This window comes from Paenibacillus turicensis (assembly GCF_050461185.1).
Lineage (GTDB): Bacteria > Bacillota > Bacilli > Paenibacillales > Paenibacillaceae > Fontibacillus > Fontibacillus turicensis_A.
Genome location: NZ_JBCMOR010000018.1, coordinates 1 through 57,671 on the forward strand (window position 1 = coordinate 1; position 57,671 = coordinate 57,671).

The following is a 57,671-nucleotide window of genomic DNA, read 5'->3' on the forward strand; positions in this document are numbered from 1 at the left end:
GAATTCCACTTTCGTGAAATTCGCTCACTCGTTGTTTAGTTTTCAAAGATCAATTCACTCTTTTTTTATCGTCGCATCTCTCAGCGGCGACTCTTATAATATAACACATGCATCTCTTTTAAGTCAACAACTTTTTTAATTTTATTTTTTCTTATTTAAAATTAAATCTGATCTTTTTAAAAGGGACGAGTTATAATTTATCACGTTTAACTAAGAACAGTCAAGCATTTTTATAATTATTTTAGAAATAAATTATATTAGATATGATTGCTCGCGCCCAGCACCTTACCAAATTATTTAACCTTATATTTCATTGTATACTCTGAGGTAACAAAACCTTTTGAATTTAAAGGTTCTTGAACGATGATGCATCGCTGAATTAATAAATTGATTAACACTGGAAGATCTTCTTTTATATATTGGAGTTCTTCTAAATGCGTTAATTGCTCCATTGTCCAGCCAGCTCTTTTTTGACTTAAAACCTTTAGTAATGGTCGACTGCATTCTGTCATTTTTGAGGTTACTGAAAATTCAATCGCAAGTAAAGCCAACTGAATCCGTTGTTCTAGCGTTTCAGTGCTATAAAGAAGCTCCTCAAACAATTTACAGGCTGTTGAGTTCATACCACTAAGCTGATCCCATACATGAACACTTGGTAGTTCCCCACTCATCTCAATTAGCTCAATTGCTGCAAAATGCTTTAAAGCATGAATCAGATTGTAATAAGTGTCCATCAATACTCGGTGTTCTTCCCCTAACTTCGCTTGTACATAAAAATGAGCTAGTCTCGAAAACTCTTTAAGCTTTCGACTCTCCTGCCATTCTTCCTCTAGGGTTGCCACCTGTGTATAAAACAATGATAACTCACCTTCAATATCCCAAATAATTTCTCCCTTTAAAAAATAGTACATTAGCTCTTGCTGTTGGCCAGTAATAATCCACTGCTTTATTTGGGTAAGTGTAACATATAAAATTTGATATTGTGTACTGTGATTATAGTAATGTTCCACCGACACCCTTTCCTCGAATGGTGCGCGACATACAACAATAACAAGCAACTGCCCATCTTGTAGTAAAGGACTATGTTTGAATTTTTCTTGAGGGCGATACGCGATGGCACCAATCACTTGACTATCCGCTTCATCTTCACGGACAAAAGAAAAAAATGCTGGCTCCACAATACACCTTCCTCTTTATGACATAAATTACAAAATATCGAAATGCAATGTCCAATGCAGTATAGTATAGTTCTACGTAGTAGCTAACTTTCCTGCTCTGTTTTAACAAAAAATATATTAGAGAAACATAAAAAATAACTTCATTCCAAAAAGAGAGGTCTTTCATCCCTCAATATTGAAATGAAGTTATTTTAGTTAAATTACTCAGATATTGTTTTTAGCACTTCCCAAGCTTCATTGGAGCCAAAACTGCGTGTCCAAGTTGCTACACCAGCTAAATTCAATGATTTTATTAGTTTTACCCGAGCCTCAAGTGACTTTTTATCCTCTAACCAAATCTTTTTCGTAGCTCCATCTTCTTGGTATTCTACATAATTTTGTCCGACATCTTCTAAAAATTTTGGCTTAAGCTTATTTGTTTTTACAATTTCTTGCGCTTTGCTCATTCCAATCGCTTTGGAGCTTACTTTCGTTTCTCCCTCTTTTTGTGTCTCTGTCCACACTCTAGTATAGAGCGGAACACCCATAATTAATTTATCAGCTGGAATTTCGTCGTCTTTTATAATTTTATTAATTGCAGCTTCTGTCCAAGGCAATGAAGCAACAGAACCCGCTTTGGGGCTTGCAGCCCAGTGCTCATCATAAGCCATCACAATTACATAATCGACAACTTTACTTAGCGCACGTCGATCTAAAAATGCTGACCACATTTCACTGTTGGATTTAGGGGTAACGTCAATACTAACAACCAGACCTTGCTCCTGCGCTAAAGGCCACAGTTCTCTCATAAATTGATTGAGATTTTCTTTGTCTTTGGTGTGTACATTTTCATAATCGATATTAATCCCATCAAGATTGTATAACTTAGCATAATGTAGCATTTGCAAAATTGTTGTGATACGCTTCTCAAATGTACTTAGCGCCTCTGTAGTCAAATCGGGATCAAAACTATTATTAAATAACCCCCACACTTGCATGTTTCGACCATGCGCCCATGTCACGTAATTACGATCTGCTTTACTTTTTACGTTTCCATCGCCATCCACTAAAGAAAACCACGTTGGACTAACTACATTAACGCCAGGCAATGCTCCAATAGAAGAAGTTTTAGGTGGTGCTTGGTAAACAGCCTCCCATGTTAAATTCACTTTTCGGGATTTCCACTTTTCCTTCCCAGCGGATAGCTGTTGCTCTAGCATAGGGACAGTTTTTTTATCTCCAAGATTAATTTTATTGTTCTGTACATAACCTGCATATCCATTGTCTAACTGAGCATATACCCAATCGCCCTCATCCTTTAATACACGCAGCTGATTTCCCGAAGGGATATCATACAAAATAGGCTCATGAATGCTAGCCCCTTTACGCATGGGAACCGTGTCTTTCCCACCACCCTCAATTTTTCCGGTTTGAACAACTTCACCAGGCTGATACAACAATACAGCACCTGAAGCATCCTGCTTAATTTCAGTTCCATACAGTTCTGTAATCAAATCTGCAGGCAAATATACTACATCCTTAACCACTTCAGGCGCAAAGCGAAGCTGCATCGGTTTATTATTTACTGTAGCTAACTTGTCCTCTGGTTTAAGCAACACGAGCTTACGTTGCGTTGTTATTATAACTGAACCACTTTTTTGCTCATATTTAATATTGTTATCTACAGCTTCTTGTAGAACAGGTAGTGGTAGTTTTAGGTTATCCTTCTCCCCAATTGCAGTACCTTTCATTAATTCATCTTGAACAAAAATAGGTTTATCATATTTCCCTTTCCAATCTGGATCTATATGCTTCCAATTTGGTACGTATTGTGTAAAAGCCCAGTATGCTCCTGCGCAAAGAATGAGAAGTAATACAAACCTTTTAAACTTCCCGCCTTTTTTTCTGCTTATATTAGTGTTACTACGTCTAGTTTTCAATCTACTACCTCCAACATATAAATCTATTAATTTTATTCAATCCTAGTAAACTCAAAAATTGCAAGAATCAAATTAAAACCACTATTCAAAAATAACGTGAAGAATCCTACAGGAATCCTCACGTTATTTTAATTATCAATACGAAATAGTTGATATAAATGTTTCATCAATACATTTGGTAAGTAAAGGGCATACTCAGTTTGAGCATTAGTTTATTCAACGTTGCTCTCAGTGCATTCCGCACAAACACCATGTAACTCTAAACGATGTCCATGTACAGTAAAACCAGTAGCCTCTGCAGCCTTCTTCTCCACCTCTTCAAGTGAAGGGTAATGGAAATCTTTAATTTTACCGCATTTTTCACAAACAATATGATAATGGTTGCTGACATCAGCATCAAATCGACTAGAGTTATCTCCATATGTCAATTCGCGCACCAAGCCAGCCTCAATAAACATTTTTAAATTGTTATAGACAGTCGCAACACTCATATTCGGAAATCTTGGTTCTAGGGAACGATAAATTTCGTCCGCCGTAGGATGCCCCATAGATTCCAGCAAATAGCACAAAATAGCATGGCGTTGTGGCGTAATACGGACACCGTTATTTTTTAGTTGTTCCAGTGCATGTTGTACTCGCGTACTCATCATGTCCACCGCCTTTTTTAGTTTAACTGTTAAACTATTTAGTTTAATTGTACGGTTACGACATTTCCTTTGTCAATGCGAGCATGACGTGCTTAGTTTTTATTCACGTATACATCGCTATTTCCTTCTATTTTAAGACTATATTCTCCGTCGCCACTTGTGCCTTTAAGGACTTTATTTTCAATAGTAAAAGGTAAATCGGAAATAATATTCCCATAACTGCTTGAAGCCTCTAGCGTGTAGCTTCCTTGCTCAGGAATACGTAAATGAAGCTCTCCAACAGCACTATATACGTTCCAGTCTCCACCTATTTCCTTCGTAGAAAGGGTAAGTGAACCATTAAGTGATTCCGCGTGTAGCTTACTAAGTGCACCATCTAAAGTAATATTCCCATTACGAGTAGTGACATCCACGTCACCTTCAGCACCTACCAAAGAAATATTACCAACAAAAGTAGATAAAACTGCATTCCCAGAAATTCTACTTCCCTTCATACTCCCACCTTGAGTATCTACTTTGACATCTCCAAAAATACGATAAAGCTCTACCGTTCCATTTAATGTCTTCGCAGTAACATCTCCAATAACATCCCATAATTTTAGGTTCCCATTTCCTGTTTGTAGCTTCACTTCTTTTAGTGCTTGTGCTCCAGTTAAAGCAATCGCCCCATTAGAAGTACTAATATCTAGATCTAGGAATTTATTTTCAGGGACAGTAATACTGATATTCACTTTTGGATGCCGTCTTCCCGACTCTCCATAAGTCTGATCTTTAACTACTAAGCGTAAAGATGTGCCTTCTGTTATATCAAGCTTGGTAGCTTCTGCAATACCTTTTGCTTTTTCAGCATCTATTCCATCTACCCAAACCGTTGCTTTTACTATGACACCTTCAATTTGAGCCTTTTTAACTTCGATATTTCCATTTATTGCATCAACAATAATTTTATCATTCTCTAAGTCAACAGGAATTGTAGTAGCCTCTAGATCATACTTAAATCCTTCTTCATTACTGTATTCTGTTGCTGCGGCTGCTAGATCTAAGCTAACTCGATTCCAAAGGTGCATGTAATGATCCTGCTGTGTGACAACAAACACAGACGCAGCGGTGACAAGCGCCAATACGATTCCTTTTATATCAACACGAATTTTGCGCTTTCCTTTTTGTTTATACTTTCGATTCCATATCGTTACGATAATATGCTCTATACCCAAGCTAGCTATAATCACTGGCCACCATGTGAGCATCAGCAACATGCTATCGTATGTCGTTAAGCTCTCTATGATTAATAAGATACCTACAGCCAAAAATAATAACGCAGCAGTAAGGCGCCCTGTACGTAAAAACTTACGCGTAACTTCTGTGAAAATGAGCAATAATGCAACAAGGATCAATATAATTGCAACGGTCATCCCGCCTTGATTTGCAATATAAGTTTGTAACCAATAAGGCTTTTCGCGAAAGACAAATACAATCGCCCCGCCCAAAATAAGCATAAGTCCTGCTGTCATTGCTTTGCGAAGGCTATTTCCAAACAGCACTCTACCTGCTCTGGATGTGTAAGTACGCTGCTGCCCGATCGAGCTATTAATAAGATCTGTGGATTGCATCACATCGTACAAGCTATAAAAATAAGCTATAGGTACAACTAATCCTAACAGTATTAATAAGGGAACATTAATGCCAACCCGAACCGATGAGAAGTATATTAAAGCCGATATATCTAAAATAAGAAAATAAATAATGGCAGCGCCTCTCAAAAACATACGTAAATACATATGACCCAAACCAGGGAAAAGAGCAGATAATAAGCAAGCAATAAGCTTACGCTTGCGCCTACGTGGTTGATAGCCTTTAGGATTATCTTTTGTTGTTGCTGGTTTCAAGGCTTGATCTTCCTTAGTAGCAGGCATAAAATCTGGCATCCTCATCCCTCCATTTAATATTTATTATAATAACCTAAACGAATAGGTGTTGTAACCTGTAATGTATAGACAGCAAACCCAGTACCTAAAAGGGACTGGGTTGTAATATCTTGGTTAGTTAAGGTTAGCTGTCTAGTGTTGAATTAAATTCTTTCTAATAGGTAACGGATCAACCGAACACCAGACTCCACCACATACGATTCTCTTTGCTTAAATCCAAAGGATTGATATAACGAAACTGCAGGTTTATTTTGCGCGCCTGCTATCACCTCAATATCCATATTAGGATAAGCATCAATAATATATTGAACTAACGAGCGCCCAATGCCTTGACGCAAATAGTCGTTATGCACCATAAGGCGATAAATTTTAATCGTACGAGGTGGTTGGTTTCCCCTATTATCTCTTGGATTAGAAGCGGATATGTTAAGCGAATGATGAGGAACTAAAGAAACGGCAATTGCCCCCCTTAGCTCTTCTTTATCATCCATCCACCCATAGTAGCTTTGCGTGCTGTTTCGAATTGAATCAAAGGTATCCGCCAGCGGAGGATACTCCTGTAACCCAAGTGCTACCGCCTCTAGACGGTATGCGATATGCTGCAGATGCCACAATTGCTCTACGGCATCAGCATTTTGTAACGATAATGGAACAATCATATTTAGCTCTTTAATGCTTCAACTAGTAGCTTATTGGCAAGTCCAGGATTTGCTTTACCTTTACTCCGTTTCATGACTTGTCCAACTAGGAAGCCAATCGCTTTTTCTTTTCCTGCTTTATAGTCCTCTACCGAAGCTGGGTTATCTGCAATAACCTCATTTACGATTGCCAAAATTGCACCTTCATCACTAATCTGCACAAGACCTTGCTCTTCAACAACTTGAGCAGGTAATTTCCCACTTGTTAGCATTTCTTTAAATACAGTTTTAGCAATTTTCGAACTAATTGTGCCCTTTTCAATTAAGCCAATCATTTCGCCTAAGCCCTGACCTGTCAGCTTCACTTCAGCTAATTGTTGTCCAGTACTATTAAGGTGACCTAACAAATCACCCATAATCCAGTTAGCCACGGATTTAGCATCTTCAGTATACTTTAAGCTATTTTCAAATAGATCAGCAATTTCCTTTGATGAGGTAATAACGGAGGCGTCATAGCTAGGTAACCCAAACTCCTCCGTATAACGTGCCTTACGCGCATCCGGTAGCTCTGGAATCGAAGCACGAATGCGATCCTTCCAAGCTTGGTCAATGTGTAAGGTTACTAAATCTGGATCTGGGAAGTAACGATAATCGTGCGCTTCTTCTTTGCCACGCATAGAAAAAGTTTTACCTTGAGCTTCATCCCATCTACGTGTTTCTTGTACAACTTGTCCACCATCATCTAAAATTTCAGCTTGACGATATTGTTCATATTCTAATCCACGTAATACACCGCGGAAGGAGTTCATATTTTTAAGCTCAGCGCGAATTCCGAATTCCTTTTGCCCAGCAGGACGTAAACTGATGTTAGCATCACAACGCATGGAGCCTTCTTCCATCTTCACATCAGATACATCACAATATTGCATAATTGCCCGCATTTTTTCTAAATAAGCTTTTGCTTCTTCTGGGGAAGAAATCTCTGGCTCGGATACAATTTCGATAAGCGGCGTACCTACGCGATTGAAGTCTACAAGAGAAGCAAACCCACCATCAATATGAGTTAACTTACCTGCATCCTCTTCTAAGTGTAGACGAGTTATTCCGATACGTTTCGTTTTCCCATCTACCTCAATATCTATATAACCGTTTAAACCAATGGGTTGGTCAAATTGAGAAATCTGATACGCCTTTGGTGAGTCAGGGTAAAAGTAGTTTTTCCGATCAAATTTACTCACGTCACCAATTTCACAGTTCAAAGCCATTGCCGCTTTCATTGCATAATCTACCGCTTGCTTATTTAGCACTGGCAACACGCCTGGATGTCCTAAACAAACTGGACATGTATGACTATTTGGTGGAGCGCCAAACTCAGTAGAGCAACCGCAAAAAATCTTTGTATTTGTATGCAGCTCCACATGCACTTCCAAGCCGATTACTGTTTCATATTTGGATGTTGACATAGTGTTCCTCCTGCTTTCCTTAATAAATCCCTACTTAGATTTTAAAGTGATGGACGATGCTTATGATGGTCGGTATGCGCTTCAAAAGCATGTGCAACTTTAAGTACAGTACTTTCATCAAATGATTTACCAATAATTTGCAAGCCAATCGGTAAGCCTTCTGCCAACCCACAAGGAATGCTAAGTGCAGGTACACCTGCCAAACTGACTGGTATCGTTAAAATATCATTTAAATACATCGTTAATGGGTCATCCACCTGTGAGCCAAGAGCAAAAGCTGTAGTTGGTGCTGTAGGTCCAATAATGACATCATATTTCTCAAATGTCTGATCAAAATCACGTTTAATTAAGGTACGAACCTTTTGAGCTTTCAAATAATAAGCATCATAATAACCTGAGCTTAACGCATATGTGCCTAACATAATACGGCGTTTTACTTCAGGACCAAAACCTTTACTACGGGAATCATGATACAAATCAAGCAAGCTACCATTGTTATCTACACGCACTCCATAACGTACACCATCAAAACGTGATAGGTTAGAGGATGCTTCAGAGGAAGCAAGCAAATAATATGCAGCAACTGCATATTCGGTATGTGGTAAGGAAACCTCTTCCCATACGGCACCTAAACCTTCAAGTACAGACAACGCATCAAGCACAGCTTGCTTCACTGAAGGATCTACGCCATCAAGGTACTCCTTAGGCACAGCGATTTTCAGACCTTTAACATCACCAGTTAATGCACTTCTATAATCAGGAATATTTACTTTTGCTGAGGTTGAATCCTTTTCATCATATCCTGCAATCGCTTGAAGCACATAAGCTGCATCTTCTACATTTCTTGTAATCGGTCCGATTTGATCTAGAGAGGAAGCAAATGCAACCAAACCATAACGAGACACAAGCCCATAAGTAGGCTTAAGCCCCACTACACCACAATAAGAAGCAGGTTGACGGATCGATCCACCTGTATCGGAACCTAAAGTGAAATAAGCTTCACCCGCAGCAACTGCAGCTGCCGAACCACCACTTGAACCCCCAGGTACTCGAGTCAAATCCCAAGGATTACGTACAGGATGGAAGCTTGAATTTTCATTAGAGCCACCCATGGCGAACTCGTCCATATTTAGCTTACCTAAAGTTACAGTGTCCGCTTGTTTTAATCTAGCTACAGCAGTAGCATCATAAATCGGGTCATAATTGGACAAAAATTGACTCGCACACGTTGTACGCAAGCCCTCGGTTACCATGTTATCCTTAATACCTACAGGCAAGCCAAATAACAAGCCTTGGTCTGCACCAGAAGCAAGTTTTGCATCTAGTTTAGCAGCCTGAGCTTTTGCTCCCTCTTCATTTAGGGTGAGGTAAGCCCCCACACGATCATCATACTTAGCAATCGCTCTAAAATAATGCTCCATCAGTTCAGTTACAGATAACTGCTTGCTTTTAAACTGATTATGTAAGTCCTGTAATGATAGTTCTGACAAGGTCACACATATGCCCTCCTTTTTAATTTGTTATTACTATTCAAGTACTGCTGGCACTTTAAATTGTCCGTCTTCTTCCTCAGGTGCATTACGGAATACTTTTTCTTGAGGTAAGCTTTCCTTCACAACATCCTCACGCATCACATTAGATAGGTGCAATACATGTGTTGTTGGTTCTACATCGTCAGTATTTAGCTCATTTAATTTATCCGCATATTGCAAAATTGCATTAAGTTGTCCCGTAAAAGTCTCACGCTCTTCCTCACTTAAATTTAAGCGAGCAAGCTTAGCTACATACTCGACATCTTTGACTTGAATACTCATCTTCATTTTCCTCCTTGCTCCATCTGTTTTCTCACCTTTAATTACCGTTCATTCTAACATGAATTTGTCCGAAGTAAAAATGAGTTTATGTTTTTTAATACTGCCTTATATTTCAAAAAACGGCTGAATTATCCCTCACTTGGGATAACACAACCGTTAAGGTAAGCACCACTTTTATATCTTACTTACGCAGAGGGCTTAAATCCAAGCGCGTAAATTAACCTGCTTAATAAATTCAGCCTGTGACATTACTTCCTGTGTTGGTTCATCAGCATGATCAGTTTCTTCCTTCTCCCCATTCATGATGAAATGGAATAACTGTTCATTATGAGTCGCTAGAGCGTAATCTATTAATGCCGCTTGAGTGTGGCGCTCTATTTCTTGTTCTATCAAAAGCTCTTCTGATTCGACATCACTTGATGGAACAACATAGTTGCGTCCTGTTTTCGGAGCCCGAATAACATAATCAAAAGCATTATCAGGATTACGATCATAAGCAATTAAATACCCATATTCCCCAACAGGAAGATTTTGCTCAAAAGCATCATCGACGATAACAACTCTTTCTCCTAATGGTAGCATCGTCTACCTCCCTGATATTTAATATAGTTGAATAAAATAAGTTATTTTATAATCCTACTAAATGGGGAATGGTTGGTCAAGGCGTTTTGAATAGATTGTAATTAAAAACTAGCATTAATTTGATCTACTAGATCATAGTAGGTCTGCCCAGTCGCTGTCGCGTATAGTGAAATTAAAAACACAATACCAGCAGCAATCAAATACAAGGGTCTAAACTGAAAGCCAAGCCCTCTCTTTTTATTACGATAATAAAAAACGATGTTAAAAATAAGATAACCACACGTAATAAGTCCAATTAAATAGGTAATTAATTCTGGTGTCATCACAATCTCCCTCTCTAATCTTTCTATATTTACGTTAAACCTACACGTTTACGTAATGCTTCATATTCTTCACGTTGACCATAGCTTAACTGATATTCAGAGCTCCCAGGTAAATCCTCTGCCAAGGTTTGAACTGTAAAAATGTGCTTACCTGCATCATCGTGGAATAAATAATTAGTTCCAACTGAAGCATAAGGTTTAGCCTTAATTTGTTCTAACGTAAAATCACCAACAAATTGAAGTTCAGAATCATCAGGCAAATAACTATATACTGTAATTGGTCCGCTATGAGGATGAAAGACTAATACATAGGAGTAAAATGTTGTTGTGCGAATTAACATCACGTTTTCCTTCGTAAAATGGCCATTAACAAATATTTTGCTAGATAAGTCTACACCTTTTTCCAATAAAAGCGCTCTTAATTCATTTTTTAGTTCTAAATCTTCTTCGGCACGTAGCCCACTGTCGTTATATTGCTTTAATCGAATATTATAAAATACACAATATCCAATCACCCCAGCAACAACTATGATAATCCAAAAAATAAGACATCCATCCCTTCGTCAACTTGGAATAATTTTCAAATTTATTCCGGACGTCATATCAATAACCAGATTGAACATAGCTTGAAACAGAGGTTTGAAATTTTTATTAATTTGTTAAAACGAAGCTGTTTTATGTATCCAAACATATTACTTAATCGCGATACTGCTCTAACCTTCTGTACCAAGGCTGACATATTCCACAATGGTTCCTTTTTACATGTCCCCAAGTCATGGCTCTGTCGTCTTTCCCTTGTCGCTTTTCTTGTCTATCTTGTCTGTCCTGTCCTTCCACTTCTCTTACTATAATCCCCTCTAACGATTGCTTTGCACGCTCATACATCCCTTCCCTTACTTCATTGCAATTAGACGTTTGTAATTTTGAACCAGAATCGCACAAATACTTGATTTGCTTTTTCATTTTCATTCCTCCTCCTTAATATGAGCCTAGGGTGTGTCTACCCTAAAAAAGGCAAAAAAAAGAACGCAAACCGGGACTAATTCCACAGCTTGCGTGCTTCGCGTAGTTAGAAAAACATGAAATTGATTCAAATTAAATATTAAATTAAATTAATTATAATCCTAACAGAGCGCGCTTCACTTGTCTAGCTTATTTCGACAAAAAGCTTAACGAATATACGGATTATTTGCCTTTTCGTAACCAATTGTCGTTTTTGGACCATGTCCTGGATATACAACGACTTCGTCCGACAGCTTAAATAGCTTGCCACGAATGGAGTTATAAAGGTCTGCTTCACGTCCCCCCGGGAGGTCTGTACGACCAACGCCTAGGCGGAACAATACATCGCCACCAAACAAATGATTGCCACATAATAAGCTTACGCTGCCAGGAGAATGCCCAGGGGTGTGATAAATCTTGAATTTCTCACCAACAAACGTAACCGTCTGCCCTTCCTGCAAATCATATTCCGCCGCTTCTGTAGCAATTGGTTCTGTCACATCAGGCCACATCAATGAACCATTAAGCTTCGGGGTGGTGAGCCATTCGCTTTCCAGAGGGTGTAAATAAACAGGGCACTTCTTTAATTTACGAATTTGATCTACACCTGCAATATGATCAAAGTGTGCATGTGTAAGTACAATCGCTTCGATATCCATATTTTCAATTCTTCTAATTAAAGCATTTGGATTACTGCCTGGATCGATAATAATCGCTGTATTTTCCTTTTCACCTTGAAGTAAATACGCATTAGTCTGTAAAGGCCCTAAACAAAATGTTTCAACTTTTAACATGAGCTTAAAATCCCGAGAGTAATTCACGTAGCTCAGTAACTACAGATGAATGAACTCCACCCTTTTCGTCATATTTTGCTACCATTTGTTTGCGTAATTCCATCATTTTATCATTATAATCCGCTGCTTCACGATCGGGATTGTCTTGTTTAAATTGAATCATAAGCTCTTGTACATGAGCAGGACGAGGGCCCCAGCGACCAAGAACATGGCCACCTGAATCTGCGATAATAACTACAGGAACGGAACGACCACCTAACGTTAAGAAGTCATCCATTAGGTCCTGATGTTGTTCTACAATAAAGACCTCAGTGTCAAGGTTAGCAACCTCAAGCGCCTGAAAAACAACGGGAATACTGCGAAGCGCATCGCCACACCAATCCGCAGTAAGGATTAAAACCTTGAGATCATCACGGTAATTTAAGCTTTCAAAAAATTGCTTATCATCTTCATTTGCCCACGAAAAGCCGTTGTAATTCTCGATAAAAGCATCTTTATTTTTGGTCATTCCTTCTATAAATGCTTTAGGGGAAATCCCTTTACCTAACTTATTTGCTACCGAAGCTGCCATTTTATTACTCTCCTTTCCGTTTTGAGCCAAACCATTTAATGAGGAAATATACGACTAATAAAGCTAAAGCGCATAATAAAATTGGAACAATATAAGGTTGTGCAATATGTTTTATATCCTTCCATTTATCACCCAAGCTTACTCCTAACCAGACAAACAGTATGGACCATGGAATGACGGCAAGCGTTGTCAACCAAGTAAATTTCCACAAGGGCATTTTAGCAATCCCTGCGGGTATTGAAATTGCGTGTCTTACAACTGGAATAAATCTAGCTGTGAAGATAACGCCTGGACCGTATTTATTAAACCATTCCTCAGAATGATCGATATGCTTTTTCGAGATCAAAATGTATTTTCCATACTTCTCAAGTACAGGTCGACCCCCGTATCGTCCGATCCAGTAAATAAAGAGTTGCGCTAACACACCCCCGACCACACCAAAAAAGACTGCACCAACAAAGTTAATTTGACCTGAAGATACAAGATAACCGCCGTATGCAAGAACAATTTCACTCGGAATGACCTCGATCATTAATCCGATCATAATGCCAAAGTAACCCAAATGCTGAATCCATTCAAACAACACAGCTATAATATTTGAAATCCATTCCACCGTTTAGCCCTCTCCCTATAAATCTTTTTGTACCAGTTTATTCTACCATAGGCAGGGACATGCATCTAGTTTTGCTAGAGACAAAGGTTACCGAGTCATATCCACCTGCATATTCTACATAAAGAGGAGGTGGGTATATTGACCATAAAACATAACAATAAGCACGAAAAGGGTTCACTCCCCTCGGCACGAAAAATTCGTAGAGGCTGTAACAAAGAATTGTATCGTACCATAAAGCGACTGAACACGTATATTCCTGAGGAGCTTATCCAGCAAGGAGAGGATTTGTATTATAAAAAGGTCATTCAAAATTTAATCTGGATCGCAGAAAATCAGAGTAACCGTAAAGTGTTAGCGGATTGGTGGGAGGAAGCTGTTGCAGGCGAGCTAGCCCAGCTATGGAACGTGGAGGAAAGTAAGCTCGTGCTCTCCTTTCGTCAAGCCTTTGGTGGCTAAGTGTAGAGCTAGCGGAGACGAAGTAAGTAGCTAATTGACGCCCCCACATCTGAGCCTCCTGTACCATTCCAAATTTACGATCATTTTTAAATGCAGGCTGCTGTATTGAATGCTGAACTAATCGACGATAATCCAAGTATAAACGATATCCTTCCTTTGCTACCTCTGCGGCTGCCTGCTGTTTTCCACTATGCTCTAAGGATGCTGATAATAGGGCGATTTGAGCCAAAGCTTCTACTTGTGCATGAGCGCTATATGGATTTAAGCGTGCAGATTGGATCAGCGCTTGGGTTGCCTTTGGTTGTTGTCTAGCGGCTTGGGCTTGACCAAGCAGTAGCCATAGCTCTCCATTTTGGCGATCGTAATAAATACTTTGTGATAACAACTGCTCTGCTTGTGATAGAGGCAACTTTTTTGCTAGGGAAATTGTAAGCTCACTACGATAAGGAGCTACACGAAGTGCGGATTGTATGTATTGTATGGATTGTGTGGTTAAAGAAGTGCTTTTCAAAAGTGGGAACGCAAGTCCGAGGCTAACTAACAATACAATGCAAAGTAGGCTCCCACTCAAAGGAGCAAGGATTCCGGCAGATAATCCTCGGAAACTAGGTAGCAACCTTTTGTTATATCCCTTTTTAACATATAGATCAATATTCTCAATGTTCTCTTGCTTCATAGTTGAACGTTCTGCCAAATGTAAGCCGATAAGAAGGAATAGTGCTAACCACACTATGGTATAACGTAGATCAAAATCAATGATAGAATGCAGTATTATAGCAGAGCACGCTGGCAGAAGGTAAGAACGTCTCTTCCACATGCTATAAATCAGAAGGCTAAGTCCGAGCAGGACAACAAATAGACCTATCACCCCAATATTGAGTAACAAGTCCACATAACCACTATGCACCTCTTTACCCACATAAGCCGAACTTTGCACATAATAAACCATGCTTCGCCAAGCTCCGCCCCCATATCCAAACCATGGACTCCCCTTCCATAACTGCAAGGCATCCTTATACATCAAAAATCTTGCGAAGCCTGTATCCATGTTCATTAAGGAAGGATAAAGATTCAACACGACTATAGGGGTGGCGATTACACCCATTAATAAAGCAAAACCCTTGCTAAATTTCGCGAATCGCTGAATTTTCTGAATTTTCCAAACTTTAGATCGATAGTAAATAAATTTTCCAATCCCCACTTCTCCCCCATAACACCACAGTAATACGGACAAGGTAATGATCAGTAGGTGAGCAATACCAGCTTGTGTGACTGGCAATACATTAACTTGAATCAACGGTTTTGCAACAAGTAATGCTCCTATTCCTAAGCTAAAGGTATATAAAACGTAACGTAATAAAGCTTCGCCTTTTAACAGTAAAAAACCAACGCCCCAGCCTAAGAGTAGAACGGAAAAAGCCCCTCTTGACCCTGTCAGAAGCAAGCAAACACATCCCCATAAGCATAATACAAGCTGAGTAGGTCTGCTTAGAAATGAAAGACCCATTAGCTTTTTGCCATATTTATTGTGAAATCTATGTTGATCCTTAACATTATTAATACTTAACAACATTAGTTTCTCTAAAGTTATCGCTACCATTAATGCACCAAATGTGTTTGGGTATTGTAGCACCCCACCTAATCTAGTTGCCATTCTTGGATCATTTGCATTTTGCCAAAGAGCATGAGGAATACTCCATAAGCCATAAACAACACCTATTGCACTTATAAGTGCGACTGCTCCTAAGCTAAACCAACTCAAATAAAGAACTTTCAGACCACTAGAATGATGTAAGAGTTTAACCATGACAAAGCAAAAGGCAGTGTAAAAGGCAAACTGCACAATAAATTCAATCTGTGCTTTCATATGAATAGGGGAAAAAAATAATTGCAAACAGCCTATACATGTTACGACTGATGGCATGACCCAAAGCGTGGACTTAACAGGGTTTACATTTGACGAAGATTCTAATTCAATACCCTCTAAGTTTTTTCGTAAACACAAAAATATGGCAAAGAGAATCCAAATGCACATCATAAAAAGGGGTGTAGGTCGATCAATATAAAACCAGCCCTGCTCCATATAGGCTACAATCACTGTCATAGGAACTAATACATATAAAATATTTTTCCAATTTGGAGCCATATCCAGCACGCACTCCCTTCTTATTTATAATAAAAAAAACACTACCCCTACTAGCATATAAGCTAGTGTTGGCAGTGCTCGTCTAATCCAAACCTATTCATTTTTGGGCAATAAATCAATACATGCCTTTTCCAAATAAGGAGATACATGAAGAAACTCACGAAACGCTGAATATCGTTGCCACAACTGCTGTTGCTCACTTGCTTGGCGTTTTGTTTTAATGGCACGAATCATAATGTTTTTAGGGGTATGCTCCATGTCAATAAACTCTAACAGTTGGGTACGATATCCCATAATATCAAGCAATTGAGCACGTATGCTGTCTGTTGCCAAAGCAGAAAAACGTTCCTTCAAAATACCTTGCTCAAGCATCGGGGCTAAAATGTCATTACTCACTTGTGAAAAAAGCTCATGCTGACAGCATGGCACAGACAAAATAACGGAAGCATCCCAGCGTATTGCCTTCTCTAAGGCGGCATCTGTAGCGGTATCACACGCATGGAGAGTTACGACCATATCCACTTGCTCAAGCTCATTATAATTAGCGATATCTCCAACTAAAAAGCGCAATGTATCGTAGTTCAAGCGATTGGCAAGCTGGTTACAATGCTCAATGACATCGGCTTTTAAATCAAGACCAACGATTCTCAAATTACGACGCTGCTCCACCTTTAAATAATGATAAAGCGCAAAGGTCAAATAAGACTTCCCACAACCAAAATCTAAAATCGTGATCGGACGATCAGACGGTAAGTGAGGAAGCACGTCCTGAATCATTTCGAGGAATCGATTAATTTGCTTAAACTTATCGTATTTTTTAGCTAAAACCTTGCCTTCTCCATTCATTATTCCTAGCTCTACTAAAAAAGGAACTGGCTTGCCTTCCTCCAGAATGTATTGCTTTTGACGATTATGTGCATACCCAACTCTTTTTTTGGTTGGTGACTTTGTAAGAATGGATACTTTGTACTTTTTGCTAATGAGTACCTGATAATCTGCCTCCTCGGTGCATAGCAATGCTTGACGGAATGTATTCGTAAATAATTCCATCAATACATCTACCGCTTCAGCCACACTTACATTTTCATGGTGAACTTTATTACTTGAGTGATAAGCAAACTGGTAATGTAATGTTTTTTTTATTTCAACAGGCTTAATCAAAACTTTGGTATAAGTCAGCCCTTCTGATTTACGAAGTTGACTTAACGTGCCTGTAATCAGGACTTCATCTTGTATGATTTGCTCCATTAATGCTCTTAATGACTCCATTTTGAATGACAACTCACTTTCTTACAACTTAATCTAATTATTAATCTAATTGATGTGAACTAATTTATATTACGTAATTCCTGAAGTGCCTCATGCACTTCTTCTATAGGTAATCCACCCTGTGATAGTGTCGAATGATCCATTTGTAATAAACGCTCGTAAAAAGCAAGCGCTTCTTCCCTCGTGATCCACTGCTCTTGAAGCATAATATATATAATATCCTCTGCCCGTCCATATCTTCCTTCTGCTTCCTCGTATTGTAGCCGAAGTTGCTCCGTTTCCTTTGGTAGCCGATATTTGTTCAAATCTACAATTAATTCATCAATTTGATCAGCTAACTTCCATAATGTACGATCCGCCCCACCTTGTGCAGCGGTTAAATATAAATGAAGTGACTTCATGAGTGTAAATGTCCCCTCGTCCTGCTGTCCAGCAGCAATAAGAAGGTTCCCTTCCTCCTTCATTAAATAAGCGAGGTTCTGAAGCTTGTCCACTTCGAGTTTTCCCCCTGTATGAAAAATTTCTACGATATCCTTAGCAGATAAGGAACGTAGCAAATCGTTACTTAATCTAAACTGCCTTTTATATAAATCATCCAATTGCCATAATGCCTCAGTAAACTTCCGCTCTTGCTTCAAACCAAAAACTTTGCCTAATATTTCTGTCATTTCCTCAATCATCCGAACTAAATAGTCTCTTCGAAGCATATAGCAATCCTCCCCTTTGCAAACAAATTGTACTTCTTCATCAGCAAAAACGCAAAAAATAGTGCGTTAATTACTAACGCACCATTTAAAGGGTAACCTTTACTGATAATACTTATAGGTAATTTATACTTTAGATTCATCAAACATTGTCTATAGAATCGGCAAATTGCTTAATTATTTTCGCTAGCTGCTCAGGCGCCTCGAACATACTCATATGGCCTGTTCCATCAATAATTACCTGCGTAACCCCTTCACGATCTGTTGTAAACACACGCTCAACGGTTAAAATAGGATCTTCACCACCCGCTACAAGCAATAATGGCAACACAGATGCTGACATGACATCACAACGAGCTGTGCGCTCACGCATTGCCATTAATGAGCCTATTGCTCCTTGCGGTGGTGTTTTGTAAGCAATTTCTTTCACACGAACGAGAACTTCATTATGTTGCTCTAATTGGGTTGGGGCGAACAGACCCGATACAAAACCGTCAACAAACGCTGTCATGCCATTTGCATTAATGGAGGCAACCGAAGCCAGTCTTTTCTCCATTGCCTCAGGGCTATCGCTGTGACCTGTTGAATGAATTAAACCAAAACCTGATAATACATGTCCATAACGTTGGACTAAAGAAAGTGTAACGTATCCACCCATAGAGTGGCCCAACACAATATATTTTGTAATGCCAAGTTGCTCCATCAAACCCGCCACATCATCCGCCATCTGCTCTATCGTATACGCTCCAACAGGTGCGCCTGTAGAACCATGCCCTCTTAGATCAGGACAAATCACACGGTAATGCTGTGCTAATATGGGCTGGACCTTTTCCCAGTAATAAGAACTGCCACAAAAACCATGCAATAAGACAATAACTTCACCTTCACCTTGGTCCTGATAAGCCATCGTAATTCCGTTTACTTGTATATTGTCCATCGTCAATTCCTTCTTTCTATGATCAGTTATACAAATGATTTTTATGGCACCCTGTAAAACATGTAGAAGGCACCTTGGATACACCTTGCTAGATATTAAGCACTTTTATCACTTTTGAAACACTTGTTCACTGCTTCCACAATTTGCTCTGTCATTTGTAAAACTTTGCTCAGTGGGGTCATCTGTAAAATTGTATAAGGCCTTGGACCATTCGCATTCACGACAGCCGCCACACTATAGTGACCATATGGTGTTAAAGATCCCCCTGTAGCTTGCGCCGGTTGTAGTGGTCCTACTGAGGTTAAATAACTCCCTACAGATTCAGGCCGACCCAAACATGCATCTATGGTAATAATGATTTTATCCAATGGAATTGATTTTATCTTCTTCTCATAATTATGCCCATCACAAGGCTCATTAAGCGTACCCACAACATCGAACCCTATCTGCTCAAGGCGCGAGCCTACTAAAGGGCCTAAAGCATCTCCAGTAGAGCAATCTGTTCCAACACACAAAAAAACGATACTTTCGATGAGATGTAATTGTCCAATTTGCTCAAAAAAAGAAACTAACTCACTTGCTCTTTTACGCTCTATTCCTTTGCCATGCTGACGTGACAAATTCCCTAATGCAACCACGCTTATTTTCCCCTCAATCCTTTATATTAAACTAGCTAGTACCATTCTTAATTATACTTTATTTTTTATAAAATAAGAGTGATTGGACATTCTAAATTCAAGTTATCAATATCTTAATTAAATGCACAAAAAAGCCTACATAAATGCAGACTATGCTATAATTTAATTTGTACAACACACCTTGAGTGGGTGCGGTATCCTCCGGAAAGGAGGTGTACCGTATGAACTTTTCTTTTTCAAATGTAATTATTTTTGCAAGTTTTATTGTTGCACTTATAACATACATGGATAGAAAAAAGAAGTGACCCACTACAAGGTCAGCAAACCTGTGAGCCACTTCTTCATGGAATAAAACTTTCTTGGAGGATAACCTCACTCAAGTTGTTTGTACTGAGGACGGTGGCTGACCGTCCTTATTTATATAATTATAGTAACATAAAACTTTAATACTTGTAAGATGTAAATGTAAACGTACACGTATACATTTACATATTTATTATACTCAGAATAACTTGTGTGATGACAACAATACTGCTAATATGATTTTAAAATTGGAATCGTTATTAAGAAAGGAAGAGATGTGTGAAGGACTTAACACAAAAAACAGCAGAAAATATCGAATTTATGATAGAGGAAATTAAAAATAAGCTAAGAATGGCAACAGGCGCTGCTATGACCGCTTCCGCTTTTTCATTGGATCGTTACGATGATATTGTGGAAGTGTACGAGATCGTTATGAGTAAGGAACGATTGAGTATTTCAGAGGTTGAAGCATTAGCCAAGGAGCTTGGAAGTTTGCGCAAATAAACGAAAATAACCCGCCTAGGTTAGCGCCACGGAACGGGTTATTTTTGAGATTTTATCTTGGAGGTATCCATCCAAGTGTTGTACTGAGGATGGTCAGGCGGACCATCCTTATTTAAATTCTTAATCTTATCATAAAATGTAAGCTTAATGCCTCTCTAGCTTGAACTCACAAATTGACATACCAACCTCATTCCCTGCATCATTGTAAATCGAATTTGGAAATGCTTGCTTTAGCTTCTGAATCGTCTGCGGGCGCTCATATTGGAGTTGCTCTAAAATAGAAGTGACTACTAACCCCCATTCCTCTTCTGAACCATCCGCGATTTTAAACGTAATGCCTAGCTGTTCTTTTTTTAGGGCAAAGGCATATACCCCTTTAAACCCGCCTTTAGCAACGATGTTATCATCCTCTAGCAGGATGGAGTCCACCATCCCCGTTCCAGCCACTAAACGCGGATGCTTGTTCATCGCTTTAGTTATGGTCGCTACCGCAGTAGCTGTTGCCTGATCCTGAATTAGCTGAGGATTAGCCAACTTCATGTATGCTGTAGCTAATGCGCTAAGAGGTAAAGCAAAGACTGGAAAACCACAACCATCCACCCCAATCGTAATGTCATCCTGAGAAAGATTGGCTAGCTGGGCTAAGGTTTGTACAATTTCCTGCTGTACAGGATGCTTAGAATCAGCGTAATCCTCGAGAGAGTAGCCTTTCATCTGGCTATAGGCTAACGCCCCTAAATGCTTACCAGAGCAATTATGATACAATCGTCTACGGTCACCACCATGACGAAGAATATTAATCGTTGCCTCCTGATTTAAAGGCAGGCTAGGTGCACAAACAAGTTTTTGTTCATCTACCCCTATTTTTTGTAACATTTCATTTAACGTACCCATATGATCCTCTTCCCCACGATGTGAGGCAACCATCACAGCAATGTCGGCTTCACTTAGACCATAATGCTCTATAATTCCTGCACGTACACCAGGAATGGCTTGAATCGGCTTAGCCGATGAACGTGTAAATGCTATATAGTGAGGATCACCTGCATATTGAATAACTTTTCCTTCATTATTCACGATGCTAATAGATCCGCGGTGGATACACTCTAATTGATTTGCTCTAAATTCTTTCACTAATACAGTATCCATATTGTGTATAACTCCCTTCTTAGCTGCTACATCAGTACAGTATATTACAGGAAAGCCCGAAACGCTATTATCTACAATAGCTAAATCTAGAATATCTAGAAAGTGATCTATGTTATTTATTACTGTTGAATGTTTCATGGATCACGTATAAGTTTAAATAAAACTAAGCTTATTTTTCGTCTTGAATGTTTTATCATTCTTAATCGGCTCTATTTAAAAAATAGTACTTGTCAAAGAACTAATTTCAAGATTGAGCCTCTTAATCTAAATTTTATTTTATTAAAGGAGCGGTCGCTATGAGTAAAGAACAACAAACAGAAAATTGCACATCATTTGCTAAGGGCTTATTTATAGGTTCTCTAGTTGGGGCAGTTGCAGCATTACTATGGGCACCAAAATCAGGACGTGAAATGCGTGAGGATTTATCCGATAAGATGAAGGTTGCTGGAGATAAATCTAAAGAGGTCGCATATACTGTAGGAAGCAAGGTATCTGATATTGCCAAAACAGTTTCTAATAAAACATGTGATGTTGCTCAAGTCGTAGGTTCTGGAGCTGGGCATATTATTTCAGGTGTGAAGCAGGTTTCTGCTGATGTCGCTGACAATGTAAAAGATACCTCTGCTAAAATTGCAGGAGAGGTTGCAGAAGCATCTAGTGAAATCGCAGAAGATGTAGCGGAGACAGCAGAACAAGCCGCGAAAAAAATAAAATCTTAACCTCTGAATCTATTTCATAATAGTTGAACTTACATTGTGAATTGAATTCAAGTCTTTCCCCATTAACTAATTTAGGATAAAATCAAAATAAGTGCTTGATCAACCATCAAGCACTATTTTTATTCATTTAACCGGCAAGGAGGCATTTTTATGGCAGCAACTCCGCCCTATGATCCTAAATATGATCCTAAAGAGCATCCTTTTGAACTACGACATGAGGTAAAGAAGCTCAATAAAAGGCTAGACCAAATTTCCCACATGATGGAGAAATCTGAGTTTCAAGATATTATCACCAATTATTCTAATCCAAAACGTAGATTTGTATCTAATTTTATGGCTGGCTTATCTAGAGGATTAGGTTTAACTGTAGGGACCTTTGTTGTACTTGGTTTGCTTGGCTGGATGTTAAGCCTATTCGTTAACGTCCCAATGATTGGTGACTACATTAAGAGCCTATTGGATTACATACAAACGAAATCTTAATTTGCTGGACAGACATCACTTTTTTGGTAAAAGCAAAAAAACGACCATAACAAAACAATTTAGAAGTATGGAAGAAGTTACAGTCATAAAGACTGCATAAACACAAATAAAACCTGAGGCAGAATAGTTATGTCTCAGGTTTCATTGTGTTATTAAGTAAAATCTCACTCACTTATACGATACTCACACTGAAAAATCAGCATGTGACAATATTTGTCTTAGTTTCTCCGTCGCACGCTTTTGAATACGTGATACGCTCATTTGCGACACACCAAGCTGTTGCGCGATCGCGCGTTGTGATTGCCCCTCCTGAAAAGCTAACAGCAGCACATCCTGTTCCTGCTGCTTTAATTGTTTCATCGCCTGCTGTAAATCCATCTTTTTTTCCAAGGTATCATAATCTGTTACTTCAGAGCTAATCAATTCACCTAATGTTGCAGCACTTTCGTCCTGTGACAAGGGGGAATCCAACGAAACGTAGTGATAACATTCTCGTCCTGCCAACACCTCAACCGTTTCCTCTTCACTTAGCTCTAGATAGCTTGCGATCTCCCTAATATCAGGTGAGCGCTCTAATCTAACCGTTAATTCATCAATAGCTTGCTGAACCAATGCACCTTTTTCTTTGATTCTTCGAGGCACTTGTATGTACCATGACTTATCACGCAAATAATTTTTCATATGACCAATCATACTTTTCATCGCATATGGCTCAAACGGGATACCTAATTCCAAATTATATTGCTGCAATAAACGAACAAGCGCCATTTGCCCCACCTGATATAAATCCTCATACAGATCAGGGCGATTGCGCGAAATTTTACCAGCTGCAATTTTAACCATTGCTTCATACTTATGAATCAGCGTAGTCGCAATTTCATTATCCTTTGTTTGCTGATACAGCCATATCAGCTTATTGGTTTCATTCAAAGACTCGGGGGGAGTCAGTTTATGATTCATACGGTTTCCTCGCTTCTCATTACTTTGCGAGTCATTGTAACACTAGTGCCTTGCCCTACTTCACGATTCACGTAGACATCATCCATCAATGCCTGCATGAGATAAAAACCTAGCCCCCCAATCTCTACATTACTTAAATCTTTATTATGCAGAGCTTGATCGTTTTCCATAGGCTCCCAATGTTCAAAGCTTTGCCCTTCATCCTTTACGGTAATGGACAATGCATCGCCTTGAATTTCAAAGTGGATTTCCATCACACCAGTTTGACTCTGATAGGCATGTAATACTGAGTTGTTACACGCTTCTGAAATAGCTACCTTCATATCTTCAATTTCCTCATAGGAAAAGCCCATTTTGGACGCGATCCCATATAGATTTAATCTGACAATATCAACATATTCGGCAGTTGCAGGCAAGCAAATTGTTATTTTTTGACCATCCTCTAACATTTCTACTCTTTCCTTTCGGTTCCTACTTGGTTATTGTCCTGTACTGCAAAAAACTTTGCAATTCCTGTCATCGTAAATAGCTTTTGAATTTGCGGTGGCACTTCCTCAACCACAAAGGTGCTATTATTGCTATGTCTAACCTTCAAAATAGATAACAAAATGCCAATTCCAGTGCTATCAATATATTTTAAATCCTTTAGGTTCATGCGCAGGTGGAGCTTATCATCACTCATAATAGGTTCCATCATCTTACGAAAATCTGAAGCAGCTGCTAAATCAAGCTCCCCCTGTAAATATACAATGCACTGATCATCTTGCCAGTCTTTCGTTACAGTAAACTTTTCACTTCGATTTAGGCTCATAACTAGTCTCTCCTGAAATTCATATTCTTTAAATCATAAAACATTTTGAAGCAAAATGAATCAATATTTTAACAATTGGAATACATTGGCAATGTCAGTTGGATTGTAAATATAAAGGTGGCTCCTGAATCTTGGTGTGATTCCACCCATATTTCCCCGTTCATAAGCTGTACTAATATTTTACAAATCGCTAGCCCCAGCCCTGTTCCTCCATACTTTCTAGACATCGATGAATCTAATTGTGAAAAAGGTTGAAATAACTGATCTATTTTATGCTCATCCACACCAATACCCGTATCCTTCACGGCAAATTGCAATTCATAGCTCTCTTTGGATAATGGATTGCCTGAAATCCTTAGGTAAATGCCACCATGAGCCGTAAATTTAATCGCATTTGCAAGCAAATTAATTAGAATTTGCCTAATACGATCCATATCACCCACAAGCCGGTCTGGCACTGCTTCTTCAATGTCATATTCTAATTGCAGGCCTTTACGCTCAGCTGACACTGAAAACAATGTAAATACTTCCTTTATCCCATTTCTGATTGAAAAAGCACTATGTTTAAGCTTCATCTTGCCAGAATCCAGCTTTGTAAAATCTAAAATGTCGTTAATAACAGAGACTAGTGTGTCTGAGCTACTACGAATAATATCTGCGTAAATTTTTTGATCATCCTCTAATTCACTATCTAGTAATAAATCAATCATGCCAATAATCCCATTCATTGGGGTTCGAATTTCGTGACTCATCATAGCCAAAAATTCCGTTTTGGCTTTAGCCGCAATTTCTGCCGCTTCCTTTGCTTCAAGTAACTGCTGATTTATTTTTTCCAGCTCTAGTGTTTTTTGTGTTAGCAAATCACTTTGCTTCTTCAGCTCCCTATTGACCTGATACATCGTGACATAACTATGCACCTTTGATCGTAACAGCTGTGGAATTAAAGGCTTAACCATGTAATCAAACCCACCTAGTGAATAACACTCCACTAAGCTTTCCACTTTTTTTTGATTGTCCGAAATAAAAATAATGGGGATGTTTTTCGTATGTTGATGAGCTTTGATTCTCTTTGCGGTTTGTACCCCATCTAGTCTAGGCATATCTACATTAAGCAATATGACTGCAACCTCAGCTTCTCGCAAATAGTGAAGTAGTTCCTCTTCAGAGGTTACTACCTTTAGTTTATAATGATCCTGTTCAAGCACAGCTTCCACTGCTAATCCATCTTCCCTATGATCATTAATAAATAAAATGGTTGCTTTTTCGGAATTCCCCCCCATAAGTACCTCCTTATTACACTACCATGTATTTTTTATGTCGTTTTTATATCACTTTTTATATACTTACCCCTCATCAAAGGAAATCCAAACTAAGCATTGATCATCTTCGCGACTTTTACGTTGCTCTACTTCACTTAATAACTGCTCCATTTCCTCACGATTCAAGTGGTGACTACGCTTCATAAAGGATTCAATCATTTGCATCTGCTCATCTAATTCCTCTGCAAGCAGTTCCATCAAGCCATCCGTATATAAGGCGATGTGACCATTTCCTTCATAAGGAATCGTTGTGGTAGTTGCCTCCATCGTGTCAAACAGCCCAACAGGTGCACATACTGTATCTAACTTCGTAATCTTCCCATCCTGTGTGCATAGCAACCCTGGTGGGTGCCCTGCATTGACGTAATCAATTTTTTTAAATCTCGTATCTACAACTAAATAAATCGCTGTAAAATAGTATTGAATTAGCTGATCTTTAATATGAAGCTGATTAAAGCGTCGATTCAATTCATTAATGACCTTCTCTGGTTCAACATAGGTAGTCACCGTATCCTTTAGTACTGAAGCAATAAACATACAAAATAACGAAGAAGAAATACCGTGGCCCATCATATCTAACAAAATAACCCCATACCTTCCATCCCCTAACGAATACCAAGAATATAAGTCTCCCGCCAATTCAAAAGAGGGCTTAAAGAAGGCATCAATCTGGAAATGGGGATCATGGATTGGAGGACTTAAGACTGCGCTTTGTACCTTTGCTGCGAGCTGTAGCTCGTCCTTTAAATGCTGGTCTCGTTCCTTATGCCAATCTTTTTCCTTTTTTAATCGCAAAGCTAAACGAATACGTGCCATCAGCTCTACTTTGTTAATCGGTTTTGTCACGTAATCCACAGCACCTGCATCTAAAGCTTCGGCCAGCTTTTTAGAATCCCCTACGGCGGTGACCATAATAACTGGAATTTCCTTCAAAGGGTCATGCTGCTGTAGTACACGACAAGCTTCAATGCCGTCCATTTCTGGCATCATCATATCCAGCAATATTAAATCCACGTCTCCGATTAAATTGTCTCTTTTTTTAGGGGAATGACCTACACCAAGCATTTGAAACATTTCCTTAGCTGATGAGGCCACAAACGTTTTACGGAAGTTTTCTTTTTTCAAAATCTCACGCACAATAATTATATTTGTCGGATTATCATCAACAATCAAAATTTTCATCTTTCTTTTCCTCCTTATCGCTCATAGCTAAAAAAGTGTATGCGCTTGTCGAAAAAAACAACTATTCCTAGTAGTTTAAACATAGATAAGGAATGGGCAACATGCATACTCCCATTCCTTATCTATATTTTCCGAGCTCTAAGTTTCAATGGCTTGTTAGCCAAGCATTACCCATGTATTTTACTTTTGAACCAACTAATAAGATAACCTACGACCGATACTTTTGCCAGACAGTAGCCGCGATATCTACCCATTTTGTCCAATCCTGCTTTTTAGAAGATGTGCTTGCTGGTTTTGCTGCAACTCCTGAATTTACTGCATTAGCATCAACTGATGTGATTGAAGCCGTAGCTTCTTTTTTTATTTGCTGTGAAGATTTTTGAAACCGATGAACAACTGCGCTTGACACTTGTTTTGCAGCTGAGGTCACTTCACTTAATACTTCACCAACATTTTTGACGGATTCCATTACAGGATCAATCTGGTTCATCTTGTGCTTAACATCACCTGAGATATCATTTGCTTGCCTCACTACCTGCTTAAGCTCATAGCTTAACTCATCAACCGTCTGCTGTACCTCCTGTAAGGTTTGTGTTGTTTTGTTCAGAGATTGTTCTGCTGCTTGTAGTGTTCTTACGACAAATATGACGAGCACAACAAACGCCACAGCAATGACTGCCACACTAATTTGTAAAATCATGTTTTTCCTCCTCTTCCTGACCTACGTAATGACTCATTAACCAAATAATTAACCATATAACAATTAGCCCGAACCACAATTTCTTCAAAAAATTAAAGTGTTTCAAAGGACCAACCCACAGGTTAATGAGCAATACGTTAAACCACTCAATACTAATTTACTATGAAAGAGGGATGAATGCCATGTTAAAATGGGCTGCTGTTTTTTTCGTTATTGCAATTGTTGCCGGTATATTTGGTTTCTTCAACCTTGTTGCTGCGGCAGCATCCATAGCCAAAGTATTGTTTTTTATCTTTTTAGTTTTGTTTATTATTTCCTTAATAACGGGAAGAAGAAGTTCTTCATAGGGACTATTCAATTAACAAAAGGAAGAGTTAAAGACAAAACAGACGTAATTCAGTATTTATGCTACAATTAAATTTTGTAAAATTCAGGAGGGATTTCAGTATGAAAAAATTATCCATTTTTGCTGCTACAGCTGCACTTAGTTTAACACTTGCTACAGTTGCTTCCGCAGATACATCAAGCACATCCAATATGGAGCAAAACAATACATCTACAGAAGCGACGACAACGCAAACAGAAAATAATCCAATTAGACTTACAGTGAGCGAGCCTTTTGTAAAAGCAAGTGATCTGGTTATCGCTCCACTCCCAATTGATCTAGAGGAAACTACTGTAATTTATGAAATGCCTGAAGGGAAAGCTTGGAGCAAGCTAGCACCACAAAGTGTAACACCAACAGGTAAAGTTCAAGGCGAATGGTTTGAAATTTATACGTGGTTAGGCAACGCTTGGATTCACTTGCCAGGACATACATTAAGTTTTAATTAGGATCATAATTATCGATAGAACTTAACATATGAAATTATAATCAAAAACGCACGATAGGAAGTTGATCACAACAGTCCTCATCGTGCGTTTTTAAATTATTTCAGCACACTTCCCCCATATAAGAAACGTTTAACCCATGCGCCATCCAGCTTGTCTGTTTTAACTCCACCTGATTTACTAGAATACGTGTGCAACATCTGCCCATCTCCTAAATAAATCGCAACATGTGTAATTCGTTCCTTGTTTTTATCAATACCTTGATAAGCGGCATCACCGGAGCCTTTATAACTCATAAAAAATAGTAAATCTCCACGCTTCAGCTTATTAATACTATATACTGCGGTATTATTACTTTTAATCCATTCCCCTTGTTTACGAGAGTCTGAGGGCAACACAAGACCCAACGCCTCTTTGAAAGCTTGTCTTGTAAAATCAGAGCAATCAAAAGTAAGTGTTGTATTGCGATCAGAGCCATATTCATATGGTGTACCTAAATATTTCATCCCCGTTGAGATGACAAGGTCGATTTTATTACTAATGCTATCAGGAATCGATGGTTTAGTTGGCTCAGGCTTAGATGGTGTTGGGATAGGTGCTGGTACTTGTCCACTAACCTGAATATATTTAGAGTTTGAACTAATATAACCAACCTTGCCATCAGGTGTTTTTATTTTATAAAAATAGTTATTCGTTTCTTCTACTATTGAAACCTTCGTTGATTTTTTTACAAATCCAACTACCTTACCAGACAAAGAAGGCTTGTCTCTTAAATTAACCCCCCCAACAATGGTTCCTGTAGATGAGGTCTGTTTTGTTGCGGATACTTCCATTTCTGCAGCTGAGGCTGCGATTGGAAAGGTAATTGATGAAGATAAGATAGCTGTGCTTAACATAAAAATAGCCGTACTGCGCTTCATAGATGTCCTCCTAGATGCATATTCTTGGTGTTTTCTTGATGAATTCAGGCGACTCTTAACCATTCACTCCTTTCCTTGGCGATATCACCATTATATTCCTTGTCGCATTTTGTCTAAATAAGTCGATTTTCGTGTTTTTCCTTTTTGTGCTACCAAATACCCAGTCCTTTCGTATGTATACAGGTTCTATTTAACTGCTAGAGATGGACTACCAGATGGGGCTACTAGATAGATTTATTAGATAAATCTATTTATTGTTGAATCTATCTTTTATGATTAAATTATATAGAAAGTATGATTAAGCTTACTATTTAACAAATAAACTTTTCTTAACAAATAAACTTTTCGCAAAGGGATGAAAAAGATGAAGCTATACATTTATGATCTAACAATTTTTCCGTTTGACTGGGAATTCAGTTTATTAACCGTTGAGGAGTATAAGGAGAAGCTTGCAATTAAATATAAAATTAATGAACCGTTTTTTAGGTTACAGGCTGGGGAGTTAGAAGAAATTTATGCCCAACTTGACCTACTAGTTGAGGCTGCCTTCAAGCATTGGCAGGAGGTTTTTAAAGACGTAAGCGAGGAGTTACGCTGTGAACCAATGATTTTCACCCTGCCATCGGGAGAAAGCAATGGTGGGGCTCTATTTGGAGTTGTACTAAAACGAAATGAAGATGGGGATACATTTGTCTATTCTCCTGTGCCTTTGCCACATCTTGAGGAAAGATAGAGATGGAGGGTTAATAAACAAATAACTTTATTATCAGCTATGTTAACTCGTCCTGATGCATTCCTTCCTTAGGCTCCACATGAATATGGACACCTAACACATTCTGTTTCTCGTTGTACATTTCTTTCTCTACAAGATCACTAATCTCATGACTTTGTTTTACTGTTAACTGCGGATCTACCTCAATCACAACATCGACAAACACTTTATTCCCGTGAATACGTGCCTTTAGCTCCTTTATCCCTTCTACTCCATCAATTCGGCGAATGGCACTCCGTAAACTAGCTAACTCTTCTTCATCATAACCATCACTTAAATTATGTGTAGCTTCACGGAATATTGACCATGCTGTATAGCAAATTAAAATACCTACACCTAACGCTGCCACCATATCAAGCCAAGGTAAGCCAAACTGCGAACCAACGATACCAATCGTTGCGCCAACACTGACTAATGCATCAGACATGTTATCTTTAGCTGCCGCCATTAACGCACCACTATTTGTTTGCTTCGCAAGCTTACGATTATACAGGTAGACTCCCCACATTATGACAGCACAAAATGCCGCAACTCCTCCTGCTGCAAGCTCAGGTGAGGATGTATTTCCATAATACAAGGAGCGAAGTGCTGTAAAAATAACTTGGATACCCACAATTGCCATAATAAGAGAAGCAACTAAAGCCGCAATCGTCTCTGCACGAAAATGACCGTATGTATGGTCTGAATCAGGTGGCTTTTGGGAAATTTTGAGTCCAATTAATACGGCGACAGAAGCCACAATATCGGTTAAGTTGTTAAAGCCATCAGCGACAAGCGCATTGGAAGCAAGCCAATAACCACAGCTTAATTTAAAGATGGATAAGCCGATATAAGCCGCAATACTTACCCATGCTCCTCGCTCACCTTTACGAATATCCTCATAAATGTCCAAACCTTTAGCCTCCTCAGAAATATATCAGTCAATATCAGTGCAATTATTGTTGAACAATTGATTCATATGTTATTATTCCCGTTGTCCATCGTTTTAAAAACGTTTAAGATAGAGATAGGCCCCTTTCTCAATATCAAGGAGATGATTTAGATGACAGAAGAGAATCAACAACCACGAAAAATAAGCCTAGCGGAAGCGATGCGTCAAAAGCTAGAGCAAAAAAAACAACAACAAGCAGGCAATAAAGCCGGATTCCAAGGTAGTACTCAAACTAAAGCTTTAAAAACACAAAATAATAAAAAGCCAAACAACCAACGTCGTCGTACTGGCGTATAATGGATGCTTAGCAACCAATCAGAAAACAGAAAAAACCAAGGAAGCTCTTAAGATCAAGGGATAAGTCCCCCAAGAGCATCCTTGGTTTTTTAATTAAAATAATAATTCAAAGGTAGATGAAGATGTATTAATCTAAAGCACCTTCGTACATCTCATTACGTAGTTTTTGAATTTCTTCACTTTCAAGATATTCATCATAGCTCATAATACGATCAATGATACCTTTAGGGGTAATTTCAATAATACGGTTCGCGATCGTCTGAATGAATTGATGGTCATGAGATGTAAATAAGATCGTACCATCAAAGTCGATTAAACCGTTATTGAGTGCTGTAATAGACTCTAGATCCAAGTGGTTCGTAGGCTCATCAAACAGCAATACGTTAGCACCGTTAAGCATCATCTTAGCGAGCATACAACGAACCTTCTCGCCCCCAGACAACACGCTTGCTTTTTTCAGCGCTTCTTCACCTGAGAACAACATCCGTCCTAAGAAGCCACGCAAAAACGTTTCATCTTGATCATTAGAATATTCACGAAGCCAATCTACAAGAGTTAGCTCTACACCATCAAAGTAGCTACTGTTGTCTTTCGGGAAATACGCCTGGGAGGTTGTCACGCCCCAGCTAAATTCACCAGCATCTGCTTCTGTTTCACCCATCAATACTTGGAATAACGTTGTTTTAGGTAAGCCATTAGGACCTACAAATGCAATTTTATCCCCTTTATTTACAACAAAGCTTACATTATCAAGCACCTTATCCTGTTCGATTGTTTTGCTCAATCCATCTACGGTTAAAAGTTGCTTACCGGCTTCACGCTCTGCTTTAAAATGTAAAAATGGATATTTACGATTGGATGGACGGATGTCCTCTAATGTAATTTTATCCAATTGCTTTTTACGCGAAGTTGCTTGCTTTGATTTCGAAGCATTCGCAGAGAAACGTTGAATAAATGCCTGTAGCTCTTTAATTTTTTCTTCTTTTTTCTTATTCGCATCACGTTGCAATGCAAGTGCTAATTGGCTAGATTCATACCAGAAGTCATAGTTACCAACATACATTTGGATTTTACCAAAATCAATATCAGCAATATGAGTACATACTTTGTTTAGGAAGTGACGGTCATGGGATACCACGATAACTGTACCTTCATAATCCATCAAAAAGTTTTCTAGCCAACGGATGGACTCGAGGTCCAAATGGTTCGTAGGCTCATCCAGCAATAGATTGTTCGGACGACCAAACAAAGCCTGAGCAAGCAAAACACGCACTTTCTCGTTACCACTTAATTCAGACATTTTTTTATCATGTAAGTCACGAGGAATTCCTAAACCAATAAGCAAGGCAGCAGCATCCGCTTCTGCATCCCAGCCGTTAAGCTCCGCAAATTCACCCTCAAGCTCACCTGCACGCATACCATCTTCTTCAGAGAAGTCAGCTTTTGCATACAAAGCATCCTTTTCCTTCATGATGGAATATAAGCGACTATGACCCATAATGACCGTTTCTAACGGATAAAACTCATCATATTCATAATGGTTTTGCTTAAGCACAGCCATTCTTTCACCTGGAGTCATGTGAACCTCGCCTTGGTTTGGTTCAATTTCACCAGCTAAAATTTTTAAAAAGGTAGATTTCCCTGCACCATTAGCTCCAATTAAGCCGTAACAGTTACCAGGCGTAAATTTTATATTTACATCCTCGAAAAGTGCCCGTTTTCCATAGCGGAGCGTTACACCAGTTGTACTGATCATTTACACATTACCATCCTTTATTCATAATCACACCCTAGTTTAGCATTATATCATAAAAAGGGTAACTCTAAGCGGAAAGAGCGACATTGTTCTCACATTAATCGTGAATATCCTACTCAATATTTTTCTATCTTAAACTGAAATGATTAAGCTTGTTTATTTGAAATGATATTTCTTTACATGAAACGTTTCTCCATAATGCAACAAATGGATGATATCCTTTGGCAATCCCCGACGTTTACGATCCGCCTCCAACCGATCAAGCGCCTCTCGTGCAGTATCATCTGCTAGCTTAAATGTGCCATAATGCATCGGAATCATCAGCTTGCCCCGTACATCAACAAAAGCTTGAAGTGCCTCTTCTGGTGTAGTATGTTGGGATGTCATAAACCATTCAGGCTCATAAGCTCCAATTGGCATCAAGGCAATATCTATATTAAAGCGTTGACCAATTTCGGTAAAACCTTTGAAATAACCGCTATCTCCTGCAAAATAAATACAAGGCATGCCCTCGTCAGCCTCTAAAACAAACCCACCCCAATGTGAGGTATTGGTATCAAATAACGTTCGACGTGTCCAATGCTGTGAAGGAACAAAGGAGATTTTCACTCCCTTAAAGGTTAAATCCTCCCACCACGTAAGCTCATGAATTCTTCTAAAGCCTTTACGAGCGAGTCTACGTCTAAGTCCAATCGGCACGATTAGCTCCGTATGTCTTCCATATAATCTACGAATAGATGCAATATGCATATGATCATAATGGGAATGAGAAATAAGAATAAGGTCAATGTCTGGTACATCATCAAGTGGAATTCCTGGCATCCCAAGTCTACGTTGGAAACCCATTCTCATCGCCCAGACAGGATCAGTAACAATGTTAAGCCCTCCATATTGAATTAAAAAGGTAGAATGACCAATCCAAGTCACCGTCGCTTGTTCTCGATTGTTCCATAAATAATCAAGCTGTGGGGGTACATTAGGAACAACATAGGAGTAATCCTTAGTTTTTTCTCTTCGTTCTTTACGCCACTGTTTAAATTGCTTTAGTGTTTTATCTGTACTTACATTATCGATGTTTGAGTATCTTTTTTTAGGCATTACATTTACGCCCTCCCTTGTGTCTACTCATCCTGTTACTGGGCAGGCAGCAATCTTGCCATGCTCATATGACTTTATGTTTATTGTAGAGCAAGCACTACCCTGAGTTCAAATCCAACAAGTTGTGTGCAATTTTATCGTTAGTAGTGTTTAATTTGTATTTATAACCATAAAAATGCAGACATAAACAGAAATAACACAGCAACTTTTATTAAATGCAATGAACATGTACAATGTTAATGAAAGGAGTTGTGAACGTTATATGAAAATTTTATTAATTGAACCAACACCAAGCCCTAATTCCATGAAGCTACAATTAGATGAAGCCCTAGATTCCGGTATTCGGAAAACATATACAATAGAAAATATCCGCTCAGCCCCACCATGGATTGCCCAAATTTTAGACATTGATGGGGTACGTAGTGTGTTTCATACCGCTGACTTCATCGCCATTGACCGTAGGGGAGGTGCTGATTGGGGTGCGATTTTAGCTCAAATACAGCAACAGTTTCAACAACAGGAGATTGATTCAAGCTGGAACCCTGAGGATCAAAATGAGTTTGCATTTGGAGAAGCGCAGGTGCTTGTCCAATTTTTCCGTGGTATTCCGATGCAAATTCGTGTTAAGGCAGGTCAAAAGGAGGAACGTATTTCCTTAGCGCCACGCTTCGTAAATGCAGTTACTGAAGTCGCAAGTGCCACGTTAATTAAAGAGCGTAAGCTAACTGATTACGGGGTACGTTATGGGGAACTTCCTGAGATTGCAAGAGAAGTCGAGCAGGAACTCGAAGCAGCTTACCCAGAGGAGCGTTTGCAAACGATTGTGAAGCAGGCCATAGCCCATGGTCGTAGTGAGGCCGAATTTGTAGAGCAGCGTAAAAGCTATACTTTGGCTGAGATTGAACAATTGCTTTCTCATGAGGAATGGCAGCAACGTTATGCCGCACTTGATGCACTTGAGCCAAGTGAAGCAACGATGCCTTTAATATTAAAGGTTATACATGATCCTAAGCTACAAATCCGTAGACTTGCGGTTGTGTACCTCGGCGATATCGGTTCTTCTGAAGCAATATCATTATTATGTGAAGCATTAAAGGATTCATCACCTGTTATCAGACGTACCGCAGGAGATACTTTGTCTGATCTTGGAGATCCAATTGCAACAGAGCCCATGATGGAGGCGTTACAGGACAAAAGCAAGCTCGTTCGCTGGAGAGCCGCTCGTTTTCTATTTGATGTTGGAGACGAACGTTGCGTACCTGCGTTACGTGCTGCAATTGATGATACCGAATTCGAGGTTAGCCTACAGGCTCGCATGGCACTAGAACGAATTGAAGCAGGAGAAGAAGCCGTAGGAACAGTATGGCAGCAAATGGCGAATCGTGAGCGTTAACAGTAAATTTATACTTTTGGATAGCTAATAATTAAGAGAGCTGTTTACTTGAAGTAAACAGCTCCCTTTTTGAGTTCTACTCCTGTAGAGTTACCACTATAGAATCTCCATTTAAATTTGGTTCTCTTGAAATCAGTGCTTGACAACTACCCCCTACTAGCGAAGAGACAGAGCGATTCTGAAGATTGTCTCTTAAAATCAAATTCCACCAATAAATAACTTCAATAAAAATTGGCTCAACTTAAGAATCGGTACTTGACAATAAGCTAACGAAACGAAGGAGCAGGGAGATGACGGAGAAGCGAACGCGCCCGCCTTTAAGGACACAATTTCATCCATTCAACACCTGTTATAAAGAAATTGGGGCCTTAACAGCGGTTGAAGCCACTCCCTGCTACGTAGCCTCTTACTTCATTGATTGTCAAGCAATAATTATTGTATTGAGCCTAAAAAGGAATATGATTTTAACACAATCGCAGGAACGCTCTGGATCGTAGCTACCAGCCTCCATCCGTTGTCAAATACTGTTTTTTAATAGAGCCAATATTTATAAAATATTTCTATAGACCATCTCCACAAACTGCCCATTTCGTTTAACATCTATTAAGTTTAACTGCTTTTCTGCAAATCCAGATTTAAATAACGGAATTCCCCCACCTAGCAAGTGTGGTGTAATAAAGAGTCGGTACTCATCTATCAGATCATTTTGAATAAAATCGATGATTAAATCTCCCCCACCCACAAGCCAAATATTGTTTCCCTCTCGTGCCTTTAATTGGTTTATTAAAGGAAGTATATCTCCCTTTACAAATTCAACATATTCATCTCTTCCTGACTTCGTATTTGAATACACGTAACATTGTTTATCAGGGTACGGAAATTGTTCGCTATGCTCTACTACGTAATCATAGGTTTTTCTGCCCATAATGACCGTATCAATGCTCTCATACATCGCATTGTAGCCGTTATCCCCATCTGCGTGTGTCTCTAACAACCAATCTAAATTGTCATCTTTTTTGGCGATATATCCATCTAAGCTAGCTGCAATATACAAAATTACCTCTCGTGCCAATCCAATCATCTCCTCTTCTTCTTAATACTATAGATTTGTTGCTCTATCCTCACACTTGATTCTTTCATCAAGTAAGGTCATACTAACAGTAAAACATGACAATTGTTGTCATGATATTGCGCTACACTAATAAATAAAAATAATTACTTTTAAAAACGGCTCAACTTAAAAATTAGTGGCTGACAGGAAGCTAAAATAGCGAAGTTATCTAATTCAAAAAAATAGGTTGTAACAGGGGTCGAAGCCACCCTCTGCACCGTAGCTGCTTTCCTCAGAAGTTAGCAACCACTAATTTTAAAAAAGGTGAGAAAATGTCCAAATCTACACGCCTGCTCGATATTCTTATTTTTATTAGTGCTAAAAAAAAGTTTACTGCACAAGAAGTTGCAGATGAGTTCAACATTTCCACACGTACTGTACATCGATATATTTTAGATTTAGCAGATATGGGCTTGCCCGTTTATGGAGAGCAAGGACGACATGGTGGGTTTACTGTCATCACAAATACGTTACTTTCCCCCATCCTATTTACGGAAGATGAGGCTGTTGCTATTTTCTTTGCCTTTCAATCGTTACAGAATTACAATAGTTTGCCCTTCTCCGCAGAGGTTGGCTCTGTATCTAAAAAGTTGTTTTCTTCCCTTCATCCTGGGGCAAAAAATAAAGTGGAGCGGTTACGTCATCATTTAACCTTTTGGAATCCATCCAGAATGATAGATACGCCCTTGTTACAAGAAACTTTAGAAATATGTATGTCAGGAAAAAACCTACGAATGAAGTATGCTTCAAAATCAGGAGCTAGAGATAAATACATTCATCCCATTGGTGTTTACGCTCATGATGGCTTGTGGTACTTACCTGCACATGATTTGGATAAGGATAAGTTACTGTTATACCGGGTTGATCGCATTTTATCCATTGAAGACACTGAGGAGACGGAGTCACATTTTATTACTTTAGAGGAATGGTTTCATACTTATGAAATTAAAAAACCAATAAGACTTCATCTAATTTTAACGGTAGAAGGGGTACGTCAATGTAAGAGTATTTCTTATTTCGAGCAATTTATTTATATAAATGAAGATGGTTCTGGATACATTGATATAATGATAGATGAGGGCGAGTTATCGTTTATTACTCCCGTATTATATCGTTTAGGACACCATGCTAGAATTGTAGAACCTCAACAGCTTATTAATCTCATGGTGGAAAAAGGAAATGAAATTATAAAAATGTATACACAATAACGTTAAGGAGTGAAAAACATGGTAAAGACACGTGAAGTACCTCCCAATTTAAAATAAAAAATTTGGGAGGATAATAAAATGAAATTTATTGAAATTGAAATGGATCAATGGGCAAGAAAAGAACATTATAACCATTACACCAATAACGTGAACTGTACTTACAGTGTCACCGTTCAAATTGATATTACCAGCTTACTCCCTCTTCTCAGGGAGAAGGGCTTAAAGAGTTATCCCGTACAAATCTATATGTTGTCTACTATTGTTAATCAGCTTCCAGAGTTCCGAATGGATATTAATGATAAGGGCAATGTAGGATATTGGGAAAAAGTAAATCCCATGTATACAACTTTGAATCCCAGCACAAACACATTTTCTGCTCTATGGACAAATTACGATGTCAACTTTGGGCAATTTTACGACTTATTTTTAAAAGAAACTACCCAATATGCTAATTGCGATCGTATTTTATTTCCCCAGAGCGCTGTCCCAGCTAACGTTTTTAATATTTCTAGTCTTCCATGGGTAGATTTTACAGCCTTTAATATTAATGTTTTGCCAAATAAAAACTACCTTTTTCCGATTTTCACAATCGGAAAATATATTCAGGAAAACGGAAAAACACTTATGCCACTTGCAATTCAATGTCATCATGCTGCTTGTGATGGTTGGCACGTCGGAAAGTTTGTAGAGTTACTACGTGAACTGGCGATGACACCAAATCGTTGGTTACAGATTTAATGTAAATAAAAAGAGTAACAAGGGGATATGGAACAATTCCATGTCTCTCCCTTATTACTCTTGTTATCTTATCATCTGTTATTATGTTATCCTGTATCTCTTTATTCTGGATCTAGTACCCTAATAACTATTGCCACTACTCCCAACGGATTTCAACCTTCCAATCATTAGTATCCTCAAGCTTCTCTATCAAATAGCTGATTTTACCGATCTTCAATGAATACAGGCTTGCTAAGTCCGTAATCAATTGATCTTCAGAACCTGAATAGCGTACAAGTCCACGCTTATGCCCTTTTTTTATTTGCATAGCTATTTTAGAGACTAAATCTTCGCTACTAAGAACAACTGCGTCTTTAGCATACAAATGTAAACCTAAATCCTCTGAAATTTCCTTGTAACGTTCTCCCTTTTTTCCTGCATTAGTATCCACTAAGCCTAACAGTACATCACGATAATTACTATTGGCAGCAGGGTAATTTTTGCGGTTCCATGTATGATCTACTGCTAATTGTTGATCTGTTTTTAAATAATACGTATATTTTACGCCACCTTTAAATAACGTATCGTCCCCTGGATCATCCCAAGTCGTGTCCATGTGGTACCATTTTCCGTCTAGCTTCACTAAGTTCCAAGCATGAAGTTGACCCTTCGCTGTACCCTCGACGATTTTACTCGTAAAGCCAGCTTCCTCCAACATTTTATAAGCTAATAGTGTATAGCCTTGACAGACTACCTCTCCAATTTTAAGCCCCTCATAAGCTGTAAAATTCTTAAGTCCATGGTCATACTTTAAATTTTGAACCACATAATCATGAATAGCCTTAATTTTTTCATGGTCAGTCATATTTTTCTTAATAATATGCTGAACAATCTTTTTTACTTTTGAATTCACATATGCAGTTTGTGCTTTAGTTTCACGATATACAAACTTTACTGTAACTTTAGTTGAGGAAGCTCTCCCTTTCCACGAAAAAACATAACGATCAACAATATATTTTGTATATGGATCACGCTCAAGCGCGATAGCAATAGACTGCTTAAGTTGACTTTCCAGATTAGCCGTGGATCCCTTATAGCGGAAGCTCATGACTGTTTTACGTTCCAGCAAATCCTGTGCCAACTGATTTTGAATTTGTTTAAATGAAGTAAAGGTAGGAACAGACTCCGAAGCTGCGTGTACCTCAGGAATTCCCCAGCCAGGAGGAATCGTACCAAATAATATTGTACTAGCAATACTTATCGCAACCCATCGCTGATGTCCTTTTTTAGCCATATGCTCACCTCTTGTCCACAATTTACTTTAAACAAGTTACATGGTTGTCCACCAATCTATTTCAATTGTAACACAGCTTTTTATGCAGAAGTCTTCTAGTTTTGTCGAGTAGATAATGTGATGAATTTATGCAAATATTTACTTTTTTTGATGTACTCAATATGAAAATCATTAATTGTCATAATTTTGTTCAGTGAATTTTTTGTGAAAACGCCATTAAAAGGATAACATTTATGTATAATAAAAAATAAATCAAATTGTGATTTAAATCATATCTTTTTTGTTTCGCCGATGGGAGTGAAGATGGCTTATGAGTATTGGATTATATATTGCTGTAATGGTACCTGTATTTATTATTGCTCCACTAGTTAGCTTAGGGATTCTGAGATTATATCAAGGTCGTAAAAAGTCAGGCTTCCGACTCATCGGAAGTGCAATTGCCAGCTTTGCTTTGATGCAGGTAGCAAAACATCTTTTTGAATAGACAAAAATGATATATGAATATAAAACAAAGGTTGCCATCGCCATCTTTTTCGGATGAAGGGCAACCTTATTTGTTATTAAAGTATGATTAACCTCTCACTAACGCAGCTTCTTAAGACAATGCCTTATCGAATTGCAATTTATTCATCCCTACAATTCTTTTATCGCCAATAACAGTAACAGGAACAGCACGAAGACCCATATCCCATACTTGTTGAGCAAAATCTTCATTTTCCTCAATGTTACGTTCTTCAAATTGAACCCCTTTATCATTCAAAAAGGATTTTACTTGACGACAGTGAGGACAGTTTGAACTTGTATAAACAATTACATTTTCCATGTAAATTCCCTCATTTCTATATATTGATAAGATACTTGAAAACTGAAACACTTACATATCTTGATCCTTATTTTAAACAGATACCTGCTGTGTATCGTGCTCTATGCTCTCAATATATTTCTCACAATCAAGTGCAGCCATACATCCACTACCTGCCGCAGTAATCGCTTGGCGATAGCGGTTATCCTGAACGTCACCACAAGCAAAAATACCTGGGATATTGGTTTCACTTGTGCCCGGCTTCACTACGATATAGCCATTTTCATCTGTATCTACTAAACCTTTGACAAATCCTGTATTCGGATGGTGACCAATCGCTACAAATACACCACTTGCCTCAATAATTTCTTCTTCATTTGTTGCATTATTGCGTACTTTCAGACCTGTAACCCCATTTTCACCAGTAAGTACTTCAAGTGGCGTACGATCTAATGCCATTTCTACCTTCTCATTGTTGCGTACACGATCTTGCATAATTTTGGAACCACGTAATTCCTCACGGCGGTGAACCAAGGTTACTTTGGATGCAAACTTCGTCAAGAAGCCAGCCTCCTCTAAAGCGGAATCCCCACCGCCAATAACGATAATTTCTTTACCGCGGAAGAAAAATCCGTCACAAGTCGCACATGTGCTTACGCCACGACCGATATTGTCTTGCTCCCCTGGAATACCTAAGTATTTTGCAGAAGCACCTGTCGAAATAATAAGTGTATCTGTCACAAGCTCTCCAAGACCTTCAACCTGCAATTTAAATGGACGGTTGCTCGCATCAATGCTATTCACCCAGCCCGTACGGAACTCTGCACCAAAACGTTCCGCCTGCTTACGCATATTGTCCATCAATTCTGGTCCCATAATGCCATCAGGAAAACCTGGGAAGTTCTCAACTTCAGTTGTTGTTGTTAACTGTCCACCTGGCTGTGGACCTTCAATTACAAGTGGGCTCAAGTTAGCACGTGCAAGGTAAATTGCAGCGGTTAAGCCCGCTGGTCCTGTTCCAACAATAATTGATTTATACATATATAAATCCTCCTTCAAAGAGTGTTCTTAGTGGTTTATTTTTTCGTTCAAGATGTGCGGCATCCTTATTTATAATTATGTTAAATAAGCACTAGAGTGTCAATTCTTATACTGGTAGGGTTCAGTGAATATTACATGAAGGTATGATGAAGTCCCCTATCGCAGTAGACGTAACCCGTTTAAGATGACTAAAATTGTACTTCCCTCATGTCCAACAACACCAAGCGGTAACGGTAAACCTTGTATAAAATTACTTGCCACTAATAAAGAGATCACCATTGCGGCGAAGGTTAAATTTTGCTTAATAATTTTTTTAGTCCGTCTTGCAAGTGTAAGTGTATGCACCATATGTTCTAGTGAATCATTCATTAATACCACATCTGCGACATCAAGCGCCGCTCCACTACCTGCGGCACCCATCGCAATCCCTACGGTTGCTGTTGCTAGTGCAGGTGCATCATTCACGCCATCTCCAACCATAATCACGCCCCCACAGCTCTCTCTAAGCTGTGATACATAATTAACCTTATCTTGGGGTAATAAATCTGCATATACATGATCAATACCCGCTTCTCTGGCAATTGCCGTAGCAGTAAGTTCACGATCCCCAGTTAACATGACGGTTGTAATCCCCATATCATGTAGCTTTGCAATCATCGCATTAGCTTGAGGACGTAATGTATCCTGCATCGCAAATAAACCAACATACTCACCATCACATTGAATAACAGAAATTGTATTCCCCGCTTGCGACAAATGACGTATATTTTGACACATCTGTTCAGGCATCTCCACATCTTTTTCATTTGCCTTAGTAATTCGCCACACCTTACCTGCAATACGTGCCTCTACACCTTGACCTGCAAGAGCCGTAAGTTGTTCAATTTCTTCATTTTCTTGAAGCTTAACACCTTGATCCACAGCATAGGACACAATCGCACGGGCTAACGGATGCTCAGACAAGCTTTCAGCTGAGGCACAAGCCTTGAGCACCTCTATCTTGTCATATCCTAACTCAGTGTAAAACTCCGTTACGATTGGGGCTCCCTTTGTCAGCGTTCCTGTCTTATCAAAAGCAACCACATTTATTTCGCTAAGTAAGTCCATGCAGGCACCACTTTTAAAAAGCACCCCATTACGAGCACTCCTCGACATCGCAGATAAAATGGCAGGCATGACAGAAGACACAATAGCGCAAGGTGATGCTACGACCATAAATACCATCGCTTTATAAAAAGCAGCTTGCCAAGACCACGCCATCCATAATGGCGGAATGAGAATTAGTAACACCGTTACTACAATTACTGCTTTTGCATACATGCCTTCAAGACGTTTAATCCATCTTTGGGAGACGGGAACCTGCTGCTCTGCTTGCTCAACGAGTGTAATAATTTTAGAAAATAAAGTTTCAGAAGCAAGACTAGTTACAGTTACGTACAATGCACCTTCTCCATTTAAAGAACCAGCATATACCTCATCGCCTGATGCTTTATCTAGTGGTACTGACTCACCTGTAATCGCCGCCTGGTTAACTGAGGAACGTCCTGTTTGAACATTACCATCTACAGGAATCACTTCACCAGGCTTAATGACAACTACATCACCAATGAGTAAATCTTGTACAGATACTTGACTGAGTCCGCTCTCTGTCATTTTCCAAGCTAGCTCAGGACGCATGGATACCAATGCTGAAATATCTTTATGACTACGTTCACTTGCTAACGATTCTAACGCCCCACTTAACGCAAAAATAAAGATCAGTGCCGCCCCTTCATTCCAATATCCAATCGTGGCCGCCCCCATTGCTGCGAAGATCATGAGCAAATTAACGTCAATATCCCGTTCTTCCCATAGATGAATCAGCCCCTCTTTCGTTTTGATAAATCCACCAATCACATAGGCAACAATATACATCGTAATAGACAACCATTGCGACCAATAAGACACACCCCAAGCAGCTAAAATAAAAACACCACTTAGCAGGGCCATCACAAATTCTGGATGACGAATCGCTTCCCCTAACCATTTCATCGGACCTTTGCCAGGTGGCTGGCCCCCAATTGATTTTTGTATTACAGTATTATTTTTATGAATGGCTTGCATCATAATCTCTCCCCTCATGAAGTGACTCTAATTGAGAATGAATACCATTGTTATCTCCCTAAAAATAGCACATGCTGCTCCGGGAAGGCCGGAGCAGCATGGTATTAAGGATATCATTATGAAATTTTAGTTTTCATTCTAATTGAGAACGATAATCATTTTTGTATTTATCCAATTTTGTTTACTCTTTGCAACTTTAGTTTCATTTTAAACCTTTTGATGCGGGTTGTAAACAAGAATAATAAAATTAGACGCTACGAATGACTTCTATAAAGTTAGAGACAGCGCTTGGGAGTTCCTCATTATTACGAGTACATATTGCGATTATATTTTTCATATGGACCCCTTCTACAAATACTCTTGCTAAAAGCCCACGTTCTACATAATCACGAACAACTAACGAGGAGACAAAATTAGCACCATAACCAGCAACAACAGCTGTAATGACTTCATGTAATCCATTAAATTGCAAATTAATGATGGGTGCTGGCGTATTAAAAGTACGACACAACGAAAATAGTCTTTCCCTTGTTGAGCTTCCTTCTTCCCGCATTACAAACGGTTCTTTTACTATATCTGCTAACGAAACCTGTTGATTCGCATACCGATGTTGAGGTGCAACGACAAACCATAAATCATCTTCAAACAAATTTTCCTTGAAAACGGAGTCAGGATATTCTTCTGTTAGCCCTCCATAAATAGCAATATCTACTTCTACATCTAACAATTTTTTTAACGCACCACTTGAATTTGTCGTTGTTACACTAATGTCAATTTGCTCGTATTGTTGCTTAAATTGTGCTAACCAAGCTGGGATGAGGAAATGGGCAGGTAAGTATGTGGCGGCAATCTTTAAGCTTCCAACGGTACCTTGATTATAGTTTTGAGCTAATTGCTCGATCTGACGTTCAGTCATAAAAATCCGCTTGGCAGATAAAGCTATTTCTTTGCCTATATCCGTAACAACCACGCCCCTGCCTTGCGGTTTAAGTAAAGGAAAGCCTAATTCTCGTTCTAAATTTTTAATCTGAGCAGTCACAGAAGGTTGGCTAATTTTTAACTGCTCCGAAGCTACAGTCACACTCCCTGTAGATGCAACGGTATGAAATAAACGCAAAGCATGTAGGTTCATATTTTAGATCTCCTCCTTAAATTTTAATTTATATATTTTTTATATAATTTTATGTTTTATATATATTATATTTATATTTAATTTTAATTTACAATCAATTTAGAGCAACAATAAAACAAAAATAATAAAATTGAGGTGGTTTTACATGAGTCAGAAAAAATTATGGGAGAAAGTTGATCAGTATATTGCAGAGAAGTTAATTCCTCATGATCCTCTATTAGAACAAGTTCTACTTGCCAATCATCAAAACGAGCTACCTGCATATGATGTAAGCCCCGCCCAAGGAAAGCTATTAAATCTTTTAGTACAGCTAAAAGGTGCAACGCGTATTTTAGAGATTGGAACCTTAGGTGGCTACAGTACAATTTGGATGGGCAGAGCATTATCACAAAGCGGGAAAATAGTGACCTTAGAAATAGACCCGTTACATGCCAAGGTAGCTCAGGCAAATATAGATCTTGCAAACCTGCCTTGTTCTGTGGAAATCCGAGTAGGAAATGCCTTGGATCAATTAGCACAAATGAAACAAGAAAACGTAGAACCGTTTGATTTTATTTTCATTGATGCAGACAAACCAAATAACCCTTATTATTTAAAATGGGCTCTTGAATTTTCTCATCCAGGGACATTAATTATTGGGGATAACGTTATTCGTGAAGGGGAAGTAATTAATTCGGAAAGCGAAGATCCACGTGTGCAGGGGGTAAGGCAATTTTACGATCTATTAGCGCAGGAGAAAAGAATTACAGCTACCGCGATTCAAACTGTTGGTCAAAAGGGATACGATGGATTTGTAATGGGTGTGGTAACACATTAATGCTATACAAAATAAGAAGGGCTCTCTTTCCTACCTGTTTGAACAACTGTTCTAAACACAGAAAGCGCCCTTCTTTTTTATTTTAATTTAGAAAAAGGGCTCAATCTTGAAATTAGTGCTTGACCGCTAACGCAAACTAGCGAAGAGACAGAGAGATTCTTAAGGTTGTCTCTTAAAATCAAATTCCATCTATAAATAAACTTCAATAAAAAGGAATATGATTTTAACAACAATCGCAAGAACTCTCTGAATCGAAGCTACCAAACTCCACTAGTTGTCAAGTACTATTTTCTAAATAGAGCCAGAAAAAGATATTATTTTATTATTGCTGACTCGCCGCAATCGCTTGCTCTAAGTCATACAAAATATCATCAATGGACTCTGTGCCGATAGATAAACGAATCAATTCAGGATTTACGCCAGCAGCTAATTGCTCATCTTCAGAAAGTTGTCTGTGTGTTGTACTAGCAGGATGAATGATGAGTGACTTAGAGTCGCCTACGTTAGCCAAGTGAGAAAACAGCTTCACATTTTCAATGACTTTACGTCCTGCATCGACGCCACCTTTAATGCCAAACGTCAAAATCGCGCCTTGTCCTTTAGGTAAATATTTTTGAGCAAGTGCATAAGAATCATGACTCGTTAGCCCTGGGTAGCTCACCCATGCCACATCTGGATGTTGCTCTAAATATTGCGCTACTTTTAGCGCATTTTCACTATGACGCTCCACACGTAAATGTAGTGTCTCTAAACCTTGGATCAAGAGCCATGCATTAAATGGAGATAATGCCGCACCAATATCACGTTGCAACTGTACACGTGCCTTAATAATATAGGCAAGCGGACCAACTGCGTCTGAGTATACGATACCATTGTAGCTTGGATCTGGCTGGGTTAATCCAGGGAATTTGTCATTCGCTGTCCAGTCAAATTTACCACCATCCACAATGACGCCACCAATCGACGTTCCATGTCCACCAATAAACTTAGTCGCAGAATGTACGACAATATCCGCACCAAACTCAATTGGACGAAGCAGGTATGGACTTGGGAAAGTATTATCTACAATAAGTGGAATTCCATGCTCATGAGCAATTGCGGCTACTGCCTCAATGTCCAGAACGTCTCCTTTTGGATTACCGATCGTTTCTGCATATAATGCTTTCGTTTGAGGCGTAATCGCTGCTCGGAAATTTTCAGGGTTAGAGGAATCCACAAATTTCACATTGATGCCTAGCTTAGATAACGTATTTGCAAATAAATTATATGTTCCACCGTATAATGTTGCTGAAGAAACGATTTCGTCACCAGCACCCGCAATATTCAAAATAGAGAACGTAATCGCAGCTTGCCCAGAAGCGGTCGCTAAAGCTCCTACCCCACCTTCAAGTGCAGCAATCCGTTTTTCAAACACATCATTAGTTGGATTCGTGATACGAGTATAAATGTTCCCAAATTCCTGTAGTCCAAATAAATTCCCTGCATGTTCCGTATCCCGAAACCCATAGGAAGTAGTCTGATACAAAGGAACTGCACGAGACAAAGTAGTTGGATCGATTTCTTGACCTGCATGAACTGCTAACGTTTCAAAAGATAATTTACGTTCATTAGACATTACGATAACGCCTCCTCTATTTTGATTTTTTTACATTCTCTCATAGAAAAGGACTTTTGGGAAGAGTAATTCCGATAATTTTCATGAGTTTTATTTGTTTTATTTTTTAGGATAATAGGTGTACGGTGGATATTTAACGACAGGCGACTTTTCTTTCTTTAAAGCATTCATTAGCTCAGGACCCACATTTAAATTGGTTTCAACTAATTGCTTCGGTGTAAGTGCCATCCATTGATTAAGCGATACATCCTCAAAAATATCACTTTTAAACATTTCGAGGAACCATAATGAGGTTGTACCTGTATTTTGAATATAATGACCATAAGCAAACGGAACATACCCTACATCACCAGCACGATAATCAAATGTCCTTGCAACTCCATTTCCCGCAAAGACCGTCATCCGTCCTTCACCAGTGAGGTAATATTGCCATTCATCATTATTAGGATGCCAATGCAGCTCGCGCATCGCGCCAGGTTCGATTTCTACTAGTGCTGCTGCAATGTTTTTGGAAATAGGGAAGTTTCTAGAGTCTACAATTCGCACACTTCCCCCAGATGTTTTAATCGGTGGCTGTGCCAACAGCTGATGTTTGAAGCTTAAAGGAACGGAGCCATAAGGAGACTCCACCTTTTGTGACTCAATGGATCCAGGTACGTCAGACTGATAAATGTACACTTGTTCATTTGGAATACATTGAAACGCATCAATGGGTACGCCAAAATTTGCCGACAACACATCCTTAGGTGTATGCGCAAACCAATCTGAGATCGACAAGGTATTTAGGTCTGAAAAATTGCCATCATCAAACACAAGCAAAAATTCACAACCATCCTCTAGTCCTTGGATAGAATGCGGAATACCAGGCGGGAAATACCATAAATCGCCGGGCCCAACATCAGCTATAAAATTCCGTCCATTTTGGTCTACGGCTGTAATTCTCGCATGTCCAAGCAACATATACGACCATTCCGCCTGCTGATGCCAATGCAACTCCCTTACTCCCCCAGGCGTTAAGCTCATATTTACTCCAGCTAATGTTGTAGCAATCGGGAGATCTCGTACCGTAATTTCTCGGGACCATCCACCATGATTCAGTTGCATATGTGTGTCCGAAAACGAGAACCGTAGGTTAGGAATTAACCCCGCATCCGTCACAGGAGGCACAAGCATATCTGGATTTTGTAAATCCCTCATAATGTCTCGTGGCCCGCGATCAATCCCTCCTGCGCCATCACTACGTATTGGCTGGGGAATCGATTTAGGTGGAGATGGCCTTTTCATTTGATCATCCAACACATTCACCTCACAACTTCATTTGGAAATGAATTACTGCAAGATGTATATGTAATCCTCAAATGAAATATACGAAAGCAACCCTATCACCTAAGATTCATGCTTAGACGCATGCTCTTGATGACTACGATCCTTTTTCATAAAAAATATATCCTCAATCATTGGAGGCACTTCTACCAAGGAAGCAAATGGTTTGTTATACGCAACCACCCTGACGAACATGCCACCTTCCTCTTGTCTAAAAAATATTAACTCACTTGGAGCCAAATTTTCCCAGTCTTCCATCGTCAATATACCTTCAAACACCTTCATCGGTGCTTCATTTAACCAACGGCTTGCTGTTCCCTTAAAACCAATCCTTCCATTGTCCAACCAAACGATATGGTTTGCCACACCTTCCCATTCATTTAATTCATGAACAGCTACCAATATGATGACATTCGGATTGAGTTGGCTTAACAAGGAGATAACCCATTTGCGTTCATTTAAATCCATTCCATTCAAAGGCTCATCCAAAAAAAGAAAGGCTGGAGACGCTAAAAACGCTTGGGCGATAACTAATCTTCGCTTCACACCCTCCGACATATGCCTGATCTTCACATTTTCGTACTCTAGCAGATGAAACTTTGTCAGCAGAGTTTTAATCCACTTCTTATCGGTTATGCCCTTCAACTCAGCAAAATACATTAACCATCTAAGGGCGGTCATTTCCTCATACATTTGAATTTCAGAAGGAACATAACCGATTTGACTACGAATCAGTGGTAGATCGGCCTGCAAAGGGCGACCATGATAGGATATTTCCCCTAGTTGAAGTGAATCCACCGTAGCTAATAGCCGTAGGAATGTTGTTTTGCCCGCTCCATTTTCGCCCACTAAAAGGGTAACGCCTGCCTGCAAATGCAGGTCAGGCACACTTAAAGTCATCTCACCAATTTGTTGCTTCAAGTTTTTAACGCTTAGCACTAAGCTTCTCTCCCTTAGCCTACAACACTATTTTTATGAAAACTTTTGTTCGCTGTATACGAAAAGCTTTTTAAGATTGCCAATATGATTAAAGCAATACCTAAGCCTAATAAAATATAGTTAACAAACATATCTTCACTCATATTTAGTCCAAGCGATCCGAGCCATAATGTAATGCGGAAGCCATAGAGATCAGATTGTGATGTAACAAATATCCACATGATATAAATGACCGAGGAGGCTCCCAGTGCATACTTGCTTCCTTTATAAAACATGACAACCATGGAAATCCCACCAATAATCAATGAAATACCTAACCATTGTAATATAAAGGGCCAGACAGGAAGGTCCATCTCATTGATTGCTGAGACGCGAATCGTTGCAATAACGGAGGAAACCGTTGCCCAACCTAAAATTAATCCAATAATGATTAGCATTCGGCAATAGATGACCAATACCGGTGGATAGGGCGTAATATTTTCTAACGCTGACATCCCGCGATCCCAAGAACGGAAACTAAACAACATCGACAAAATGATCAACAGCGGAATAATGAATGCAAACAGGTTTGTTAACCTTGAGCTGCCAAAAAATGCATCTGGATCTGCAGGGTCAACTAAAAAAATCAGCATCATAAATATGATCGTACATGCAGAGAGCAAATATTTTCGATTAAGTCTAAATTGATTTAAAAGCAACTGTGTAATGGAAGGAGGTTTAACCTGATTGTTGAAAACTAACTGAGGTGTATCCTCTGTGCCAAGGTCAGCCCGAAGCATGTCAAACTCAACTTGTAATTTATGAATTAAAGCACTACTTTCTTCTTGAGTCGGAAACGATTTTACAGCATTACGAAGTGGTGTTCTCAAGCTTTCCTCTAACGCCTCTAATTCCTCATCGTCCCATTCCTGTTCAGAAAATATCTTCATATCGGCGTGCCTCCTTTTCTGGATTTTCCTGCTGTGAATCTAAAATTCGCTTAAGCTTCCTTAACGCCCCATACAAATGGGATTTGACGAGACTCAGTGGTAGCTCCTCGATTTCCGCAATTTCCTGGAGCTTTAACTCGTGAAAAAATCGTAAGATTACAATTTGCCGCTGAATGTCAGGTAACGTCTGCAAAATCGAAACCAACTGTGCATTCAACACTTCTTGTTCCATAATCGCTTGTGCGTCTGGAGAAAGATCGACACCTTCAGGCATATTTTCTGGAGCAAGCTGCTCATTACGAAACAGAGAGGTGCGCCAAAAATCTCGACATAGATTAAGGGCCACCTTATATAACCAAGGACGAAGCTGGGCAAGCTCTCCATGCTTACGTAAATGGCGAATTAAACGCAGGAACGTTTCCTGTACAAAATCCTCTGCTTTAGAGCGATCATGAAGATGTCCAGTCAAAAAGCTCAATAGAGGGCCATGATATCTAGTTACTACTATTTCAAACGCCTCTTGATCACCTTGAGCCATTCGTTCTGTCAATATTTCATCTGAAATCATGTCATCCCCCTCTTACATTATTTTACTTATTATTCTTTAGTTTATTTACTCTTCGTCTTTACCAATCCAGCGCTCCCGAATTCCTGTCAACCATAAAGCGGTAACTAAAAATATGACAGTAAAGAGAAGCAAAGTAATTCGATTAGTTGTGAACCATGTATCCTGTTCTAATAAATTAGCATATAACGTAAACTTGCGAAGGAGTCCGCCACCGCTAAGTGTATCTAACGCCCATAACGAGAAGCCAAAGAGCAAGCCACCGTATGTTTTTTGAAATAATACCGTCCCCAATAGGACCAATGAAGCCATTAGCATGTATGCGGGTAGCCCTTGCATAAATAAAGCGAAGAAGGCATTTTCTGAAACTACCTTATCACCTTCCCCCCATGCATATATCCATGGCTCTAGTTTACCAAATTGCATGATATAGGCGATCATCCATATTATGTTTGCTATTGCAATATAGATGAGGGTGCCTAGCCATTTTCGAAAGGCAATCCACCGTAAAGATACGGGGTAGGTGGCGATCATCTCCATCCCTCCACCCCCAAATTCACGGCCTAACAACACGGTCATGACCATTATAATGAGAGGAAACATCCCCATTTCAGCATAATAAAAGGTTAGTCTTGGTTTCGTTGGATCTGCGATAAAAATCGTCACTAGTAAGAAAATCAAGTAAGTCATTGTCCATAAAAATATAGGCTCCTTGACTAACCTCCATTGCATCCGCAGGGTCGTCCTTAATTGATGGCTTAAGATGCTCATGGCGTAATCACCTGCTTCCATTTTGCTTGCCATTCCTCATAGGTAACAGGTTTATCTTTGGCTGCAGTGCCAGTCTGCTTGCTCACATTTTCATAATGAGGCGGAATTTCTAAGCCTTGCTCATAATAATATTTCAGCAACGCTTTAACCTCATTAAGCTTACCTTTATCAATCGCAGCCGCAACCTGCTCACGCATTCGTAACCCTAGTTCTGACTCCTCCGTTTGTGAGCCACGATTAATGACCTCATTGACCATTCGAGAGTCACCCTCATAATTTAAAATCTCTTCATCGGATAAATTAGTCACTTCCCTGGAATAGACATACCAGATCAATCCTCTGATTTTTGTCCTTACATCATTTTTAGGATTTTGTGTATAGGAGAAGCCTTGCTTCGAGCCTAACATCATTTGATTTAACAAGTAATTAATTTCATTTTCTTCCCGATAAACGACAGCTAAATCACCTTCGTTTATGGGCTCTATATAGCTTTGTTTATTTATAATAAGTGCTTTTGAAATATTATTTCTTAATGGACCTAGCCAAGAGGTGAAATAATCATAGCCCTCTTTCCATGAACTGGCGATCGCTTCCGCCCTTCCTTTTGCATAAGGCGTGGTATATATAATTACAGGCAAGCCTGCTTCCTTTACCGTGATGAAATCAGCACCAAGCATACTTACATAAGGCAGGTTAGAACCGCTAAATTTCTGTTCACCTGCTGCAGCCTGCTCTTCAGTCAGGCCTGTGACAAGCTTACTGTCAAAGCCCTTCATGCTTATATTCCAATCCGCAACATAATCAATTTTCCCAGTGAATAGAAAATAGGATTTTAAGTTTTCCTCTTTAGCATAAAGATTGTGTTGCCCTGCTAACGGATACCATGCCATACTGTAGGGCAAAAATACATTTTTACCTTTTACAAAGGCAAACGTTCTAACTGGGCTCTTTTCGTTATAGGGGTAATCATAAACTTGACCAGAGTAGCTTAATTCCACCTGCATCATATTTTTGTCTGAAGGCTGGACTGGAATCGATATCCAATCAAAATCACGTTTAAAGTCTACCTTTTCACCCTCAATCATGACGGAATCAACCTTAAATACATGGTTTAACGTTAGCTTTAAATCACTTGCCTTCCCAAGCTGCTTCGTAGGCACTTGTAGCCGTACCTTCATGTTTGTTGTATCGTCTTGCTCCTTCTCCACATCAATATCATAACGCTGTATTGTGAACGTAAACTTGGGTAAATCCTCTTCCACGTCACTATACAATTGTGCGTAGGTTTTTATATTGGGATTATTGACGAGTTGTTGCACTTTATCATGACGTTCCTCCCAGATTTGGGCATAGGGAATAAAGCATACACACGTTATCACAATAGCAAGTATACTTGCTGTGGCATTTATTTTTCTAAGCCGAGTTGGGCGCTTCAAATCAAGTAACATAATTGCAATCACTAACAGCATCAGTGCAAAAGCAATAACAAACAGATTTGATGCATTTATTTCATTAAGGATTAAATTGTAGTTCCACAAATCGTTATCAAAATTGCTTGATACGTACAACTGACTAAGGTGAAACGTATTTAAGAAATAGAAATTAGTCCGTTCAATAATAAAAATTTGCATAAAAAACGTTCCAAACATCCATGTACAAAAGCCAATTAAATAAATCACTCGATTCGGAATACACACCGCAAGTAGCATTGCTAACGCATAAGTCACAAGATAAGACAACTCATAACGAGTCGTAAAATAGCTTATATGGTTCATATATAATGAAGGTTCGATGCCAATCCGCTGAGAAGCAATCATATATACAATGCCTACAATTAGCGTAAAGATGGAGAAGTATAGCATACCCACAACATATTTAACGGTCACTCGCATTGCAAAAGAAATCGGCAAACCTTCTATCCAATCATAGGACTGGCGATACGTATCCCGTCTTATCGTAGCAATTCCCATAAATATGACTAAACCAAGGGTAAACGTATTCACCACACCATGATAGTTATAAGCTAGCTGAAATAGATTATCGATTGGAGCAGCATTAAATAACACATAGCTGTAAAATCCCGCAAAGATGAGTGGTAGAATAAGCAACAAAGGATTACGAAAAATCATAGCAAACTCATGACTAAATTGACGTTTCCATTTATACATAGGTCTTCTCTCCTTGACTACGAAGCAAGGATAAATAACCATCCTCTAATGTAGGAGAAAGATACCTCACATTCATTCCTACAGGCGGCGTACCAATGACTCTGCATACCATATCCTCATCCTGTCTATGTGTAGAAATGACATTCATCGGATCAAGCAATGCAAACTGTTCTTGACTTACCGTTGCTTCCCATACTTTACCTTCACCATATTGCTGTAGTTGCTTCAAATCTCCTGAAAATAACACATGCCCTTTATCGATCACCGCAGCTTGACGGCAGTTACTTTCAATGTCCGCCACAATATGGGTAGACAATAGAACAACACGCCCAATACTAAAGCGAGTTAACAAATTTCGGAAGCGAACGCGCTCCTCTGGATCAAGGCCCGCAGTAGGCTCATCTACAATTAATATCTCTGGAGAACCTAACAACGCCTGAGCGATGCCTAACCGTCTTTTCATCCCACCTGAGTAGGTCTTTACTTTCTTTTTTGCTTTATCTACAAGGTTTACTTGCTCTAACAGCTTGGCAACCTCTGCTTTACGCTCTCTAATATCCTTCATGCCCTTCATTACCGCAACGTAATCTAAATAATCCTCCCCTGTAATTTGCGGATATACTTGAAATTGCTGAGGTAAATAGCCAATCATTTTACGAATTTCATCTGCTTTAGTTAATGGAATACCTTGAATAGTAGCGATTCCTGTCGTTGGAGATGCCAATGTGGCTAAAATCCGCATTAATGTAGATTTCCCTGCACCATTTGGCCCCAGCAAACCAATCATACCTTCGCTAAAAGTAAGGTTTACATCTTGGAGAGCCCACTTGTTACCACGATATTTTTTACTTAATCCTTCAATCTGTATCATGACGTTCCTCTTTCAACTTTTATTTTTATTTCACCTAGGTGTTGCTTCTGCTTATGTAACGGAAGGGTGTAGAAAAAGGTTATAAAATAAATTGAAAATAAATATTGGCTGACAAGGATAGAGCTGGGAGGCTTCGCTCCAGAGCGTTCTTACGATCGTTGTTAAAACCAGATTCCTTATCATTGGTAACAATTAAATTGTTGGAATCTGGTTTTAAGAGACGTTCTTCAGAATCGCTCTGTCTCTTCGCTAGTTTGGGCTATTTGTCAGCCACTTATTTAAAGGGATGCCCCATACTAGTGAAAATGTATGTAATAACATAAAAAAACCTGCACTTTCACGAATAATCTCGTAAAGTACAGGTTTCATTATTAAATAAAAAAACTATATATTAGCTTGTCATTATATTAAGGGCGTGGATTCCGAACCGATTAATATTAGTAGCCAGCTTGTCCTTGCAAACCTTTTGCAATCGCCACACCAGCACTTGATCCTAGTCTTGTTGCGCCGTTAGCAATCATCGCTTGTGCATCCTCTAAGGAACGTACACCACCAGATGCTTTGACACCAATGTTAGGCCCTACAGTTTCTGCCATCAATTTTACAGCTTCTACTGTTGCACCATCAGTTGAAAAACCAGTGGATGTTTTAACATAATCTGCACCCGCTTTTACTGCACATTTACATGCGGTTACGATTTCTTCTGGTGTAAGAAGGCAAGTTTCCAAAATAACCTTAACTAATGCTTTACCTTTTGCAGCTTCTACAACTTGAACCATATCGTTGGTTACCACTTCTAAATCACCAGCTTTAAGTGCACCAACATTTAATACCATATCCACTTCTGTTGCGCCATCTTCGATCGCCTTTTTCACTTCAAATGCTTTCACTTCAGATGCAGAAGCGCCTAAAGGAAATCCAATCACAGTACATACATTTACTTCTGTACCCTTTAATACTTCTGCCGCTGTGCTTACCCAAAATGGATTTACGCAAACCGAAGCAAATTTATATTGTTTAGCTTCCTCTGAAAGCTTAATAATATCCCCCTTTGTCGCCTCAGGCTTCAATAATGTATGATCGATTTTAGCTAAAATAGATTGGTTACTCATCGGATGATCCCTCTTTATCATTTATTTGTCAAACATGAGCCATAACATTGGATTGGACATAAACAACTTTTATCATGGTAACTTTCACTAGTATATCCAAAATAAAACCTGACTCCCCTCCATTATAGTATAAAGAGAAGAATCAGGCATTATATAACACAATTTCGTTAGTTTATCGACTTTTTTTGTAAATTTATTTATATTTTTGGTTAGAAAAATGCTTTTAACTGCTCAACCACTGCGGCCTCGCTATTTTCAATGACAACCTGATGTTGCTCTTTATCAAACAACTGGGCAATTTGTGGTGGGAATTGCTGTTCAATTTGGAGCAAGCTAATGGACTCATTAAATTTCGCAGGATGTGCCGTTGCAAATGTAATCGCTAGCTCATCTTCCTCTTGGAAGGTGTCCGTAGCAACGATCCCACAAGCGGTATGTGGATCAAGCAAATATCCACTGTGCTTGTTGTACTTATCAATTGCCGCAAGACATTGATCATTGCTTACCCCTAGGGCTGCAAAATCACGTCCCACCTGTACTAACAACTCATCACTAATTTTGATTTCGCCATGTAGCTTAAAGTCGTCCATGACCGCTTTCACCTGTGCAGCATCCTCATCTAACAAGTAATATAAATAACGCTCAAAATTACTTGCCACCTGAATGTCCATTGATGGGCTATGCGTCGCTTTAAAGTCACCAGGCTTATATTCGCCAGTACGTACAAAACGCTCTAAAATATTGTTTTCATTCGTAGCAATGATCAGCTTACCAATGGGAAGTCCCATCTTTTTCGCAAGGAAACCAGAGAAGATGTTACCAAAGTTACCCGAAGGAACGGTCACGTTAATCTTTTTGCCAGCATCCGCTTCACTAAGCTGCAAATAAGCATAGAAGTAATATACAGTTTGAGCTAAAATACGCACAAAATTAATGGAGTTAATCGCACGTAGATGGTATTTACCCTTGAATTCTAGATCAGCGAATAGATCCTTAATGATTTTTTGGCAATCATCAAAGTTTCCTTTTACAGATAAGTTCAGAACGTTATTATCATCTACAGTAGTCATTTGTAGTTCTTGCACTTTACTTACCTTTTCATGCGGGTGCAAAATGCAAATTTTGATGCCTTCCTTACCTCTTACCCCAGCAATCGCTGCCGCTCCAGTATCTCCAGAGGTTGCCCCTAAAATATGAATAATTTCACCATGTTTTTTGGAGATATACGAATATAATTCACCTATAAATTGTAATGCCACATCTTTAAAGGCAAAGGTTGGGCCATGAAATAACTCAAGAATATAAGAAGAATCATTAAGTTTATGAAGCGGTGTCACCTCTGGTGTACGGAAGGTGCTGTAGCTAGTTTCTACCATCTTCTTTAAATCCTCATAAGGAATTTCGTC

At 39.0% G+C, this 57,671-nt stretch carries 59 protein-coding genes and 1 pseudogene (1 of these 60 running past the window's edge); 13 read left to right on the plus strand and 47 right to left on the minus strand.

Annotated elements, in window-relative coordinates; genetic code table 11:
* Positions 1–293: 293 nt before the first annotated feature.
* The 15 genes from ABE099_RS19065 to ABE099_RS19135 form a co-directional block, all read right to left on the minus strand.
* A complete protein-coding gene (locus tag ABE099_RS19065) occupies positions 294–1,178 on the minus strand; it encodes a nucleotidyltransferase-like protein (protein WP_430032934.1) in 885 nt (294 codons plus the stop codon).
* A 200-nt stretch (positions 1,179–1,378) separates the two neighbouring features.
* On the minus strand, positions 1,379–3,097 hold the full coding sequence (locus tag ABE099_RS19070; RefSeq protein ID WP_430032936.1) for a glycosyl hydrolase family 18 protein: 1,719 nt from the start codon (positions 3,095–3,097) through the stop codon (positions 1,379–1,381).
* 212 nt (positions 3,098–3,309) lie between these two features.
* Positions 3,310–3,744, minus strand: coding sequence for a peroxide-responsive transcriptional repressor PerR (perR, locus tag ABE099_RS19075; protein WP_280921150.1), 435 nt, complete (start codon positions 3,742–3,744; stop codon positions 3,310–3,312).
* A 92-nt stretch (positions 3,745–3,836) separates the two neighbouring features.
* A complete protein-coding gene (locus ABE099_RS19080; RefSeq protein ID WP_430032939.1) occupies positions 3,837–5,669 on the minus strand; it encodes a DUF4097 family beta strand repeat-containing protein in 1,833 nt (610 codons plus the stop codon).
* A gap of 143 nt (positions 5,670–5,812) precedes the next feature.
* Positions 5,813–6,328, minus strand: coding sequence for a GNAT family N-acetyltransferase (locus tag ABE099_RS19085; protein WP_430032941.1), 516 nt, complete (start codon positions 6,326–6,328; stop codon positions 5,813–5,815).
* 2 nt (positions 6,329–6,330) lie between these two features.
* Positions 6,331–7,770, minus strand: a complete 1,440-nt coding sequence (gatB, locus tag ABE099_RS19090) for an Asp-tRNA(Asn)/Glu-tRNA(Gln) amidotransferase subunit GatB (RefSeq protein WP_430032943.1) — start codon at positions 7,768–7,770, stop codon at positions 6,331–6,333.
* Between the two features lie 41 nt (positions 7,771–7,811).
* A complete protein-coding gene (gatA, locus tag ABE099_RS19095; RefSeq protein ID WP_430032946.1) occupies positions 7,812–9,266 on the minus strand; it encodes an Asp-tRNA(Asn)/Glu-tRNA(Gln) amidotransferase subunit GatA in 1,455 nt (484 codons plus the stop codon).
* Between the two features lie 30 nt (positions 9,267–9,296).
* Entirely contained in the window at positions 9,297–9,584 is a 288-nt protein-coding gene (gatC, locus tag ABE099_RS19100; RefSeq protein WP_210089974.1) for an Asp-tRNA(Asn)/Glu-tRNA(Gln) amidotransferase subunit GatC, read from the minus strand.
* 198 nt (positions 9,585–9,782) lie between these two features.
* Positions 9,783–10,166, minus strand: a complete 384-nt coding sequence (locus tag ABE099_RS19105; RefSeq protein WP_430032948.1) for an ATPase — start codon at positions 10,164–10,166, stop codon at positions 9,783–9,785.
* A 101-nt stretch (positions 10,167–10,267) separates the two neighbouring features.
* Positions 10,268–10,489, minus strand: a complete 222-nt coding sequence (locus ABE099_RS19110) for a hypothetical protein (protein ID WP_430032949.1) — start codon at positions 10,487–10,489, stop codon at positions 10,268–10,270.
* A 29-nt stretch (positions 10,490–10,518) separates the two neighbouring features.
* Positions 10,519–11,004: a hypothetical protein gene (locus tag ABE099_RS19115; protein ID WP_430032951.1), complete on the minus strand. Its 486-nt coding sequence runs from the start codon at positions 11,002–11,004 to the stop codon at positions 10,519–10,521.
* A 181-nt stretch (positions 11,005–11,185) separates the two neighbouring features.
* Positions 11,186–11,452 carry a hypothetical protein gene (locus ABE099_RS19120; RefSeq protein WP_430032953.1) on the minus strand — a complete coding sequence of 89 codons (267 nt, stop codon included), beginning with the start codon at positions 11,450–11,452 and terminating at the stop codon, positions 11,186–11,188.
* Between the two features lie 206 nt (positions 11,453–11,658).
* Positions 11,659–12,285: an MBL fold metallo-hydrolase gene (locus ABE099_RS19125; protein ID WP_430032955.1), complete on the minus strand. Its 627-nt coding sequence runs from the start codon at positions 12,283–12,285 to the stop codon at positions 11,659–11,661.
* Positions 12,286–12,289: 4 nt separating this feature from the next.
* Positions 12,290–12,856, minus strand: a complete 567-nt coding sequence (locus tag ABE099_RS19130) for a thioredoxin family protein (protein WP_430032957.1) — start codon at positions 12,854–12,856, stop codon at positions 12,290–12,292.
* Between the two features lie 4 nt (positions 12,857–12,860).
* On the minus strand, positions 12,861–13,469 hold the full coding sequence (locus ABE099_RS19135) for a DedA family protein (protein ID WP_430032959.1): 609 nt from the start codon (positions 13,467–13,469) through the stop codon (positions 12,861–12,863).
* Positions 13,470–13,613: 144 nt separating this feature from the next.
* Between ABE099_RS19135 and ABE099_RS19140 the strand changes: the two genes are divergently transcribed.
* Positions 13,614–13,925, plus strand: coding sequence for a dehydrogenase (locus ABE099_RS19140; protein WP_430033140.1), 312 nt, complete (start codon positions 13,614–13,616; stop codon positions 13,923–13,925).
* Between the two features lie 859 nt (positions 13,926–14,784).
* Here ABE099_RS19140 and ABE099_RS19145 read toward each other — a convergent pair.
* The 5 genes and pseudogenes from ABE099_RS19145 to yyaC form a co-directional block, all read right to left on the minus strand.
* Positions 14,785–16,071 (minus strand): annotated as a pseudogene (locus tag ABE099_RS19145) (hypothetical protein); the annotation flags it as partial.
* 93 nt (positions 16,072–16,164) lie between these two features.
* Positions 16,165–17,340 (minus strand): class I SAM-dependent methyltransferase, encoded by a 1,176-nt coding sequence (locus ABE099_RS19150; protein ID WP_430032961.1) that lies wholly within the window; start codon positions 17,338–17,340, stop codon positions 16,165–16,167.
* 59 nt (positions 17,341–17,399) lie between these two features.
* Entirely contained in the window at positions 17,400–18,047 is a 648-nt protein-coding gene (locus ABE099_RS19155) for a DUF6483 family protein (RefSeq protein WP_430032963.1), read from the minus strand.
* A 139-nt stretch (positions 18,048–18,186) separates the two neighbouring features.
* Positions 18,187–18,981: an alpha/beta fold hydrolase gene (locus tag ABE099_RS19160; RefSeq protein ID WP_430032965.1), complete on the minus strand. Its 795-nt coding sequence runs from the start codon at positions 18,979–18,981 to the stop codon at positions 18,187–18,189.
* A 95-nt stretch (positions 18,982–19,076) separates the two neighbouring features.
* Positions 19,077–19,619: a spore protease YyaC gene (gene yyaC, locus ABE099_RS19165; protein ID WP_430032967.1), complete on the minus strand. Its 543-nt coding sequence runs from the start codon at positions 19,617–19,619 to the stop codon at positions 19,077–19,079.
* Between the two features lie 582 nt (positions 19,620–20,201).
* On the opposite strand from yyaC, the gene ABE099_RS19170 reads away from it, so the two are divergent.
* Positions 20,202–20,426, plus strand: a complete 225-nt coding sequence (locus ABE099_RS19170) for a DUF1128 domain-containing protein (protein WP_430032969.1) — start codon at positions 20,202–20,204, stop codon at positions 20,424–20,426.
* A gap of 144 nt (positions 20,427–20,570) precedes the next feature.
* Here ABE099_RS19170 and ABE099_RS19175 read toward each other — a convergent pair whose 3' ends face one another.
* A complete protein-coding gene (locus ABE099_RS19175; protein ID WP_430032973.1) occupies positions 20,571–21,575 on the minus strand; it encodes an asparaginase in 1,005 nt (334 codons plus the stop codon).
* A 296-nt stretch (positions 21,576–21,871) separates the two neighbouring features.
* Between ABE099_RS19175 and ABE099_RS19180 the strand changes: the two genes are divergently transcribed.
* The gene (locus tag ABE099_RS19180) at positions 21,872–22,294 is read left to right on the plus strand and encodes a YtxH domain-containing protein (protein ID WP_210089986.1); all 423 of its coding nucleotides are present in this window, start codon (positions 21,872–21,874) and stop codon (positions 22,292–22,294) included.
* A gap of 150 nt (positions 22,295–22,444) precedes the next feature.
* Positions 22,445–22,777: a DUF5665 domain-containing protein gene (locus ABE099_RS19185; protein WP_430032975.1), complete on the plus strand. Its 333-nt coding sequence runs from the start codon at positions 22,445–22,447 to the stop codon at positions 22,775–22,777.
* A gap of 183 nt (positions 22,778–22,960) precedes the next feature.
* Here ABE099_RS19185 and ABE099_RS19190 read toward each other — a convergent pair whose 3' ends face one another.
* The 6 genes from ABE099_RS19190 to ABE099_RS19215 all read right to left on the minus strand — a co-directional run bounded on the left by ABE099_RS19190 (position 22,961) and on the right by ABE099_RS19215 (position 27,749).
* Positions 22,961–23,737, minus strand: coding sequence for a sigma-70 family RNA polymerase sigma factor (locus tag ABE099_RS19190; RefSeq protein ID WP_430032977.1), 777 nt, complete (start codon positions 23,735–23,737; stop codon positions 22,961–22,963).
* Complete coding sequence (gene rsbW / locus ABE099_RS19195) at positions 23,734–24,186, minus strand: anti-sigma B factor RsbW (protein WP_210089989.1); 453 nt, start codon at positions 24,184–24,186, stop codon at positions 23,734–23,736. The genes ABE099_RS19190 and rsbW overlap by 4 nt, the downstream gene beginning before the upstream one ends.
* Before the next feature lie 2 nt (positions 24,187–24,188).
* Positions 24,189–24,548: an STAS domain-containing protein gene (locus ABE099_RS19200; protein ID WP_430032979.1), complete on the minus strand. Its 360-nt coding sequence runs from the start codon at positions 24,546–24,548 to the stop codon at positions 24,189–24,191.
* 68 nt (positions 24,549–24,616) lie between these two features.
* Positions 24,617–25,828, minus strand: coding sequence for an ATP-binding protein (locus ABE099_RS19205; RefSeq protein ID WP_430032982.1), 1,212 nt, complete (start codon positions 25,826–25,828; stop codon positions 24,617–24,619).
* A 63-nt stretch (positions 25,829–25,891) separates the two neighbouring features.
* Positions 25,892–27,049 (minus strand): SpoIIE family protein phosphatase, encoded by a 1,158-nt coding sequence (locus ABE099_RS19210; protein WP_430032984.1) that lies wholly within the window; start codon positions 27,047–27,049, stop codon positions 25,892–25,894.
* Positions 27,050–27,257: 208 nt separating this feature from the next.
* A complete protein-coding gene (locus tag ABE099_RS19215) occupies positions 27,258–27,749 on the minus strand; it encodes a DUF948 domain-containing protein (RefSeq protein ID WP_430032986.1) in 492 nt (163 codons plus the stop codon).
* 182 nt (positions 27,750–27,931) lie between these two features.
* Here ABE099_RS19215 and ABE099_RS19220 point away from each other — a divergent pair, with 182 nt between their 5' ends.
* Together ABE099_RS19220 and ABE099_RS19225 are read left to right on the plus strand one after the other, a co-directional pair.
* A complete protein-coding gene (locus ABE099_RS19220; protein WP_430032987.1) occupies positions 27,932–28,096 on the plus strand; it encodes a DUF1328 domain-containing protein in 165 nt (54 codons plus the stop codon).
* Between the two features lie 100 nt (positions 28,097–28,196).
* A complete protein-coding gene (locus ABE099_RS19225; RefSeq protein WP_430032989.1) occupies positions 28,197–28,583 on the plus strand; it encodes a hypothetical protein in 387 nt (128 codons plus the stop codon).
* A 95-nt stretch (positions 28,584–28,678) separates the two neighbouring features.
* Here the strand turns inward: ABE099_RS19225 and ABE099_RS19230 are convergent, their stop codons facing one another.
* Complete coding sequence (locus ABE099_RS19230) at positions 28,679–29,500, minus strand: C40 family peptidase (protein WP_430032991.1); 822 nt, start codon at positions 29,498–29,500, stop codon at positions 28,679–28,681.
* Positions 29,501–29,864: 364 nt separating this feature from the next.
* Here ABE099_RS19230 and ABE099_RS19235 point away from each other — a divergent pair, with 364 nt between their 5' ends.
* The gene (locus ABE099_RS19235) at positions 29,865–30,233 is read left to right on the plus strand and encodes a hypothetical protein (protein ID WP_430032993.1); all 369 of its coding nucleotides are present in this window, start codon (positions 29,865–29,867) and stop codon (positions 30,231–30,233) included.
* Between the two features lie 37 nt (positions 30,234–30,270).
* Here the strand turns inward: ABE099_RS19235 and ABE099_RS19240 are convergent, their stop codons facing one another.
* Positions 30,271–31,164 (minus strand): cation diffusion facilitator family transporter, encoded by an 894-nt coding sequence (locus tag ABE099_RS19240; protein ID WP_430032996.1) that lies wholly within the window; start codon positions 31,162–31,164, stop codon positions 30,271–30,273.
* Between the two features lie 150 nt (positions 31,165–31,314).
* On the opposite strand from ABE099_RS19240, the gene ABE099_RS19245 reads away from it, so the two are divergent.
* Positions 31,315–31,500 carry a hypothetical protein gene (locus ABE099_RS19245; RefSeq protein WP_430032999.1) on the plus strand — a complete coding sequence of 62 codons (186 nt, stop codon included), beginning with the start codon at positions 31,315–31,317 and terminating at the stop codon, positions 31,498–31,500.
* 127 nt (positions 31,501–31,627) lie between these two features.
* Here ABE099_RS19245 and ABE099_RS19250 read toward each other — a convergent pair whose 3' ends face one another.
* Both ABE099_RS19250 and ABE099_RS19255 read right to left on the minus strand, forming a co-directional pair.
* Positions 31,628–33,256: an ABC-F family ATP-binding cassette domain-containing protein gene (locus ABE099_RS19250; protein WP_430033002.1), complete on the minus strand. Its 1,629-nt coding sequence runs from the start codon at positions 33,254–33,256 to the stop codon at positions 31,628–31,630.
* Between the two features lie 156 nt (positions 33,257–33,412).
* On the minus strand, positions 33,413–34,354 hold the full coding sequence (locus tag ABE099_RS19255; RefSeq protein WP_430033004.1) for an MBL fold metallo-hydrolase: 942 nt from the start codon (positions 34,352–34,354) through the stop codon (positions 33,413–33,415).
* A gap of 262 nt (positions 34,355–34,616) precedes the next feature.
* Between ABE099_RS19255 and ABE099_RS19260 the strand changes: the two genes are divergently transcribed.
* The gene (locus tag ABE099_RS19260; protein ID WP_430033006.1) at positions 34,617–35,747 is read left to right on the plus strand and encodes a virulence factor; all 1,131 of its coding nucleotides are present in this window, start codon (positions 34,617–34,619) and stop codon (positions 35,745–35,747) included.
* A 547-nt stretch (positions 35,748–36,294) separates the two neighbouring features.
* On the opposite strand, the gene ABE099_RS19265 is transcribed toward ABE099_RS19260, so the two are convergent.
* The gene (locus tag ABE099_RS19265) at positions 36,295–36,819 is read right to left on the minus strand and encodes a dihydrofolate reductase family protein (protein WP_430033008.1); all 525 of its coding nucleotides are present in this window, start codon (positions 36,817–36,819) and stop codon (positions 36,295–36,297) included.
* Positions 36,820–37,130: 311 nt separating this feature from the next.
* Here ABE099_RS19265 and ABE099_RS19270 point away from each other — a divergent pair, with 311 nt between their 5' ends.
* Both ABE099_RS19270 and catA read left to right on the plus strand, forming a co-directional pair.
* Positions 37,131–38,066 carry a helix-turn-helix transcriptional regulator gene (locus tag ABE099_RS19270; RefSeq protein WP_430033010.1) on the plus strand — a complete coding sequence of 312 codons (936 nt, stop codon included), beginning with the start codon at positions 37,131–37,133 and terminating at the stop codon, positions 38,064–38,066.
* A 78-nt stretch (positions 38,067–38,144) separates the two neighbouring features.
* Positions 38,145–38,804, plus strand: a complete 660-nt coding sequence (gene catA / locus ABE099_RS19275) for a type A chloramphenicol O-acetyltransferase (protein ID WP_430033012.1) — start codon at positions 38,145–38,147, stop codon at positions 38,802–38,804.
* Positions 38,805–38,940: 136 nt separating this feature from the next.
* Here catA and ABE099_RS19280 read toward each other — a convergent pair whose 3' ends face one another.
* The gene (locus ABE099_RS19280) at positions 38,941–40,077 is read right to left on the minus strand and encodes a transglutaminase domain-containing protein (RefSeq protein WP_430033014.1); all 1,137 of its coding nucleotides are present in this window, start codon (positions 40,075–40,077) and stop codon (positions 38,941–38,943) included.
* A 310-nt stretch (positions 40,078–40,387) separates the two neighbouring features.
* Between ABE099_RS19280 and ABE099_RS19285 the strand changes: the two genes are divergently transcribed.
* The gene (locus tag ABE099_RS19285) at positions 40,388–40,561 is read left to right on the plus strand and encodes a hypothetical protein (protein ID WP_210090008.1); all 174 of its coding nucleotides are present in this window, start codon (positions 40,388–40,390) and stop codon (positions 40,559–40,561) included.
* A 111-nt stretch (positions 40,562–40,672) separates the two neighbouring features.
* Here ABE099_RS19285 and ABE099_RS19290 read toward each other — a convergent pair whose 3' ends face one another.
* The 4 genes from ABE099_RS19290 to ABE099_RS19305 form a co-directional block, all read right to left on the minus strand.
* The gene (locus tag ABE099_RS19290; protein WP_430033016.1) at positions 40,673–40,900 is read right to left on the minus strand and encodes a glutaredoxin family protein; all 228 of its coding nucleotides are present in this window, start codon (positions 40,898–40,900) and stop codon (positions 40,673–40,675) included.
* Between the two features lie 72 nt (positions 40,901–40,972).
* Positions 40,973–41,920 carry a thioredoxin-disulfide reductase gene (gene trxB / locus ABE099_RS19295; RefSeq protein WP_430033018.1) on the minus strand — a complete coding sequence of 316 codons (948 nt, stop codon included), beginning with the start codon at positions 41,918–41,920 and terminating at the stop codon, positions 40,973–40,975.
* Positions 41,921–42,076: 156 nt separating this feature from the next.
* The gene (locus ABE099_RS19300; RefSeq protein ID WP_430033020.1) at positions 42,077–44,041 is read right to left on the minus strand and encodes a heavy metal translocating P-type ATPase; all 1,965 of its coding nucleotides are present in this window, start codon (positions 44,039–44,041) and stop codon (positions 42,077–42,079) included.
* A gap of 229 nt (positions 44,042–44,270) precedes the next feature.
* Positions 44,271–45,155 (minus strand): LysR substrate-binding domain-containing protein, encoded by an 885-nt coding sequence (locus tag ABE099_RS19305; RefSeq protein ID WP_430033022.1) that lies wholly within the window; start codon positions 45,153–45,155, stop codon positions 44,271–44,273.
* Positions 45,156–45,300: 145 nt separating this feature from the next.
* Here ABE099_RS19305 and ABE099_RS19310 point away from each other — a divergent pair, with 145 nt between their 5' ends.
* Complete coding sequence (locus ABE099_RS19310) at positions 45,301–45,972, plus strand: O-methyltransferase (protein ID WP_430033024.1); 672 nt, start codon at positions 45,301–45,303, stop codon at positions 45,970–45,972.
* Between the two features lie 322 nt (positions 45,973–46,294).
* Here the strand turns inward: ABE099_RS19310 and ABE099_RS19315 are convergent, their stop codons facing one another.
* The 10 genes from ABE099_RS19315 to thrC form a co-directional block, all read right to left on the minus strand.
* Positions 46,295–47,587 (minus strand): homocysteine synthase, encoded by a 1,293-nt coding sequence (locus ABE099_RS19315; protein WP_430033026.1) that lies wholly within the window; start codon positions 47,585–47,587, stop codon positions 46,295–46,297.
* Between the two features lie 99 nt (positions 47,588–47,686).
* On the minus strand, positions 47,687–48,871 hold the full coding sequence (locus ABE099_RS19320) for an oxalate decarboxylase family bicupin (RefSeq protein WP_430033028.1): 1,185 nt from the start codon (positions 48,869–48,871) through the stop codon (positions 47,687–47,689).
* A 102-nt stretch (positions 48,872–48,973) separates the two neighbouring features.
* Complete coding sequence (locus ABE099_RS19325) at positions 48,974–49,831, minus strand: ATP-binding cassette domain-containing protein (RefSeq protein WP_430033030.1); 858 nt, start codon at positions 49,829–49,831, stop codon at positions 48,974–48,976.
* A gap of 32 nt (positions 49,832–49,863) precedes the next feature.
* The gene (locus tag ABE099_RS19330; protein WP_430033032.1) at positions 49,864–50,778 is read right to left on the minus strand and encodes a hypothetical protein; all 915 of its coding nucleotides are present in this window, start codon (positions 50,776–50,778) and stop codon (positions 49,864–49,866) included.
* Positions 50,762–51,346 carry an RNA polymerase sigma factor gene (locus tag ABE099_RS19335; RefSeq protein WP_430033034.1) on the minus strand — a complete coding sequence of 195 codons (585 nt, stop codon included), beginning with the start codon at positions 51,344–51,346 and terminating at the stop codon, positions 50,762–50,764. The genes ABE099_RS19330 and ABE099_RS19335 overlap by 17 nt, the downstream gene beginning before the upstream one ends.
* Positions 51,347–51,391: 45 nt before the next feature.
* On the minus strand, positions 51,392–52,114 hold the full coding sequence (locus ABE099_RS19340; protein ID WP_430033036.1) for a hypothetical protein: 723 nt from the start codon (positions 52,112–52,114) through the stop codon (positions 51,392–51,394).
* The gene (locus ABE099_RS19345; RefSeq protein ID WP_430033038.1) at positions 52,111–54,282 is read right to left on the minus strand and encodes a hypothetical protein; all 2,172 of its coding nucleotides are present in this window, start codon (positions 54,280–54,282) and stop codon (positions 52,111–52,113) included. Before ABE099_RS19345 ends, ABE099_RS19340 begins: the two co-directional genes overlap by 4 nt.
* Positions 54,275–55,153: an ABC transporter ATP-binding protein gene (locus ABE099_RS19350; RefSeq protein ID WP_430033040.1), complete on the minus strand. Its 879-nt coding sequence runs from the start codon at positions 55,151–55,153 to the stop codon at positions 54,275–54,277. Before ABE099_RS19350 ends, ABE099_RS19345 begins: the two co-directional genes overlap by 8 nt.
* A 437-nt stretch (positions 55,154–55,590) precedes the next feature.
* On the minus strand, positions 55,591–56,265 hold the full coding sequence (deoC, locus tag ABE099_RS19355) for a deoxyribose-phosphate aldolase (protein WP_430033042.1): 675 nt from the start codon (positions 56,263–56,265) through the stop codon (positions 55,591–55,593).
* A gap of 209 nt (positions 56,266–56,474) precedes the next feature.
* A protein-coding gene (gene thrC, locus ABE099_RS19360; protein ID WP_430033044.1) for a threonine synthase crosses the window boundary here: on the minus strand, positions 56,475–57,671 show its 3' portion. Its footprint extends 192 nt past the window's final position; only the last 1,197 of its 1,389 coding nucleotides appear in the window; the start codon falls outside the window, past its right edge; it ends in the stop codon at positions 56,475–56,477.

What these genes read in the sequence shown, in the direction of transcription:
- ABE099_RS19350 (WP_430033040.1), bottom strand. Translation starts at nt 55,153, where the DNA reads ATGATACAGATTGAAGGATTAAGTAAAAAATATCGTGGTAACAAGTGG.
- ABE099_RS19315 (WP_430033026.1), bottom strand. Translation starts at nt 47,587, where the DNA reads ATGTCTAATGAACGTAAATTATCTTTTGAAACGTTAGCAGTTCATGCA.
- ABE099_RS19080 (WP_430032939.1), bottom strand. Translation starts at nt 5,669, where the DNA reads ATGCCAGATTTTATGCCTGCTACTAAGGAAGATCAAGCCTTGAAACCA.
- ABE099_RS19150 (WP_430032961.1), bottom strand. Translation starts at nt 17,340, where the DNA reads ATGGAGTCATTAAGAGCATTAATGGAGCAAATCATACAAGATGAAGTC.
- ABE099_RS19330 (WP_430033032.1), bottom strand. Translation starts at nt 50,778, where the DNA reads ATGAAGATATTTTCTGAACAGGAATGGGACGATGAGGAATTAGAGGCG.
- ABE099_RS19245 (WP_430032999.1), top strand. Translation starts at nt 31,315, where the DNA reads ATGACAGAAGAGAATCAACAACCACGAAAAATAAGCCTAGCGGAAGCG.
- gatC (WP_210089974.1), bottom strand. Translation starts at nt 9,584, where the DNA reads ATGAGTATTCAAGTCAAAGATGTCGAGTATGTAGCTAAGCTTGCTCGC.
- ABE099_RS19290 (WP_430033016.1), bottom strand. Translation starts at nt 40,900, where the DNA reads ATGGAAAATGTAATTGTTTATACAAGTTCAAACTGTCCTCACTGTCGT.
- ABE099_RS19320 (WP_430033028.1), bottom strand. Translation starts at nt 48,871, where the DNA reads ATGAAAAGGCCATCTCCACCTAAATCGATTCCCCAGCCAATACGTAGT.
- ABE099_RS19205 (WP_430032982.1), bottom strand. Translation starts at nt 25,828, where the DNA reads ATGGGGGGGAATTCCGAAAAAGCAACCATTTTATTTATTAATGATCAT.
- ABE099_RS19215 (WP_430032986.1), bottom strand. Translation starts at nt 27,749, where the DNA reads ATGATTTTACAAATTAGTGTGGCAGTCATTGCTGTGGCGTTTGTTGTG.
- rsbW (WP_210089989.1), bottom strand. Translation starts at nt 24,186, where the DNA reads ATGTTAGAGGATGGTCAAAAAATAACAATTTGCTTGCCTGCAACTGCC.
- ABE099_RS19280 (WP_430033014.1), bottom strand. Translation starts at nt 40,077, where the DNA reads ATGGCTAAAAAAGGACATCAGCGATGGGTTGCGATAAGTATTGCTAGT.
- ABE099_RS19130 (WP_430032957.1), bottom strand. Translation starts at nt 12,856, where the DNA reads ATGGCAGCTTCGGTAGCAAATAAGTTAGGTAAAGGGATTTCCCCTAAA.
- ABE099_RS19120 (WP_430032953.1), bottom strand. Translation starts at nt 11,452, where the DNA reads ATGAAAAAGCAAATCAAGTATTTGTGCGATTCTGGTTCAAAATTACAA.
- ABE099_RS19235 (WP_430032993.1), top strand. Translation starts at nt 29,865, where the DNA reads ATGAAGCTATACATTTATGATCTAACAATTTTTCCGTTTGACTGGGAA.
- ABE099_RS19335 (WP_430033034.1), bottom strand. Translation starts at nt 51,346, where the DNA reads ATGATTTCAGATGAAATATTGACAGAACGAATGGCTCAAGGTGATCAA.
- ABE099_RS19160 (WP_430032965.1), bottom strand. Translation starts at nt 18,981, where the DNA reads ATGGACAATATACAAGTAAACGGAATTACGATGGCTTATCAGGACCAA.
- ABE099_RS19305 (WP_430033022.1), bottom strand. Translation starts at nt 45,155, where the DNA reads ATGAACCTACATGCTTTGCGTTTATTTCATACCGTTGCATCTACAGGG.
- ABE099_RS19210 (WP_430032984.1), bottom strand. Translation starts at nt 27,049, where the DNA reads ATGAAAATTTTGATTGTTGATGATAATCCGACAAATATAATTATTGTG.
- ABE099_RS19270 (WP_430033010.1), top strand. Translation starts at nt 37,131, where the DNA reads ATGTCCAAATCTACACGCCTGCTCGATATTCTTATTTTTATTAGTGCT.
- ABE099_RS19345 (WP_430033038.1), bottom strand. Translation starts at nt 54,282, where the DNA reads ATGTATAAATGGAAACGTCAATTTAGTCATGAGTTTGCTATGATTTTT.
- ABE099_RS19285 (WP_210090008.1), top strand. Translation starts at nt 40,388, where the DNA reads ATGAGTATTGGATTATATATTGCTGTAATGGTACCTGTATTTATTATT.
- ABE099_RS19105 (WP_430032948.1), bottom strand. Translation starts at nt 10,166, where the DNA reads ATGCTACCATTAGGAGAAAGAGTTGTTATCGTCGATGATGCTTTTGAG.
- deoC (WP_430033042.1), bottom strand. Translation starts at nt 56,265, where the DNA reads ATGAGTAACCAATCTATTTTAGCTAAAATCGATCATACATTATTGAAG.
- ABE099_RS19175 (WP_430032973.1), bottom strand. Translation starts at nt 21,575, where the DNA reads ATGGATACTGTATTAGTGAAAGAATTTAGAGCAAATCAATTAGAGTGT.
- perR (WP_280921150.1), bottom strand. Translation starts at nt 3,744, where the DNA reads ATGAGTACGCGAGTACAACATGCACTGGAACAACTAAAAAATAACGGT.
- ABE099_RS19255 (WP_430033004.1), bottom strand. Translation starts at nt 34,354, where the DNA reads ATGCCTAAAAAAAGATACTCAAACATCGATAATGTAAGTACAGATAAA.
- ABE099_RS19190 (WP_430032977.1), bottom strand. Translation starts at nt 23,737, where the DNA reads ATGAATCATAAACTGACTCCCCCCGAGTCTTTGAATGAAACCAATAAG.
- gatB (WP_430032943.1), bottom strand. Translation starts at nt 7,770, where the DNA reads ATGTCAACATCCAAATATGAAACAGTAATCGGCTTGGAAGTGCATGTG.
- ABE099_RS19110 (WP_430032949.1), bottom strand. Translation starts at nt 10,489, where the DNA reads ATGACACCAGAATTAATTACCTATTTAATTGGACTTATTACGTGTGGT.
- ABE099_RS19340 (WP_430033036.1), bottom strand. Translation starts at nt 52,114, where the DNA reads ATGAGCATCTTAAGCCATCAATTAAGGACGACCCTGCGGATGCAATGG.
- ABE099_RS19225 (WP_430032989.1), top strand. Translation starts at nt 28,197, where the DNA reads ATGAAAAAATTATCCATTTTTGCTGCTACAGCTGCACTTAGTTTAACA.
- ABE099_RS19200 (WP_430032979.1), bottom strand. Translation starts at nt 24,548, where the DNA reads ATGAGCCTAAATCGAAGTGAAAAGTTTACTGTAACGAAAGACTGGCAA.
- ABE099_RS19310 (WP_430033024.1), top strand. Translation starts at nt 45,301, where the DNA reads ATGAGTCAGAAAAAATTATGGGAGAAAGTTGATCAGTATATTGCAGAG.
- ABE099_RS19125 (WP_430032955.1), bottom strand. Translation starts at nt 12,285, where the DNA reads ATGTTAAAAGTTGAAACATTTTGTTTAGGGCCTTTACAGACTAATGCG.
- ABE099_RS19300 (WP_430033020.1), bottom strand. Translation starts at nt 44,041, where the DNA reads ATGAGGGGAGAGATTATGATGCAAGCCATTCATAAAAATAATACTGTA.
- ABE099_RS19250 (WP_430033002.1), bottom strand. Translation starts at nt 33,256, where the DNA reads ATGATCAGTACAACTGGTGTAACGCTCCGCTATGGAAAACGGGCACTT.
- ABE099_RS19155 (WP_430032963.1), bottom strand. Translation starts at nt 18,047, where the DNA reads ATGCTTCGAAGAGACTATTTAGTTCGGATGATTGAGGAAATGACAGAA.
- ABE099_RS19085 (WP_430032941.1), bottom strand. Translation starts at nt 6,328, where the DNA reads ATGATTGTTCCATTATCGTTACAAAATGCTGATGCCGTAGAGCAATTG.
- catA (WP_430033012.1), top strand. Translation starts at nt 38,145, where the DNA reads ATGAAATTTATTGAAATTGAAATGGATCAATGGGCAAGAAAAGAACAT.
- ABE099_RS19230 (WP_430032991.1), bottom strand. Translation starts at nt 29,500, where the DNA reads ATGAAGCGCAGTACGGCTATTTTTATGTTAAGCACAGCTATCTTATCT.
- ABE099_RS19185 (WP_430032975.1), top strand. Translation starts at nt 22,445, where the DNA reads ATGGCAGCAACTCCGCCCTATGATCCTAAATATGATCCTAAAGAGCAT.
- ABE099_RS19220 (WP_430032987.1), top strand. Translation starts at nt 27,932, where the DNA reads ATGTTAAAATGGGCTGCTGTTTTTTTCGTTATTGCAATTGTTGCCGGT.
- ABE099_RS19260 (WP_430033006.1), top strand. Translation starts at nt 34,617, where the DNA reads ATGAAAATTTTATTAATTGAACCAACACCAAGCCCTAATTCCATGAAG.
- trxB (WP_430033018.1), bottom strand. Translation starts at nt 41,920, where the DNA reads ATGTATAAATCAATTATTGTTGGAACAGGACCAGCGGGCTTAACCGCT.
- ABE099_RS19180 (WP_210089986.1), top strand. Translation starts at nt 21,872, where the DNA reads ATGAGTAAAGAACAACAAACAGAAAATTGCACATCATTTGCTAAGGGC.